This is a genomic window from Pseudomonas sp. SDO5591_S426, assembly GCF_054070755.1.
Genome location: NZ_JBSVXD010000021.1, coordinates 1 through 51,618, shown reverse-complemented (window position 1 = coordinate 51,618; position 51,618 = coordinate 1). Strand labels below are relative to the sequence as shown.

The following is a 51,618-nucleotide window of genomic DNA, read 5'->3' as shown; positions in this document are numbered from 1 at the left end:
TACAGGGGAATGGAGTACACCTGTAGGAGCTGCCGAAGGCTGCGATCTTTTGATCTTGAATTAAAAAAGCTTCAGCGGCTCTTCATTCAGCGCCGACAATTGCTCACGCAACGCCAACACCTGATCCCCCCAATACCGCTCCGTGCCGAACCACGGGAAGCTGCGCGGGAAGGCCGGGTCGTCCCAGCGGCGGGCGAGCCAGGCGCTGTAGTGCATCAGGCGCAGGGCGCGCAACGGTTCGATCAACGCCAGTTCCCGCGGATTGAAGTCGTGGAATTCGTTGTAGCCGTCCATCAGTTCCGACAACTGCCCAAGACAGTCTTGGCGATCACCCGCCAGCATCATCCAGATGTCCTGCACCGCCGGGCCCATGCGGCAATCGTCGAGGTCGACGATGTGGAACATCTCGTCGCGGCACATCATGTTGCCGGGGTGGCAATCGCCGTGCATGCGGATGTTCTGGTGCGGCGTGTTGCTGTAGGCATCTTCGACACGCTTGAGCAGATCGCGGGCAACAGACTCGTAGGCTGGCAGCAAGCTGCGGGGAATGAAATTGCCTTCGAGCAACGTCGTCAGCGAGTCATGGCCGAAGTTTTTCACCGCCAACGCTTCGCGGTGCTCGAACGGCTTGGTCGAGCCAACCGCGTGCAGGCGACCGAGCAATTGCCCCAGGCGATACAGCTGATCGAGATTGCCCGGCTCCGGCGCACGGCCACCACGGCGGGGGAACAGGGTGAAACGGAAACCTTTGTGTTCGTGCAGGGTTTCACCGTTATGGATCATCGGCGCAACCACCGGCACCTCGACCTCGGTGAGTTCGAAGGTGAACTGGTGTTCTTCCAGAATCGCTTCGTTGGTCCAGCGCTGCGGACGATAGAACTTGGCGATCAGCGGCTCGGAGTCTTCGATGCCGACCTGATAGACGCGGTTCTCGTAGCTGTTGAGCGCCAGAATGCGTGCGTCGCTCAGGAATCCGATGCTTTCGACGGCATCGAGCACGAGGTCTGGGGTGAGGGTTTCAAACGGGTGGGCCATGCTGACTCCTGCGCGCAGCAGGCTGCTGCGTCCGGCCAGGCATGTTAGCGCAGACGGACGCAGTTAGGTGGTGTGACTGTGCTGACGCCATCGCGGGCAAGCCCGCTCCCACAGGTCATGCGTCGGTTTTGAAATCGCGCCAATCCTGTGGGAGCGAGCTTGCTCGCGATGAGGCCCGATCAGGCGCCGATGATCCCGCCATCCTCCCGGGTAATCGCGATCACCGAAGAGCGCGGTTTGCCATTGGGCAAATGCTCAGGGAAGGTCGAGCCGCCGAATTCACCCGGATGCTGAATCCCGATAAACAACGTCTTCTGATCCGGCGAGAAGCTGATCCCGGTCACTTCGCATCCAATCGGCCCGACCATGAAGCGGCGAATTTCGCCGGTCACAGGATCGGCGCAGAGCATCTGGTTGTTGCCCATGCCCGCGAAATCACCGGCATTGCTGGCATCGCCGTCGGTTTGAATCCACAACCGCCCGGCATCATCAAACGCCAGGCCATCCGGGCTGTTGAACATGTTTTGCGGGGTGATGTTCGACGAGCCGCCCTTCGGCGTACCGGCATGCACTTGCGGGTTGCCGGCCACGACAAACAAATCCCAGGTAAAAGTTTTCGACCCGTGATCCTCACGGTCGGTGCGCCAGCGCAGGATTTGCCCGTAGACGTTTTTCTCCCGCGGATTCGGCCCGCCCACCGGTTGTCCGTCATCGCCGCGCTTGGCGTTGTTGGTCAGCGTGCAGTAAACCTGACCATCCTTGGGGCTGACCACGATCCATTCCGGGCGATCCATGCGCGTGGCTTTCACCACGCTGGCCGCCAACCGCACGTTGATCAGCACTTCAGCCTGATCGGCAAAACCGCTGCTGGCGTCGATGCCGTTTTTGCCGTGGGTCAACTCGATCCATTCGCCCTGGCCTTTCGGGTGGTCGGCGTTGCCGTCGCCTGCGTCGAAAATCGCCACGTACAACGTACCGTGATCGAGCAGGTCGCGGTTGGCCTTGGGATTCTTGTGGTTGATCTTGTCACGGCTGACGAATTTGTAGATGAATTCGCCGCGCTCATCGTCGCCCATGTAGACCACGGCGTGGCCGTCGCGGGTTTCCGCCAGGGCGGCGTTTTCATGTTTGAAGCGGCCCAGTGCGGTGCGCTTGACCGGAGTCGATTGTGGATCGAACGGATCGATTTCGACCACCCAGCCGTGACGGTTGAGTTCGTTGGGATTCTTCGCCAGGTCGAAGCGCGGATCGTGTTGGTGCCAGTTGATCTCTTTGCTGGTCACCACTGCGCCGTAGCGTTTCTGCGCGGCGTTGAATTTCTGCTCGGCATTGCTGCTGCCGAAGCAATCGGTGAAGTTTTCTTCGCAGGTCAGATAAGTGCCCCACGGTGTCTTGCCGTTGGCGCAGTTCTGGAACGTGCCGAGGACTGTCTTGCCGTGCGGATCGGCGCTGGTTTTCAGCAAGTCGTGACCGGCGGCCGGGCCGCTCAGGTTGATCGGTGAATTGCCGTGGATGCGTCGGTTGTAGCGCGAGTCCTGAACGAATTGCCAGTGGCCGTTCTTGCGCTGCACTTCGATCACCGACACGCCTTCGCAGGCCAGTGCCTTGTGCACCTCTTCGGCCGATTGCGGCATGCCGCCGTGGGGGTAGAGGTAGCGGTAGTTGGTGTATTCGTTGTTGATCGCCATCAGCGCGCGATTGTTGTCGCCGGGGAATGCGAACAGGCTCATGCCGTCGGTGTGGTCGCCGAACTGGACTTCCTGCTGCTCGGCAGTGCCATTGCCGCTCGGGTCAAAGGCCGGGCCGTTTTTGTGCAGGGGCTGGCCCCAACTGATCAGCACTGAAGATTTGTAGCCTGGCGGCAGGCTGATGCTGTCCGCGGTGGCGGCGGGGATGCTTTCAAAGCCCAACAGTTTGCTGGTGCCGGCGCTGACACTGGCGGCCAGCGCGCTGCGGCTGAGCAGGTTGCCGCCGAGGAACATCGCCGCGCCGCACAGGGCGCCTGCGCTGATAAAGCCACGACGGCTGAGGCCGACCATCTGTTCGAGGTCGGTACGTTGGTTTTCTTCTAATAGGCTCACATCAGGCTCCCTGCGATTTTTGCAGTCACCTTAATGGCGGGCGATGAAGGTTTTGTTGCAGCGCTCTTACAGCGGTGTGCCGAGCAAGACTCTGGACGGCGAAAACTCGACGCGTACCGGTTTGCCGTTGGTCAGCCCCAAGTCTTGCAGGTGCCACGGCTCGGCCAACGCGCACAGGGTCAAGCCGTTGGGCAGGGTGATCCGCACTTCGCTGGGGCCGTCTTCGGCGTCGAGGATTTTGTCGATGATGCCCTTCAAGCAATTGTTTCCGGGTGTCTCTGCAGAGTCGATTGCCATCACGTCGAGCCAACCGGCCTTGATCAGGGCCACGACTTCGGTGCCGAGTTGCAGCTCCAGTCGCTCGGTGCTGTCGTGGGTGATCTGCGCGTCGACGATCAGGCCTTCGGCGACTTCCAGGCGAATCAGGTCATTGCGCCCCTGAGGCTCGATCGCCGCGACCTTGCCGTGCAATTGGTTGCGCGCGCTGGTGCGCAGCATCAGTCGACCGAGCAGGTCCAGGTCACTGGCATCTTCAGCCGCTTCCAGCACCTGAGCCTGCAACGCCTGCAACTTTTGATACAGGCGCAACACTCGCTCGCCTTCGCTGGAGAGTTTGGCGCCACCACCGCCCTTGCCGCCGACACTGCGTTCCACCAGCGGTTTTTGCGCGAGGTTGTTCAGCTCATCGATGGCGTCCCACGCCGCCTTGTAACTCAGCCCCGCGCTTTTCGCGGCGCGGGTGATCGAGCCCTGTTCGGCGATGTGTTGCAGCAGGGCAATGCGCTGCGGGCGGCGGACAATGTGCTGGGATAACAACGTAGGCAGGGACATGGCAAGGCGCTTTGGGCTGTGACGGTGGTAAGGACGTTGGCTGCTCGAAGCGCGCTAGTCAAGTCAGGTGGACTCGCCAGGTTTGGGTGTGCGCGCCAGGCAATAGACGTCGACCCGTGCGGCGCCGGCGTCCATCAGCAGGCGGGCGAGTGCTTGTGCGGTGGCGCCGGTGGTCAGGACGTCGTCGACCAGTGCCAGGTGACGGCCCTTCAACGAAGTTTTGGGTGTGAGGGCGAAGGCGTTACGCAGATTCTTTTTACGCGCCTCTGCATTGAGATCCTGTTGTGCATCGGTGTCCTGAGTTCTCAATAACAGCCGTTCATCGCAAGGAATGTCGAGGCTTGCGCTTATCCAACGCGCCAGCATCGCAGCCTGATTGAATCCGCGTTGACGCAGTCGTCGGTTGCCCAGCGGCACGGGCACCAGTAATTCGGGTCGCGGCAGATCATCATCGAAGCGATGTTGCAGGGCTTGGGTGAGAAGTTCGGCGAGCAGGTGGCCAAACGGCCACTTCGCGCTGTGTTTGAAACGGGTGATCAGGCTGTCGACCGGGAAGCTGTAGGTCCAGGGTGCGATGACTCGCTCGAAGGCTGGCGGCTGATTCAGACATTGACCGCACGTCAGGCCCGCAGCGGGCAGCGGCAAGGCGCAGCACTCGCAGTGATCGCCGAGCCAGGGCAGGTCGGTTTCACAGGCCATGCAGATGGGGGTGGAGCCGTCGGCGGCTTCATCGCAGAGCAAACAGTGTTGTTTGTTTTTTGACCAGATGTAAACCGGTTCGGTGTAACAAGGTTGACAGCGCATCGCTCTTCCTTAAACATGCCAAACATCCGTGTCGCGCCTGTGGGTATTCCATCCCTGCGGTCGCTTGCCAAGCATAAATCAAGGAACCGCCCATGAGCGCCAGCACCACTGCAACCTTGCGTCATGACTGGACTTTGGCCGAGGTCAAAGCACTCTTCGTACAGCCGTTCAACGACCTGCTGTTTCAGGCGCAGACCGTGCACCGCGCGCATTTCGACGCCAACCGCGTTCAGGTGTCGACCCTGCTGTCGATCAAAACCGGTGCGTGCCCGGAAGATTGCAAATATTGTCCGCAGTCCGGTCACTACAACACCGGCCTGGAAAAAGAAAAACTGATGGAAGTGCAGAAGGTCCTCGAAGAGGCCGCTCGCGCCAAGGCCATCGGTTCGACCCGGTTTTGCATGGGCGCGGCGTGGAAGCATCCCTCGGCCAAAGACATGCCGTACGTGCTGAAGATGGTTGAAGGCGTAAAGGCGCTGGGCCTGGAAACCTGCATGACCCTCGGTCGCCTGGATCAGGATCAGACCGAAGCACTGGCCAAGGCCGGCCTCGACTACTACAACCACAACCTCGATACCTCGCCCGAGTTCTACGGCAGCATCATCACCACCCGCACCTACAGCGAGCGTCTGCAAACCCTGGCCTACGTGCGTGAGTCGGGAATGAAGATCTGCTCCGGCGGCATCCTCGGCATGGGCGAGTCGCTGGACGACCGCGCCAACCTGCTGATTCAGTTGGCCAACCTGCCGGAGCATCCGGAGTCGGTGCCGATCAACATGCTGGTGAAAGTCGCCGGTACGCCGCTGGAAAATGCCGAAGACATCGACCCGTTCGACTTCATCCGCATGCTCGCCGTTGCGCGGATCCTGATGCCGCAATCCCACGTGCGCCTGTCCGCTGGCCGTGAAGCGATGAACGAACAGATGCAGGCCCTGGCGTTCTTTGCCGGCGCCAACTCGATTTTCTACGGCGAAAAACTGCTGACCACCGCCAACCCGCAGGCCGACAAGGACATGCAACTGTTCTCGCGCCTGGGCATCCTGCCGGAAGCCCGCGAAGAGCACGCCGACGAAGTGCATCAGGCCGCCATTGAGCAGGCGCTGGTGGAGCAGAAGAGCAGCGAGCAGTTCTATAACGCGGCTGTTTAAGGCCTGCATTCATTCCCCTGAATGAATGCAAAACCCCTGTGGGAGCGGGCTTGCTCGCGAAAGCGTCGGTCCAGTCGACATCGATGTTGAATGTCAGTCCGTCTTCGCGAGCAAGCCCGCTCCCACATTGGATTGTTTGCCGACCCTGTTTTTTGTGATCTGACTGCCCGAGGCCTGCATGTCTTTCGATCTCGCCGCACGCCTGGCTGCCCGTCGTGCCGAAAACCTTTACCGCCAGCGCCCGTTGCTCGAAAGCCCACAGGGGCCGGAAGTGGTGGTCGACGGTCAGCCGTTGCTGGCGTTCTGCAACAACGATTACCTGGGCCTGGCCAATCACCCGCAAGTGATCGAAGCCTGGCGCGCCGGTGCTTCGAAGTGGGGCGTCGGTGGCGGAGCTTCGCATCTGGTCATCGGCCATAGCGGTCCGCATCACGCACTCGAAGAAGCGCTGGCTGACCTCACAGGCCGGCCGCGCGCCTTGCTGTTCACCACCGGTTACATGGCTAACCTTGGCGCGGTCACGGCGCTGGTGGGGCAGGGCGATACGGTGCTGGAAGACCGGCTCAATCACGCATCGCTGCTTGACGCGGGGCTGCTGTCCGGCGCGCGGTTCAATCGCTATCTGCACAACGACGCAGCGAGCCTGGCCACACGGCTTGAGAAAGCCATCGGCAATACGCTGGTGGTCACCGATGGCGTGTTCAGCATGGACGGCGACATCGCCGATCTGCCGGCTCTGGCGCGGGAAGCCAAGGCCAAAGGCGCGTGGCTGATGGTTGATGACGCGCACGGTTTCGGTCCGCTGGGCGCTAACGGTGGCGGCATCGTCGAGCATTTTGGCTTGAGCATGGAAGACGTGCCGGTGCTGGTCGGCACCCTCGGCAAGGCATTCGGCACGGCGGGCGCGTTTGTCGCCGGCAGCGAAGAGCTGATCGAGAGCCTGATCCAGTTCGCCCGGCCTTACATTTACACCACCAGCCAACCACCGGCGCTTGCCTGCGCAACGCTGAAAAGTCTGGAGTTGCTGCGCAGCGAACACTGGCGACGTGAACATTTGCAAACGCTGATCCGCCAGTTCCGCTACGGCGCCGAGCAGATCGGCCTGGAGTTGATGGACAGCTTCACGCCGATCCAGCCGATCATGATCGGTGACGCCGGGCGCGCGGTGCGTTTGTCGCAGATGTTGCGTGAACGCGGGTTGATGGTGACGGCGATCCGCCCGCCAACCGTGCCGGCCGGCAGCGCCCGACTGCGGGTCACCCTGACCGCCGCGCACAGCGAGGCGCAGGTGCAGCTATTGTTAGAAGGACTGGCCGATTGTTTCGAACAACTGGGACCGGAGCCGAGCCATGCGTGATCGACTGATTCTGCTGCCCGGTTGGGGCCTCGGAATTTCGCCGCTGGAACCATTGGCAGCAGCCTTGCGCGGCCTGGACGAGCACCTGCGTGTGGAAATCGAGCCGTTGCCGGAGCTGGAATCGAGCGATCTCGAAGACTGGCTCGATGAACTCGATTCGACGGTTCCGCAGGACGCCTGGCTCGGCGGTTGGTCGTTGGGCGGCATGCTCGCAACCGAGTTGGCGGCGCGTCGTGGCGATCGCTGCTGCGGTTTGTTGACGCTTGCGAGCAATCCTTCTTTTGTCAGCCATGAGCAATGGCCGAGCGCGATGCCTGGGGAAACCTTTGATGCGTTTCTGGCGGGTTGCGCTGCCGATCCGCGCACGACATTGAAACGGTTTTCGCTGCTTTGTGCGCAGGGTGCCGAAGACCCGCGCGGCCTGTCGCGCTTGTTGCTCGGTGGTGCGCCACACACGGCGGCGCCGGCATTGATGAGCGGCCTGGAATTGCTCGCGCAGTTGGATACCCGGCACGCCTTGCAGGCCTTTCGCGGTCCGCAACTGCATCTGTTCGGTGGTCTTGATGGTCTGGTTCCCGCCGAGGCGGCAGGCGAGTTGTTCGCGTTGACTCCGGATATCGAAATCGGCCTGATCGAACAGGCCAGCCACGCGTTTCTTCTGGAAGACCCTCACGGTGTGGCGGGGGCGATCCAGGCTTTTTTACATGAGTCCGGTGATGACTGATCTATCTCTCCCCAACCTGCCCGGCGGTTTGCCTGACAAACGCCAGGTAGCGGCGTCTTTTTCCCGCGCAGCGGCGAGCTACGACAGCGTGGCCGAGTTGCAGCGCGATGTGGGCAGTCAATTGCTTGGTCGTTTGCCGGATGATTTCGTGCCAGGACGCTGGCTCGACCTGGGGTGCGGCACCGGGCATTTCAGTCGCGAGTTGGCTGAACGGTTTCCGACCGGTCACGGGGTAGCGTTGGACATCGCCGAAGGCATGCTCAATCACGCCCGGCCATTGGGCGGCGCCACGCATTTTGTCGCTGGTGATGCCGAGCGTTTGCCATTGCGCGACTCAACCTGCGACCTGATCTTCTCCAGCCTGGCGGTGCAGTGGTGTGCGGACTTCGCGTCGGTGCTCAGCGAAGCTCATCGCGTGCTGAAACCTGGCGGAATTTTTGCGTTTGCTAGTCTGTGCGTGGGCACGTTGGTTGAACTGCGTGACAGCTGGCGGCAGGTGGACGGCATGGTGCACGTCAACCGCTTCCGCGAGTTTGCGGTTTATCAACAGCTCTGTGAGGCCAGCGGCTTGCGGGCAATCAGTCTGCAAACCCGTCCTCATGTGCTGTATTACCCGGATGTGCGCAGCCTGACCCATGAACTGAAGGCGCTGGGCGCACACAATCTTAATCCGGGGCGGCCGGGCGGTCTGACTGGCCGGGCGCGGATTTTGGGTTTGATAGAGGCTTACGAGCAGTTTCGACAGGCCCAAGGCCTGCCGGCGACTTATCAAGTGGTGTACGCCGTTATGGAGAAACCCTTATGAGCGCAGCCTATTTCATCACCGGCACCGATACTGATGTCGGTAAAACCACAGTGGCCGCCGGTTTGCTGCACGCGGCACGGTCGGCGGGCCTGAGCACGGCGGCGGGTAAACCGGTCGCCTCCGGTTGCGATGTGACGCCCAAGGGGTTGCGCAACTCCGATGCGCTGGCGCTGCTGGCGGAATGTTCAGTGCCGTTGACTTATTCACAGGTCAATCCGGTGGCGTTCGAACCACCCATCGCCCCGCATCTGGCGGCACGCGAAGCAGGAGTGGCGTTGACCGTGCAATCGCTGCTGGCGCCGATGCGCGACATTCTGGCGATGAATGCCGATTTCACGCTGATCGAAGGGGCTGGAGGCTGGCGCGTGCCTTTGGCGGATCAGGACAATCTGTCGGACCTGGCGATGGCGCTGGATCTGCCGGTGATTCTGGTGGTCGGCGTGCGTCTTGGCTGCATCAACCACGCGTTGCTCACGGCCGAGGCGATTGCCCAGGACGGTTTGCAGCTGGCGGGGTGGGTGGCCAACATCATCGATCCGAAGACCTCGCGCCTTGAGGAAAACCTGGCAACGCTGGCCGAACGCATCCCGGCGCCATGCCTGGGACGGGTGCCGAAACTCAAGGTCGTGACGGCCGAAGCGGTGGCAGAGCATCTTCAACTGGATCTGCTGGACTAGAGTTTGCCTATGACAAGGCACTGTGCCATTAGTGTTTTTGACGGGCGTTTTGCCGGCGGGTCTGCTTCAATGGCCGCTGTTGATCCTTCATAAGGACGAGTTCTCCCATGGAAATCTCAGGAAACACCGCTTTTTATGCCGGTCTGAGCACGATTCAGACAGGGCAGAACCGTGTCGATCAAGCCGCCGGGCAGATCGCCAACAATACGATCGAGCGCTCGGTCACCAGCCAGTCTTCCGAGATCCAGGCCGATCGCCTGCGTTCCGTCGACCGCAGCCAGCAATCGGATGTGGCCAGCAGCATGGTGGAAATGGCCCAAGGCAAATTTCAGGTGGAGCTGGGCGCCAAAGTCGCCAAGGCATCCGATGAAGTGCTCGGAACGTTGATCGATACCTTCGCCTGATTCTGCGCTGAACCTGCACCGCTGACGCCGCGATCATTCGCGGCGTTTTTCTGCGTAAGTCCTTCTCTGCAAACTATTCTTTCCTACACTGCGTGTTGCTTGTGCAACGACGCGGCGTAGCTGTGCGCATCCGTATTGCGCTGGGTGATGACGAACGGCAAAAGATCGACGCTTGACAAGATTTGGGCGTAAACGTATGTTTCAAACAACTGTTTGACCGTCAGAACAAACCAACACGGTCGCTCATTCCCGGTTACATCAGCAGAGGTTTATCGCTATGCCTGACTACAAGGCCCCCTTGCGTGATATTCGCTTCGTACGTGACGAACTGCTCGGCTACGAAGCGCACTATCAGAGCCTTCCGGCTTGCGCAGACGCAACTCCGGACATGGTTGCCGCCATTCTCGAAGAAGGCGCCAAGTTTTGTGAGCAGGTACTGGCTCCGCTGAACCGCGTGGGCGATCTCGAAGGCTGCACCTGGAGTGAGTCCGGCGTTAAGACTCCGACCGGCTTCAAAGAAGCCTACAAGCAATTCGTTGAAGGCGGCTGGCCAAGCCTGGCCCACGACGTCGAGCACGGCGGCCAAGGCCTGCCGGAATCCCTGGGTCTGGCCATCAGCGAAATGGTTGGCGAGTCCAACTGGTCGTGGGGCATGTACCCTGGCCTGTCCCATGGCGCGATGAACACCATCTCCGAGCACGGTACGCCTGAGCAGCAAGAGGCCTACCTGACCAAACTGGTTTCCGGCGAATGGACCGGCACCATGTGCCTGACCGAACCGCACTGCGGCACCGACCTGGGCATGCTGCGCACCAAGGCCGAGCCTCAGGCCGATGGTTCCTACAAGGTTTCCGGCACCAAGATCTTCATCTCGGCCGGTGAACACGACATGGCCGACAACATCGTCCACATCGTGCTGGCCCGCCTGCCGGACGCACCGGCCGGTACTAAAGGCATTTCCCTGTTCATCGTGCCGAAGTTCATGCCGAACGCAGACGGTTCGGTCGGTGAGCGCAACGCAGTGGCCTGTGGTTCCCTGGAACACAAGATGGGCATCCACGGCAACGCCACCTGCGTGATGAACTTCGACGGCGCGACCGGTTTCCTGATCGGCCCGGCGAACAAAGGCCTGAACTGCATGTTCACCTTCATGAACACCGCACGTCTGGGCACCGCGCTGCAAGGTCTGGCCCACGCCGAAATCGGCTTCCAGGGTGGCCTGAAATACGCTCGCGATCGCCTGCAAATGCGCTCGCTGACCGGCCCGAAAGCGCCGGACAAAGCCGCTGACCCGATCATCGTGCACCCAGACGTACGCCGTATGCTGTTGACCATGAAGGCATTCGCCGAAGGCAACCGCGCGATGGTTTACTTCACCGCCAAGCAAGTCGACATCGTCAAATACGGCGTGGACGAAGAAGAGAAGAAGAAGGCCGACGCACTGCTGGCCTTCATGACCCCAATCGCCAAAGCTTTCATGACCGAAGTTGGTTTCGAATCGGCCAACCACGGCGTACAAATCTATGGCGGCCACGGTTTCATCGCCGAGTGGGGCATGGAGCAGAACGTTCGCGACAGCCGTATTTCGATGCTGTACGAAGGAACCACCGGCATCCAGGCACTCGACCTGCTGGGCCGTAAAGTGCTGATGACTCAAGGCGAGGCTCTCAAGGGCTTTACCAAGATCGTGCACAAGTTCTGCCAGACCAACGAAGGCAACGAAGCGGTTCAAGAGTTCGTCACTCCGCTGGCTGCACTGAACAAGGAATGGGGCGAACTGACCATGAAGGTCGGTATGGCCGCCATGAAGGATCGCGAAGAAGTCGGCGCGGCCTCCGTGGACTACCTGATGTACTCCGGTTACGCCTGCCTGGCCTACTTCTGGGCTGACATGGCGCGCCTGGCTGCCGAGAAACTGGCTGCCGGTACTTCGGAAGAGGCGTTCTACACCGCCAAGCTGCAGACTGCGCGTTTCTACTTCCAGCGCATCCTGCCGCGTACCCGCACTCACGTTGCAACCATGCTGTCGGGCGCCAACAACCTGATGGACATGAAAGAAGAAGACTTCGCTCTCGGCTACTAAGCCCTAACGCAGTTCTTCACAAAACCGCCGTTCCTTCGGGAGCGGCGGTTTTTTTTTGCGTTTAACCCCAACTACGGGGGCAATTCCCCAGCAAAAACGGGTGTTCATGCTCCACCTGACTCCCGAATTTATTGATGCAAAATGTTTCTAGGTGGATGGCAAATTAATTGCACCGCGCTGATTAACCGGCGCTAACGAGAAATCCTGTCTTGTTCAATGACGCTCTCGCCCGGCGAACTCATAACAACAACAGTCAGGGTGAAGCACATGAACATCTGCCGACTTGTTCGTTTGACCGTCTGGTTATCCATCATTTTCTCTGCCGTCGGTGCAATGGCGGCTACGCCTGAAGAAGTCGAACCGCCCGTCCCCGAAGTGCCGAGCCTGCAATCATTACGCGGCATGATGCCGCCGGACCCTTCCGGTACCGAAGGCGGGCGCAAGGTCGACCTGATGACCGATTACGTGCTCAATCGCTCGGCAGCGGTCCTGCTGGGCAAGGCCCTGTTCTGGGACATGGAGGTCGGCAGCGACAGCAACACTGCTTGCGCATCCTGCCACTACCACGCCGGCGTCGATCACCGGACCACCAACCAGATCAACCCGGGCCAGGCCCACACCAACGCCAACGTCGCATCGATTTTCAACAAGCCGTTCATGGCCTCAGACATTCCCGGCGACCTACCGTCCTATACGACCAAATCCGGGGGCAAGGGCGGGCCGAACTACCTGCTTAAGAAAGCCGACTTCCCCACCCATGTGCTAGCCAATCCGCTGGATCGAAATTCGGCGATCGTCTATTCCACCGACGACGTGATCGGTTCCCAAGGCGTGTTCGACGCCAACTTCGTCAAACCCAACCAGCCGCGCTTCGACAAATGCACGCAGCAACCGGACGGAATCTTTCAGGTCGGTGGCATCAATGTGCGCCGCAGCACCGGGCGCAACGCGCCGTCGGTGATCAACGCCGCGTTCAACGTGCGCAATTTCTGGGATGGCCGGGCGAACAACGTGTTCAACGGCTTCTCGCCCTTCGGCAACCGTGACCCCGATGCCGGGATCTATGTAACGAAGGACAACAGCGGCGTGGCCCTCAAGGTGCGGCTGGCGCTCAACGATGCTTCGGCGGCTTCGCAAGCCGTCGGGCCTCCCGGCAGCGCAGTGGAAATGTCCTGCGGCGGGCGTACGTTTGCCGACATCGGTCGGCGCATGCTCGACACGCTGATGCTCAAGCAGCAACGGATTGCCTCCACTGACTCGGTGCTGGCGCCGGTGTCCGGTGCGCGCAGGCCCACCTACCGCGAACTGATCAAGAACGCTTTCCAGCCACGGTTGTGGAACGCCACGCAGCAGGTGTCGGTGGGCGGCGCTCCGTACACCCAGATGGAGGCTAACTTCCCGCTGTTCTTTGGCCTGGCGATCCAGATGTATGAAGCCACGCTGGTCTCCGATCAAGCGCCACTGGACGCCTATTTGCAGGGCGATCACACAGCCATGAACGAACAGCAAGTGCAGGGCATGAACCTGTTCCTGGGCAAGGGCAAGTGCGTCAACTGCCACGGGGGCGCGGAGCTGACCAACGCCGCCAGTCGCTTGCAGTTCCATCCCCGCGAGCGCATCGAACGCATGGTCATGGCGGACAACCTGACCACGCTCTACGACAACGGTTTCTACAACACCGGCGTGCGTCCGACCTCGGAAGACCTGGCGCTCGGTGGCGCGGATGCCTGGGGCAATCCGTTGTCCTTCACCCGTCAGTACAACACCGTGCTGCAAGGCGGGAAGATTCCTGATTCGCTGGATGTCGACGTGTGCACCTTCGAAGCACCATTGAGTGCAGCGATTCCGTGCGATGCAACGCAGCTGCCGAATGTCGGTTTCCGTGATGCGGTCGATGGCGCCTTCAAGACGCCGACACTGCGCAACATCGCGCTGACCGGGCCGTATTTCCACAATGGCAGCCGTTCAACGCTCAAGCAGGTCATGGAGTTTTACAACCGCGGCGGTGACCGGCGCGGTGAGGATGCGAGCAACACCAGCGGTTTCGAGCATCCGTCGGTCAATCAGCACAACGGTTCGAACCTTGATCCGGACATGACCAACCTGAATCTGACTCCCGATGAGATTGATGCGGTGGTCAAGTTCATGGAAGTCGGCTTGACCGACCCGAGAGTCGCGTGGGAACGGGCGCCATTCGATCATCCGTCGCTGGTGCTTCCGCAAGGCCACGTGGGCGATGAAAACGCCGTCACGCAAAAACCGGTCAGCCCGAAGATCACCACGCGCCAGGCACTGGACGCGAACATTCAGCTAAAGCCGATTGGTGCCGAAGGTCGCAGACCTGAGGAAGGGGCGTTGCAGCCGTTCAACAACGACATTTGATTTGATTCCCCTTGCGTCACTGGCGGTTTCGATGGCTGCCAGTGACGTTTTTTTAAAAATACCTCAGTAAAACACTCAGCAAGTCGGGGATTCTGCCGTTACAGTGGTGGGCACAATGCCATCTATTGATATGACGGGTCGGAGCTTTACCCTTGCCGCGTTCTTCCGCTGTACGTTTCAGCCATTTCCTACCGTCATTACTTCTTTTACTGGCGGGCCTTGCGGCCGCGTATGTCAAAGACCTGAACGTTTTCTTCACCTCGCTGTTCAACGTACTGCCGACCTTGGTGCTGTTGCTCGGCGGTGCCTACTGCGCGGTTTACCGACGTCAGCGTGAACTGTTTCTGATGGTCACCGTGTACATCGCCTACTTTCTGCTCGACACACAGACCGACTACTACCGCGACAACGGCAAGGTGCGCGAGGACGCCGCGGTGGTCTTCCATTTGTGTTGCCTGCTGCTGCCGTTGTTGTTTGGCGTGTTCGCCGCGTGGCAGGAGCGCACGCACCTGTTCCAGGACATGGTGGCGCGTTTCGCCGTGTTGCTGGCGGTGGGCAGCGTGGCGTTGGGGCTGGAGCAAAGTTACCCGCAGGCGTTGCTGATGTGGCTGTCGGAGATCCGATGGCCGGCCTTGCACGGTGCCTGGATGAGCCTGATCCAGCTTGCGTACCCGGTGTTCATCGCCGCGTTCCTGCTGCTGGCCTGGCAATATTGGCGCAATCCGCGACCGCTGCATGCCGCGCAACTGGTGGGTTTGCTCGGGCTGTTCTGGATGCTGCCGAAAACTTTCATCCTGCCATTCACCCTGAACATCATGTGCAGCCAGGTGATGCTGATGATTGCTGCGGCTGTCGCGCACGAAGCCTATCAAATGGCCTTCCGCGACGAACTGACCGGGTTGCCGGGGCGCCGCGCGCTCAACGAACGCATGCAACGGCTGGGACGTAATTACGTGCTGGCCATGAGCGACGTCGACCACTTCAAGAAATTCAACGACACCCACGGCCATGATGTCGGCGATCAGGTGCTGCGACTGGTTGCCAGCAAACTGGGAAAAATCGGCGGCGGCGGTAAGGCGTATCGCTACGGCGGTGAGGAATTTGCCCTGGTGTTCGCAGGCAAGACCCTCGAAGAGTGTATGCCGCATCTGGAAGTGATCCGCGAATCCATCGCTACCTACAACATTCATCTGCGCAATCAGGACAGCCGTCCCCAGGATGACAGTCAGGGCCGTCAGCGTCGTTCGGGCTCCGCGGCTTCAAGCGTGTCGGTCACTGTCAGCATCGGCGTCGCCGAACGCCTTGAACAGCGCACCCCGGAAGAAGTACTCAAGTCCGCTGACCAGGCGCTCTACAGCGCCAAGGGCGCCGGGCGTAACTGCGTGATGGCGTTCGGTCAGAACCGCCGTGGCGCGGTGCGCATGGACGCCGCTACGGTTGAGTGATGATGGCGCATTCAGCGTCTGGACTGTGATTGTGAGGCGTGGTCGGCGGCAGTAGGTTGAAGAAATCTGCTGACGGAGAAATGACCATGCCCGAGTACAAAGCTCCCCTGCGCGACATGCGCTTTCTGATCGACCATGTCTTCGACTTTCACGGCAACTACGCCGCGCTGGGTGCTAACGACGCCAGTCCGGACATGGTCAGCGCGATCCTCGAAGAGGGCGCGAAGTTCTGTGAAAACGTACTCTCGCCCCTCAACCGCAGCGGCGACGAAGAGGGCTGCCATTTTGACAATGGCGTGGTCACTACGCCTACAGGCTTCAAGCAGGCTTTCGCACAATACGTGGAGGGCGGCTGGCATGGTCTGGCGGCGGATCCGGCTTACGGCGGCCAGGGCTTGCCCCACTCTTTGGGGCTGGTCATCAGCGAAATGGTCGGCTCCAGCAACACCTCATGGGGCATGTACCCGGGCCTGACCCACGGCGCCATGTCGGCGATCCACGCCCACGGCACCGCAGAGCAGAAACAGACTTACCTGAACAAACTCACCGCTGGTCAATGGACCGGCACCATGTGCCTGACCGAAGCCCATTGCGGCACCGATCTGGGCATCATCAAGACGCGTGCCGTACCTGCCGCAGACGGCAGCTATGCGATTTCCGGCAGCAAGATTTTCATCTCTGCCGGTGAGCACGACATGAGCGACAACATCATTCATCTGGTACTGGCGAAACTGCCGGACGCACCGGCCGGGACCAAAGGTATTTCGCTGTTTATCGTGCCCAAGTTCCTGCCCGACGCATCGGGTGAAGCCGGTGAACGCAACGGCGTGTCCTGCGGCTCCATCGAACACAAAATGGGCATCAAGGCATCCGCCACCTGCGTACTGAACTTCGACGGCGCCAAAGGCTTCTTGATCGGCGAGCCGAACAAGGGCCTGAACTGCATGTTCACCATGATGAACCACGCGCGGCTGGGCACCGGCATGCAGGGTTTGTGTCTGGGCGAAGCGAGTTTCCAGGGCGCGATCAAATACGCCAACGACCGCTTGCAGATGCGTTCCCTGACCGGCCCGAAAGCGCCGGAGAAAGCGGCTGACCCCATCATCGTGCACCCCGATGTACGGCGGATGTTGCTGACCATGAAGGCCTTCAACGAGGGCAACCGTGCCCTGACTTATTTCACTGCGCAGTTGCTGGATGTCGCGCATCTGAGTGCGGATGAAACGGCGCGCCAGGACGCTGAAGACCTGTTGGCGTTCCTCACGCCGATCTGCAAAGCCTTCATGACCGATACCGGCCTGGAGGTGACCAACCACGGAATGCAGGTATTCGGCGGCCACGGTTTCATTCGTGAATGGGGTATGGAACAACTGGTTCGTGATTGCCGCATCGCGCCGATCTACGAAGGCACCAACGGCATTCAGGCGCTCGACCTGCTCGGGCGTAAAGTTCTCGGCAGCCAGGGCAAACTGCTGCGCGGCTTCACCAAAATCGTTCACAAGTTCTGTGCGGCGAACGCCGCACATCCGCAACTGGCCGTTTACGTGGCGCAGCTCAACGAATTGAACCGGCAGTGGGGGGAGTTGACTACTCAGGTCGGTATGGCCGCGATGAAAAATCCGGATGAAGTCGGCGCTGCGTCGGTGGATTACCTGATGTACAGCGGCTACATCATCCTCGGCTATTTGTGGTTGCGCATGGCGTTGGTGGCGCAGGCACAGCTTGATGCCGGGAGCGGCGACGCCGATTTCTGCCGGGGAAAACTGGCGACTAGCGAGTTCTACTTCAAGCGCCTGTTGCCACGCACTGCCGCGCATCGTGCCGCTATCGAAGCGGGTAGCGATTGCCTGATGCAACTGCCAGCGGAGTTGTTTGCGCTTTAGTCATTTACTTCCGTTACAAAGAAGCTCGCCTTGCGCGGGCTTTTTTGCTGGTGACTAAAAATAACAAATAGGTCATGAGCTGACCCTATGTGTCGCAAAAGTTGTTGGGGTACACTCCGACGCAACGAAAACCACATTCTTACGAACCACCTGTATAGATCTTGCGAGGTTTGCCATGGCTGACTACAAAGCGCCCCTGCGCGATATGCGCTTCGTCCTCAATGAAGTTTTCGAGGTCGCCAAACTCTGGGCCGAGTTGCCGGCACTGGCTGATTCTGTCGACGCTGAAACGGTCGAAGCCATTCTCGAAGAAGCGGGCAAAGTCACCAGCAAAAGCATCGCGCCCCTGAGCCGTGCGGCTGACGAGGAAGGTTGCCACTGGGCGGACGGTGCCGTCACCACGCCGGCAGGTTTCCCACAGGCTTATCAGACTTATGCTGAAGGCGGTTGGGTCGGCGTCGGTGGTGATCCGGCGTACGGCGGCATGGGCATGCCCAAGGCTGTTTCGGCTCAGGTCGAAGAAATGGTCAACTCCGCCAGCCTGTCGTTCGGTCTGTACCCGATGCTGACGGCCGGTGCTTGCCTCTCGATCAACGCCCACGCCAGCGAAGAGCTGAAAGCCGCGTACCTGCCGAACATGTACGCCGGTGTCTGGGCCGGTTCCATGTGCCTGACCGAACCGCACGCGGGTACCGACCTGGGGATCATTCGCACCAAGGCCGAGCCTCAGGCCGACGGTTCCTACAAGGTCAGCGGCACCAAGATCTTCATCACCGGTGGTGAACACGATCTGACCGAAAACATCATTCACCTGGTGCTGGCCAAGCTGCCGGACGCACCGGCAGGTCCGAAAGGCATTTCGCTTTTCCTGGTGCCGAAGTTCATGGTCAATGCCGATGGCAGCCTGGGCGCGCGCAACCCGGCGAACTGCGGTTCGATCGAACACAAGATGGGCATCCAGGCGTCCGCGACCTGCGTGATGAACTTCGACGAAGCCGTGGGTTATCTGGTCGGCGAGCCGAACAAAGGCCTGGCGGCGATGTTCACGATGATGAACTACGAGCGTCTGGGTGTGGGCATCCAGGGCCTGGCCACTGGCGAGCGCTCTTACCAGAACGCCGTCGAGTACGCCCGCGACCGTCTGCAAAGCCGTTCGCCGACCGGCGCGCAGAACAAAGACAAAGTGGCTGACCCGATCATCGTCCACCCGGACGTGCGTCGCATGCTGCTGACCATGAAAGCCTCGAACGAAGGCGGCCGTGCGTTCTCCACCTACGTGGCGATGCAACTGGACACCGCCAAGTTCAGCGAAGACGCCACGACCCGCAAGCGCGCGGAAGACCTGGTGGCGTTGTTGACCCCGGTTGCCAAAGCGTTCCTGACCGACCTCGGTCTGGAAACCACGGTTCATGGCCAGCAGATTTTCGGCGGTCACGGCTACATCCGTGAGTGGGGCCAGGAACAACTGGTGCGTGACGTGCGCATCACCCAAATCTACGAAGGCACCAACGGCATTCAGGCACTGGACCTGGTCGGGCGCAAGATCGTTGGTAGCGGCGGGGCGTTCTACAACCTGTTCGCTGACGAGATTCGTCACTTCACGGCCACTGCCAGCGACGATCTGGCTGAGTTCACCAAACCGTTGAACGATGCGGTGACGACACTCGACGAACTGACCGCGTGGTTGCTCGATCGGGCCAAATCCAACCCGAATGAAATCGGCGCGGCATCGGTCGAGTATCTGCAAGCGTTTGGCTACGTCGCTTACGCCTACATGTGGGCACTGATGGCCAAGGCTGCTTTCGGCAAGGAAGCGCAGGACGATTTCTACGCGAGCAAACTGGGCACGGCGCGGTTCTATTTCGCACGCCTGTTGCCGCGGATTCACTCGTTGAGCGCGTCGGTGAAGGCCGGGAGCGAATCGCTTTTCCTGCTGGAAGCGGCCCAGTTCTGACAATGTAACGTCATGTAAGCATTCTCTTACATGACGTGCTGCTTATCTCCCATAGATGCAGATTGGATCCACGGCTAATCTACTTCACATGGACGTAGCGCAGGAAGCGCAAAAGCAACAACACGGACACGTAGGATTCTGCCAGGACGGCGGAGTGAAATGGATGTCAGGGAAACAGTCTGCAAAGCCCCGCTTCGGCGGGGTTTTCTTATGCCTGCGAAAAAGTATTCAACTCAGTCCATCCAGTGCCGGCGGGCTGTTCAAGCGTTCATCCGGCCGATTTATCACTTCCTCCAGCAACGTCCGTAACAACGCCATCGAGGCCTGTTGTCGTTGCACATCGCGACACACCAATCCGACTTTCAATGGCACTCGCGGTTCGCTGAGTGGTTTCCACAGCAGCTCCTCGTTGCCGTGAGTCTTTTGCGATCGCCCGGGTAGCACGGTCGCCAGTCGTGTGTGAGGCAGGCTGTCGAGAATCCCGGCCATGTTGTTCAATTCGGCTTGCACTTGAGGGCGTCGCCCCAGACTGGCCAGTTGCGTCTGCCAGATCTGCCGGATCTGAAACTCCTCACCCAACAGCAGCATCGGCAACTCAGCGGCCTGGCGCATGGAGACCTTCTTGAATTCCCGCAAGGGATGCTCCGCCGGGATGACAAGGGTCAGTTCATCTTCGTACAACATCACGCCATGCAGACCCGGCTGCCGGGGCGGCAAGTAGCCGATGCCGATATCCAGCGAGCCATTGAGCAAGCGTCGTTCGATCTCCAGCCCCGTCAATTCATAGATCTGCACTACAAGATGCGGCTGGGCCTTGCGCACCCGCTCCAGCATCTGCGGCACCAGGCTGGTATGCACAGTCTGCAAGACGCCGATGGCCAACGTTCGCGGTGCTTGGCCCTTGAAGTTGCCCAGCGCTTCGCGCGCACGTTGCATTCCATCGAGGAGAGGCAGCCCTGCACAAATCCCCGAACCGTCTCGCGGTAAAACGCACGCCCCACGCCTGATTCTTTTGACGTGGGGCGTTTTTTTGTGGCGGGGTTTTGCCAGGGGCAAATTCGGCTTGAGCGTTGATCGCATCAATGGCTTTTTAGAGGGCGTCGGCAGGGAGTGTCGATGCCAGCGTGTCATTGTCGCGTTGGCTTTGAGTTCTATACCACTCGGTGGTATGTTTTCGGGAAGGGATGCCAATGTCGCCAAGGCTGTTCAAGACAAAACGATTTGCAATGCAGGCCGCGAAAGCATGGATCGGAGATGACGAACTTCGGGAGGCATTCACTGAGATGCTCAATGGCCAAGCTGACAATCTCGGTGGCGGGGTTTGGAAGAAGCGTCTGAATGCCAACCGTCATCGATCGATTGTTTTGGCCAAAGGAGGCTGTCACTGGATTTATCAGTTCCTGTACGCGAAGAAAGATCAGAGCAATATCAGTCAGGCTGAGCTAATCGGGTTTCGAAAAATGGCAAAAACCTACGAGGGACTGACAGCGTTGCAGGTCCAGTACCTGCTGGATACGAAGGAGTTTATGGAGATAACTTATGAGTAAGAAATTCAAGAGTGAGGCGTTCGAATCGATCCACGAATCAGCCAGTGCTTTGTATACCATCGGAGCCATCAGCAAAGCGACCATGCGTGAGTTCGATGAGTCGTGTCTCGCGACAGTCCCTGACGCAATCGCGGCAGAAGAGATCAAGGCATTGCGCGAACGCAACAATGTCAGCCAGCCGGTGTTTGCGCGTTACCTGAACACTAGCGCCTCGACGGTCAAGAAATGGGAGGCAGGTGATAAGCACCCAAGCGGCATGGCGCTGAAGTTGCTGAGCATCGTGCAGAAACACGGTCTGGAAATCCTCGCCTGAAGAATCGCGGCTGAACCCTGACCAACGGCAAAGGTCGATTAAGCTGTAGGGCTCGCATGAGCCCACTTCAATCAGGAGCTGCCCATGGACTTCATTCGCATCATCATCGCCATCTTGTTGCCGCCGCTGGGCGTGTTTCTGCAAGTAGGATTCGGCGGGGCATTCTGGCTGAATATTCTGCTGACGTTGTGCGGTTACATTCCCGGCATCGTGCACGCGGTGTACATCATCGCCAAGCGTTGAATTTTACGGCGCCAGGTCCATCACCCGCCGATAAAACAACCACTCCTGCTCCAGCGCATGGGCCTGATTGCCGGCCTTGCGGAAACCGTGGCGTTCGTCGGCGTAGTAATGCGCTTCCACCAGGATGCCGTTGCTCTTCAGGGCGTCGACCATGTCGCGGGTCTGCTTCGGTACGACGACGGCGTCCAGTCCCCCTTGAAAGAAGATCATCGGCACGCGGATATTTCCCGCATGCAGCAATGGTGTTCGCGCGGCATAGCGTTCGGCGTCCTTTGCCGGGTCGCCGATCAGCCAATCCAGATAATCGCCCTCGAACTTGTGGGTTGCCCGGCCCAATGCGACCGGATCGCTGACGCCATACAGGCTCGCTCCGCCTCGGAATACATTGTGGAAAGCCAGCGCACACAGCGTAGTGTAACCACCGGCACTGCCGCCGCGAATGAATGCTTTGTCGCCGTCGATCAATCCGCGTTCGGCGAGATGGCTGACCACCGCGCATGCATCTTCGACATCGACATCACCCCAACTCAAATGCAACGCTTGCCGGTAGGCACGGCCATAGCCGCTGCTGCCTCGGTAGTTGAGGTCGGCCACAGCGAATCCGCGCTGCGCCCAATACTGGATGCGCGGGTCGAGCATCGGATAGCACGCCGACGTCGGGCCGCCGTGGATGAACACCACCAGCGGTGGTTTCGCTTCGCCGGTCATCGCGGGATAGAAGAAACCGTGGGCCTCACCCGAACCGCTTGGGTAGCGCAGGGTTTGCGGGCGGCTGATCTGTTCGGCGGGCAATGGGACAACACCGCCGGCCAGCACTTTTACTTGGCGGGTCTGGCGATCGATAGCGATTACCGCAGTCGAACTGACCGGCGACGCGGCGATGCAGTAAATAAAATGCTCATCCACGGCCAAATGCCGGAAGCGGCTGTAGTCGCCGGTAATGTCTTCACTGCGATCACCACAAAAGCCCAATCGACCAAAACCGCCTTCGGTCCAACTGGCCAGATAAGTGCCTTCGCTCAACGGTAACCAGGTGCAGCCGCCGAGTTGCCAGGGCGCGGGACCATGATCGGCGGCAGCACTCGGCAAAAGGATGAGGCCGTTTTCCAACTCCCCCCACGGCTGCCAGTAGCCGCCACGATCAGTCAGGCAAAACAAACGGCCGCTGCTATCAAATCGTGGTTGTTGCAACGACTCTTGAGCCTGATCGCCGGCCACGCAACGGGTGGGACCAAAGGCACCGTCGCTCTGGCGCTCGGCAACCATCAAACGGGTCGTGGTCCATGGCTGATCGGGGCGACTCCACTCGATCCAGGCCAGTCGACTAGCGTCGGGACTGAGTGTCGGTGCAGCGTAAAAGTCGGCACCTTCGGCCAGTAAATGCCGCGCGCCATCCGCTAGATCAATCGCCACCAGACGGTGTTCGTTGCGGTTTTCCTCAACCGCCAGCACCTGGCCATTGGCGAACTGCAGATCACCGTAGCGACAGTCACCAGAGATCAGCACTTGCGGTGTCTCGCCCTGTAGCGATTGACGATACAGCTGCTGGTCCGCCTCGTTGACGAAAACCACCCCGTCATCCGTCAGGCAAAACGCACCACCGCCATATTCGTACACGCGGCTGCGCACACTGAACCCCGGCGGCGTCAGACATTTCGCTTCGCCGTCGCGCCAATGCCAGATCCGGCACGCGGCATCCTCCGGTCGGTATTCGTTCCAGAACAGGCCGTGTTGGCCGGCCTGCAATTCGGCAAAGTCGATGCCGGCTGCGACGGCTTTGGCGGCGCTGAAAGGCTCAGCTTTTGGCGATGAGGCGTGAATTTCGTTCATTGCGAAAGGCCAGTTGTTCGATGGTCTGGGTCGCGTGCTCAGCCTCTTCGCGAGCCTTGAGGATCACGCCATGATGTTCTGATTTGCTGCACACAGGGTCGGCGTTGCTCGCGTCACCGGTGAGCATGAACGCTTGGCAGCGACAGCCACCGAAGTCTTTTTCCTTCTCGTCGCAGGAGCGGCACGGCTCGGGCATCCAGTCGTAGCCACGGAAACGGTTGAAGCCGAACGAGTCGTACCAGATGTGCTGCATGCTGTGGTCGCGCACGTTGGGAAATTTTACCGGCATCTGTCGGGCTCCGTGACAGGGTAGGGCAGTCCCGTCCGGTGTGACGGTCAGAAAAATACTGCCCCAGCCATTCATGCAGGCTTTCGGCCGTTCTTCGTAGTAGTCCGGCGTGACGAAAATCAGTTTGCACGGATGTCCTTCGGCTTCGAGCTTGGCGCGGTATTCGTTGGTGATGCGTTCGGCGCGCACCAGTTGCTCTTTGGTCGGTAGCAGCCCGACGCGATTGAGCTGCGCCCAGCCGTAAAACTGGCAAGTGGCAAGTTCGACGAAGTCCGCCTCAAGGGCGATGCACAGCTCAATGATGCGGTCGATCTTGTCGATGTTGTGCCGATGGGTAACGAAGTTCAGCACCATCGGATAGCCGTGGGCTTTCACCGCGCGGGCCATTTCCAGTTTCTGTGCGAAAGCCTTTTTCGAACCGGCCAGCAGGTTGTTCACCTGCTCGTCACTGGCCTGGAAACTGATCTGGATATGATCGAGGCCGGCCTTCTTGAAATCGGCGATTTTCTGCTCGTTCAGGCCGATGCCGGAAGTAATCAGGTTGGTGTAGAACCCCAGCTTGCGGGCCTCGGCAATCAGTTCGGCGAGGTCCTGGCGCACCAGCGGCTCGCCACCGGAAAAGCCCAGTTGCGCGGCACCCATCTCCCGCGCTTCGCGAAAAACCTTGATCCATTGTTCGGTACTCAGCTCTTTGCCTTGCTCGGCAAAATCCAGCGGATTGGAGCAGTACGGGCATTGCAGCGGGCAGCGATAGGTCAACTCGGCCAGCAGCCACAGCGGCAGGCCGATTTCCGGTTTGGGCGGTACTTGCACTGATGACTCAGGCAAGTTCGATCCAGTGCTGCGCACGGGCAACCTCCATGAATTGCTCGATGTCGTCCGCGAGCTCGGGCACGCCGGGGAACTGTCGATCGAGCTCGGCGATGATCGCCGCGACATCACGCTCACCATCAATCAAACCGCCGATCAACGCGGCGCTCTCATTGAGTTTAATCATGCCTTCGGGGTACAGCAGCACATGGCCTTTTTGCGCCGGTTCGTATTGGAAGCGATAGCCAGGACGCCAGGTCGGGGTCTTGCTGCGATCGAAACTCATAAGGTGATTCCTTTGTGCCAGACCCGCTCATTAGTGACACTGTGATACGGCGGACGTTTCAGTTCGTAGGCCATGCTCATCGCATCGAGCATGCTCCAAAGGATGTCCAGTTTGAACTGGAGAATTTCCAGCATGCGTTCCTGGCCTTCCCGGGTTTTGTAGTGCTCAAGCGTGATCGCCAGACCGTGCTCGACATCGCGCCGCGCCTGACCCAGACGGGTGCGGAAATACTCGTAGCCGGCGGGATCGATCCATGGGTAATGCTGTGGCCAGCTGTCGAGGCGCGATTGGTGGATCTGTGGCGCGAACAGTTCGGTCAACGAGCTGCTGGCGGCTTCCTGCCAACTGGCGCGGCGGGCGAAGTTGACGTAGGCGTCCACGGCGAAGCGCACGCCGGGCAACACCAATTCCTGGGAGCGCAGTTGATCCGGATCGAGGCCGACGGCTTGGCCGAGACGCAGCCAGGCTTCGATTCCACCGTCTTCGCCGGGTGCGCCGTCGTGGTCGAGCAGGCGCTGAATCCACTCGCGGCGGATCTCGCGGTCCGGGCAGTTAGCGAGGATCGCCGCGTCCTTCAGGGGAATGTTCACCTGATAGTAGAAACGATTGGCGACCCAGCCCTGGATCTGTTCGCGGGTGGCCCGGCCTTCGTACATCACCACGTGGTAGGGGTGATGGATGTGGTAGTAGGCGCCTTTGGCCCGCAGCGCGGCTTCGAATTCGGCTGGGGACATTGGGGTGTCAGTCATTTCTTTTCTCCGGGTAGGACCGGTGGATTCTTTGGTCTCTGGTCTGACGTCATCGCTGGCAAGCCAGCTCCCACAGGTTTATCTGGTGTTCACAAATTTTGCGATCAACGCAGTTCCTTGTGGGAGCTGGCTTGCCAGCGATGGGGGCGTCAGCTACAACACAATACTCATGCCGTCATACGCCACCTCAACCTCACGCCGATCCAACTCCGCGCGCTGCGGCGAATCCTCATCAAGAATCGGATTGGTGTTGTTGATGTGGATAAGCACCTTGCGCTGCTTGGGCAGTTGCTCAAGCACTTCGAGCATGCCGCCGGGACCATTCTGCGCCAGATGACCCATCTCGCGACCGGTACGGGTGCCGACGCCACGGCGCTGCATTTCATCGTCATCCCACAGTGTGCCGTCGACCAGCAGGCAATCGCTGCCAGCCATGATCTCCAGCAACGGCGCATCGACCTTGCCCAGGCCCGGTGCGTAGAACAACTTGCCGCCGGTGTTCAGGTCTTCAACGATCAAGCCGATGTTGTCCCCCGGATGCGGGTCGAAACGGTGCGGCGAGTAGGGCGGGGCAGCGCTGCGCAGGGGCAGCGGGGTGAAGCGCAGGTTCGGGCAGGCGGGAACGCTGAAACTTTGATCGAGCTCGATGCGGTTCCAGGCCAGCCCGCCATTCCAGTGCTTGAGCATGTTGAACAGCGGGAAACCGCTACTCAGGTCTTCGTGGACCATGTCGGTGCACCACACCTGATGCGGGCAACCTTCGCGCAGCATGAGCAGGCCGGTGGTGTGGTCGATCTGGCTGTCCATCAGGATGATCGCGCCGATCCCGGTATCACGCAGGGCGCGGCCCGGCTGCATCGGGGCGAAGCTCTGGAGCTGGGCGCGGATGTCCGGGGAAGTGTTGCACAGCACCCAGTTCACGCCGTCATCGGAAATCGCAATGGACGACTGGGTCCGCGCTTTGGCGCGCAGGCTGCCATCGCGAAAACCTGCGCAGTTCACGCAGTTGCAATTCCACTGCGGGAAACCGCCGCCGGCGGCGGAACCTAGAATCTGGACGAACATGGATGCTCCATCATTTCAACGCTGAAAATAAAACGCCTCGGATATCCGAGGCGTTGTGCTGCGTATCTGCCAGGGCAGATCAGCGGCTGGCGAAGTACATGGTGACTTCGAAGCCGATACGCAGGTCGGTGTAGGCAGGTTTGGTCCAGGCCATAAATTGAACTCCTTCAGGTGGGGTAGGACAGCGCTATCTATAGGTATAGTCCACCTCAAGTCAGAGATGTTCCAGATAGTTAGGTTGCTATGTTACTCAAAATTTCAAAGGGATTGCCCGTGAAAGTTTGAGAAAGCTCATTGCAGCCCCGGTAATGATCATTTTGACGCTTGCCAAGGCGAACCAGGTGCAGGGCTGTTGGCCAGGCAGCGCCAGCCGCCCTCAGCCTGATTCAATCGCTGTGCGGCGACGAGCAATTGCGCGCGGTCGATCCGCTGAATGGCTTCGGGCAACTCAGTCAGATAATCCGACGAACGGGCGCTCAGCTTGCCCTGCCAAAGTAACTCTGCTGCCTGAAGGGTGGGCAATGCTGCGCTGGAAAACTGCTCGGCCAACGTCTGGCGTTGGGCGATGAACGTGGTGTCGTCAATGGCCTCGATCAACTCCGGCAACCTGCTGAGGAACTGCTCAATGTGATGCAGCAGATCCGCCGCTGCCACGTTCGGTGATTGCACGCCAAACAGCAGCCCGGTTTGCCCGTGAATCTGGCGCAAGGCGCTGAACACCGCATAACCGAGTTGCAACTCCACCCGTAGGCGCTGATAGAACGGCGTCTGACAGACGTGTGCCAGCAAACGCCACGCCGCTTCGTCGGACAATTCTTCAGTGGGTGTCGGACAGAACAGCAGCAGCGCGTGTTCGCTGGAACCGGTATCGACGGCGGTCCACAGACGTTGCGACTGGATTGTCGGCGGCGGGGTCAGCTGATTGTCCGGCGTCCCGGGTATGCGGCTAAGGGCCAGACCCATGGCCGCTTGAGTCTGGGCGGACAGGCCAATCGCCAGACCATCCCAGCGTGCACTCGACCAGAGTTGCTGCAAGTCATCCGTGTTCGGCGTGTGCTCAAGGCAGTGGTCGGGCAATGCCTTGAGCAATTGTCGAATCGGTATCAACGCGACGCTTGCCGATTCCGATTGTGGGACAGCAGCGTCAGGCTCTGTCAGTTGTTTCAGCGCATGCTCCAGGACAGCGGGCATGGGCTCCTGTAGCCCGTTCAGTTTGAGCAGCCATTCGTTGCCCGATGCGCTGAAGGAAACATCCACACCGGCTTGGCGCGCATCTTCGCGCAACGGTTGCAGGTTACTTTCCAGCCGTGATTGAAGTTTGCTCCCGGGCGTCGAGTCCAGGCGCCAGCGCAGATAAATTGCTCCTTCGGCGCCGTTGTCCGGCAATGCCTGAGTGAATTGCATCGGTGATCGTTCGCGACGGCTGCGTGAGCGATCCTGGGCAAACGTGCGCAAGCCACGGTGGGCGCTGGTCTGGCCGCGAATCAACCCGGCGTTGGGCGCCGGTGCTTCGGAATGCAGAAACGGATTAGGCGTGGGCAATTGCCATGCACCGCTGAAGTTATCCACAGCGCCGATTTTTTCGAGGACTAGCTTGAGGGTTGCAACGCCCAACCCGGATAACCCTACTTCGCGTTGTTCACTGTCCAGACGGGCCAATTCCAGGGCACTGCTGACTTGTTGCTGGCGCTGGACCAGGGCGGCGTATTCTTCGCGCAACCGACTCCATTCTTGCCGTGCGAAGAAACTCAGCCAATCCGTGAGCCGCTCGCGAATCCCGGTTGCCGGTGAGTAGGCGGGCAATGTGAATTCGATGTGCAGCAAGGCTTGTCCGGCGAATTGATACAGTGGCTTGGCCTTGAGTTTTTTGGCCAGCCCGCGCTCGCGTAAATCCGCAAGCAAGCCGCCGGGTTTGTCGGCATTCAGCCAATGGCAAAGAAACGCCAGTGCCTCGGCGGCGGATTCGGGCAACGCTTCGAGGGCAAACAGCAAATCCAGCCGCCGCTCGCCAGCCTGTTGATAACTTATGTCTGAAGTCGTCATCAGCGGTGCGGGGGATTGTTGTGGGACTTTTTTTCCGTCGGCGATGACGCTGCCAAAGGCTTCGGCCATCGCTCTTAATTCATCAAGGCTCTGAGGACCGGCCAAGCTCAAGGACATCTGCCCGGCCTGATAGAACTGCTGATGAAAACTCTGCAACGCCTGCTGAAATTCGGATTGCTCAAGCGGCAAGCTGTCGCGATTGCCGGCATGGAAACCTCGCAGCGGATGAGCCTCGCAAAGCCCATCGAACAACGCCTGTTTCTGTTGGGCCACCGGATCTTGCGACCACGCGACAAATTCCGCGTGCAACACTTCCCGTTCCCGCTGCTGATCGTCCGGATTCATACGCGGATGGGCGAGGATGTCTGACAGACGCTCCAGCCCACCGGCAAATGCCCGGGTTGGCAATTCGAAAAAGTAATCCGTAGTGCGTTCGCTGGTTCGTGCGTTTACTTGGCCGCCATGGCTCTGGACGTAGGCCATCAACCCTTGGCTTGTGGGAAAACGCTCTGTACCGAGAAACAACAAATGCTCAAGAAAGTGCGCCAGGCCGGGCCACGCCAGCGGCGCATCATGGCTGCCCGCGGCGACCCGCAACGCTGCCGCGCAATGCTTCAAATTCGGGGCATGACGCAGCGTCACCCGCAGACCATTGGTCAGGGTTTCAGTGTGGGGGCGAGGGTGATTCAGCGCAGGCATGGGCACTTCCAGAACAGTGAAGTGCCAATGCTAGTGGATCAGCGCTTGTTCAGCACGCCGTAAAGCTCTGGGCGGCGGTCAAGCAGGTAGCGGTTGGCGGCGCGAGAGTCGACCATCAACTGACGATCGAGCTCCCCGACGATCAATGCTTCATCGAGGCCGGCCTGAGCGATTCGGCTGCCATCCGGCGCGGCGATGCTGCTTTGGCCGCAGTAGTGGATGTCGCCTTCGTTTCCGCAGTAGTTGGCATAGGCCACATAGCACTGGTTTTCGAAGGCGCGGGAGCGCACGGTGACATCGGCGACGAAATCGAACGGAATCATGTTCGCGGTCGGCACCAGGATCAGCTCGGCACCGGCCAAGGCAAGACGTCGGGCGTTCTCCGGAAACTCCAGGTCGTAGCAGATCAGGAAACCGAGCTTCCAGCCGTTTAGCTCAACAATGGGAAACTCGTCAGAACCTGCGCTGAACATCGAGTGATCCAGATCGCCGAACAAGTGCGTCTTGCGGTAGTTGCAAACGCGCTCGCCGTTAGAGTCGATCAACTGCACGGCGTTGTAGATTTGCCCGTCCTCGGTGCGTTCGGGATAACCATACAAAATGGCGATCCCGGTCGCCTTGGCAATGCGCGCAATCTGCTGCGCCGACTCACCGTTATGCACCTCCGCCAGCACGCTGACCGCATCGACGCCGATGTTATAGCCGGTCAGGAACATCTCCGGCAGCACCAGCAAATCGGCGCCTTTGGCCTCCAGCGCCAGTTGTTGCAGGCGTTGCAGGTTGCCGGCGACATCCAGCGGCAACGGTGGGCATTGGTAAAGGGCTACGCGCATTTCGGATTCCTCTTACTCGGGCAGGGCGATCGGTCCGATCTCGTTGAACACATCTCCTGGACCCGGATTCTCGGCGTGAGTTGCACCGCCGAAGTGTTTCATGATGCCCCACACCGCGTTGAGCGAAGTCTGCACCGCGCCTTCAACCCAGGCCGGCGTCCACGAAACGTCGTCGCCGGCGATGAAGATCCCGCGTTGTTCCGCTGGCATGTCGTCCTGCATGAAGTGCGCGTACATGCGCTGGTTGTAGCGGTAGTGACCCGGCAGTGCACCTTTGAAGGCGCCGAGGAAGTGCGGGTCGGCTTCCCAGGAAACGGTGATCGGATCGCCGATGATCCGCGCAGCGATGTCGACTTTCGGGTAGATCTTTTTCAACGCATCCAGCGCCAGCTTCACGCGTTTTTCCACCGGGTGTGGGAGCATTTTCAGCGCGTCGCTCATCCACGAGTACGACAGGCAAATCACTCCCGGCTTGTCGTCGCCGTTGTCGAACAGGTAGGTGCCACGGGTCAGGCGATCGGTGAGGGTCATGCTCATCAGGTCGCGGCCGGTTTCCGGATCCTTGTCCTTCCAGAACGGACGGTCGACCATCACGAAGGTTTTCGACGATTGCATGTAGCGGGTGCGGTCCAAAGCCATCCACATCTTTTGCGAGAACAGGGTTTCATCGCATTCGATTTGGGTGGTCAGCAGCCAGCTCTGGCAGGTGGTCAGCACGGCCGCGTATTCGCGGGTGTCGCCGTTGTTGTCGGTGACCGCAAAACGGCCATCGGGTGCATGAGCGATTTTCTTCACGCCGGAACGTGGCGCGCCCCGGTGCAGCGACTTGAGGCTGGTACCTTGTGGCCAGTGCACGCAGCGTTCCGGTACATGGCGCCAAATACCCTGTGGCACTTGTTCCACACCGCCGACCACCAAGTGCTGGTGATCGTCGCAGTTGGTCATGACAACGCGGAAGATTTCCAGCATCGAGTTGGGGAAGTCCGAATCCCAGCCGCCGGTACCGAAACCGACCTGGCCAAACACTTCGCGGTGATGGAACGACAGCTTGGCGAATGCCTTGGACGTGGCGACGAAATCGTAGAAGGTGCGGTCATCCCACAGTGGAACCAGGGTGTTCCACAGCTCTTTGAGACGTGGCACATCACGGTCGCGAATGGCTTGCTGGATATCCGAGAACTGCGAGCCGGCTTCCAGGGCATCGGCCCAGGCGTCAGCCACTTCCTGGAACAGTGCAGGAAGATCCGCCAGTTTCTGTGCGTAATGGGTTTTACCTTCCAGGTCGATGACGGTGCTGCCAGAGGCAGGTGTCAGCGGGTTGGGGAAGGGTTTTGTCTCAAGACCCAGCTTGTCGACATAGTGATAGAACGCGGTGGATGACACCGGAAAACGCATGCCACCCAACTCGGCAACGATGCCATCGGTACCGTTGAACGCCTGGGAACGCAGACGGCCACCCATTTTCGAAGCCTCGTAGACGACAGGCTTGAGGCCAAGCTTCATCAGCTCGTAAGCGGCCACCAACCCAGCGATACCGGCACCGACAATCGCCACTTCGGTCCCGTGATTGTGCTCGGGAATGCTGCCCAGGCCGGCCGAGTGTTCGATCCAGTCGTCGAAGGCGAAAGGAAAGTCCGGGCCGAAAATGGTGACTGGTTTTTTACCGTCTGCAGGATGGCGATTGTTCTTGTTCATGGCTGACCTTGCTGGCGACCCGACGCGGAATGCGCATCTGAGTATAGGAAAAGATGCCAGCCATTCTAGAGAGCACAGAACACGTTAATAAGACGCAAAGTGTCGTCGTTTTGCTGTTTTGTTGGTCGATATGACGATCGTGGTATGCATACTGATCACTGTGGGAGCGAGCTTGCTCGCGATAGCGTCAGCTCAGGCACCCATGAAACCTGAATTGGAATGTCAAACCGGATGCCCCCGATCAATCTTGCTACTCAAAATGATCGACGTCGTAGTCTTCTCCACCCCATCCACACTGCCAATCTGATCCAGCAACTGGTCCAGCTGCTCCGGTGAATCGGTGCGCAGCCACGCCACATAATCAAATTCGCCACTCACTGCACACAACTGCTGCACCTGCGCCATCGCGCTCAGCCGGCGCAAAACCTCTTTGCCAGAACGCGGCTGCACGGTAATCCCGACATATGCCTGCAACCCGCCATCCACCACGCGCTGCCCGAGCCGCACGCCGTAGCCGGTAATCACTTTGGCTTTTTCCAACCGGGCCAGACGCGAGGTGACGGTGGTGCGGGCGATGCCCAGTTGCCGGGCGAGCATGGCCACACTCTCGCGGGCGTTGATCTGCAAGGCTGCGATCAACTGTCGGTCGATTTCGTCGAGAACGGGCGGGCGGGTATCAGGCAAAGCGGCATCTCCATCGGCGCGGATCAATGGTCCAGCATGTTACAGGCACATTCGGCCGGACGCTTGCGGCTGATATTCGAACTAATCTTCGTACCGTTCGGGAGATTTATACCTGCGACAAATTGCCATAAGTAACTAGGTAGTACATTATTCCGCCCCTTGTCACAAATGGGGAAAGTGTTCGACATGAATAATTCTGGGGCTGCCGCCGGCAGCAAGTGGTTGCTGGCAGGGCTGGGCGTGCTGATTGCACTGATCGGGCTCGGTTTGGTCGGTGGCGGAGGCTATTTGATCGCGCTGGGTGGCAGCTGGTATTTCCTGCTGATGGGGCTGGCGATGCTGGCGTCCGGGCTGATGATTGCTCGTCGCAAGCCGCTGGGTGCCTGGCTGTATGGCGTAGCGCTGATCCTCACTGCCATCTGGGCCGTTTGGGACACTGGTCTCGAATATTGGCCGCTGGTTTCACGGGTGCTGACGTTTGCCGTGATCGGTCTGGTCGTCGCGTTGATCTATCCGACCCTGGTCCGCGCTTCGGGCGCGACCGGCGGGCGTGGCGCCTACGGTTTGGCTGGCATTCTCGGTGTTGGCGTCGTAGCGACAATGGCCTACATGTTCGTCCCGACCCACGTCGTCGAAAACCCTACTGTGCCTGCGGTGACGCCGGTCACCCCGGGCACTGAACAGAAAGACTGGGCGCACTGGGGCAACACCACCGCCGGCAATCGCTTTGCCGCGCTGGACCAGATCAACAAAGGCAATATCGACAAGTTGCAGGTCGCGTGGACCTTCCGCACCGGCGACATTCCACAAAGCACCGGCGCTGGCGCTGAAGACCAGAACACCCCGCTGCAAATCGGTGACACGGTCTACACCTGCACCGCCTACGGCAAAGTCTTCGCCCTCGATGTCGACACTGGCGCCCAGCGCTGGAAGTTTGACCCGCAGGGCACCGCGCCGAACTGGCAGCGCTGCCGTGGCCTGGGCTATTCCGAAACACCGGTGTCTTCGGACAGTAAGCCAAGTGCCTGTACGAAACGTCTGTTTCTGCCGACCGGCGATGCACGCCTGATCGCCATCAATGCGGACACTGGCAAGCCCTGCGAGGAGTTCGGCAACAAGGGCACCGTTGACCTGACCACCGACATGGGCGAAGTGAAGCCCGGTTACTACCAGCAAACCTCGACTCCATTGGTCGCGGGTGACGTGGTGATCGTTGGTGGCCGCGTGGCCGATAACTACTCCACTGGCGAACCGCCGGGCGTGGTTCGTGCCTACGACGTACGCAGCGGTGAACTGGTCTGGGCGTGGGATCCGGGCAACCCGAACACCACCAAACGTCCGCCAGCAGGAGAGACGTACACCCGTGGTACGCCGAACGTGTGGTCGGCCATGTCCTACGACGCCAAGTCCGGTCTGGTCTACCTACCAACCGGCAACGCGACGCCAGATTTCTTCGGCGGCCAGCGCACCGCAATGGACAACAAGTGGAACTCGTCCATCGTCGCCATCGACGTGAAGACCGGCCAGGTTCGTTGGCACTTCCAGACCACCCACAACGATCTGTGGGACTTCGACCTGCCGGCGCAACCGTTGCTGTACGACGTGCCGGACGGCAAGGGCGGCACCCAGCCAGCGCTGGCGCAAGTCACCAAACAGGGCGAGATCTTCCTGCTCAATCGCGAAACCGGCGTGCCGATTGCCCGCGTTGAAGAGCGCCCGGTGCCGCAGGGCCATGTGCCTGGCGAACACTACTCGCCAACCCAGCCGTTCTCGGTGGACATGCCGTCAATCGGCAACAAGACCCTGACCGAGTCCGACATGTGGGGCGCCACGCCGTTTGACCAATTGATGTGCCGCATCCAGTTCAAAGGCATGCGCCACGAAGGCGTCTACACCCCGCCGGGCATGGACCGCGCCCTGCAATTCCCGGGCTCGTTGGGCGGCATGAACTGGGGCAGCGTCTCGGTTGATCCGAACACCAACTACATGTTCGTCAACGACATGCGCCTGGGCTTGGCCAACTACATGATCCCGCGCGACAAGATCGGCGCCGGGGCCAGCGGTATCGAAATGGGTGTGGTGCCACAGGAAGGCACACCGTTTGGCGCCATGCGCGAACGCTTCCTCTCGGCGGTCGGCATTCCGTGCCAGAAACCACCGTTCGGCACCATGTCGGCCATCGACCTCAAGACCCACAAACTGATGTGGCAAGTCCCGGTCGGCACCGTGCAGGACACCGGCCCGCTGGGCATCCGCATGCACTTGCCGATCCCGATCGGCATGCCGACCCTCGGCGCATCGCTCGCCACCCAGTCGGGCCTGCTGTTCTTCGCCGGCACCCAGGACTTCTACCTGCGCGCCTTCGATACCGGCAACGGCAACGAAATCTGGAAGTCGCGTTTGCCAGTGGGCAGCCAGTCCGGGCCGATGACCTACGTTTCACCGAAAACCGGCAAGCAGTACATCCTGCTGACGGTGGGCGGCGCGCGGCAGTCGACGGATCGTGGGGACTATGTGATTGCCTATGCTTTGCCTAACTAAGGGCTGATGTTCAGGTAAGAAAAAGCCGCGCCATTGCGCGGCTTTTTCTTGGGCGGAAAAGCGTGTGTGGAAATCGGCTAGGATTGAGGCAGTCGAGGGTGCGAGGCGAAGGACATGACAACAAAGCTACCGACTGCAGTACGCGACCGTGCATTGCAAATCGCCCATCACGAAATGGGCCACTACGTCGTGGCCCGTGTGTTGGGTTTTGAAACGGGCGGTGTGACCCTGACAGTGACCAAGGATTTGCGTCACCAAGGCGGAGCTTCCATAACGTTGGTGCGCCCCATTTCATCGCTAGAAGCCATGAAAGAGCATCTGGAAGCCCGAATCATGGTGCTCCTGGCCGGCGCAATGGCGCAGACACTCCCCTCAAAACCTTCAGCCGCCAAACGCGTCGACAAGCCAAAAGCCACAACCATCCTCAAAGGTGAGCAGGGGGCTGAACAGGATTACGCAAAAATCCGGGAGCTTCAGCATCTGCTGCGCAACATCGCTTACCCGGATACCGATCCGGCGTCGGGTGAGCGAATAGCTGCGCAGCTTAAAGCGATGACCGATCGGTTGTGGGTTCGGACTCAAGAAATCATCGAGGATCAGGCGCAGACGATTGCCGAATTGGCCGGAGCGCTGGTCGACGGCATGGTCATCGTCGAGCAGTGGGGGCGGGCGGCGGATAGGTATGAAGTGGTGTTTACCGGTCCGATGCTGGAACGGTTGCGGGCGGTGCAGGCCATCCCTTCGTTACCTGTTTGGACTGACAGTTGCAGTGATGCTGTTCAGCACTGGAAGTAACGAAGGGTCGAAGCGTTATTTGCTCGCGAGCATGGCGTCTTGCACCAATAGCAGCAGTGCATCAGTTGCTGCCAACAGTTCGGCAAGTAGGGTTTCATCCACATCCATATAACCTTCGTACTCAGCCAGATTGCGGCGCTCGTGACAAAGCGTAAACAGGCGTACCTGGATTTTGTTCAGGCCGAGAGTATGTACAAGGCACTGAAATACCAGATAGCGGCGGTCAGAGCGAAACCCCTGCAACCGCATGGCCGTGAGCGCCAGGGCATGTGCGGCGTTGTAGGCGAGGTCGAAGCGACTGGCAAAGGACAGGGCCGAACTGTGAGCATCATTTAAACGGTCCGTGGCCGATCTCAGCAGCCCTTCACATTCCTTACGATCTGGCGGTTCAGCTTTGAGGCCGCCGCTACGCACCAGGTTTTCCAGATTTTCGTTACTGCCCATCGGCTACCTCTGCTGGATTGCGGCCAATCAAGTCAATTTTTTCCTGTTGCTCAACCCGCACTACAAAGCTGTTACCGGCCGCCTTCTTGGCTTGCCAGTCGGCCAAGGTATAGAGCGTCGGGTTAATGGTGCGGCCAAGCTGTTCCTCAACGGGCAGTACCCGTTCCATCAAGTCGCTGTAATTGAGATTTTCGCCAATCAGCATCAGGTCAATGTCACTACCTGCATGCTCGTTTCCCTTGGCGATGGAGCCGTAGATAAATGCCCACGTCAGCTGATCACTCAATGGAGCCAAGGCAGCACGCAGTTGCTCTGCGATACCAAAAGTCTTGCGCACGATCCCTAGCAGTTCCGCATAAATGGGGCATTCAGGGTTGGCTTGATAGTGCGTCTGATTACCCCGTCGAATCATGGTGAGAATGCCTGCGCCATGAAGACGTTCCAGCTCACGCATCAGGCTGCCCTTGCCGACCTGCGCCCAGCGGGATATCTCATTGGCATAGAAGCTCTGATCCGGTTTGCCATACAGCATGCCCAGCACTTTTTGCTGAGTGGCGGTAAACAGGGCATCGCTGAGCGGGATGGCAGGCATGGCTGACTCTATAAGTCCCAAAAAGGGAACGATAGGTCCCTTTTTGGGAATTTTCAACTCTGCCGTGATTATGAGTTTTTCGATGGGGCTGCTTCCTTTGTTGTTTGAACAGGTCGCCGATCCAGCACCTTCGCCACATCATCAATCACCGCCTTGCTCATCGCCGTCAGGTAATGCGCGGCCCAGGCGTGGCGGTCGGTGTCTTTGGCGTAGGCGGCGTCCATGGTTAGCCCCTTGGCGAGATGCAAAAGATCGGAGGCTTGAGCTAATGCTTCGGCCAGCGGAACGCCGCGACTGACGTGGAATAGCGCCTGGTTCTTGCAGTAGATGAAGGGGGTGAAGCCGATGGTTTTGAGTTCTGAGGTTAAGGGCGTATCAGTTTTAGACATGGTCTGACTCCAAGATTAGAGTAGTCGCCACGTTCGTTTCCAAGCGAATAGGTGGCGGCTGTGCGCAGGTTGGAAAACCGGAGACCACAGAACCGGCACGCCCGAAGGCGTCCCACGCACAGCTGCCATAACACAGAATTCGCAATCGTAAAAACGACTGGAGTTGCGGTAGGGGCACTATTGCGCTGTGATCTGACGGGTTTCCAAGCCCGACCGCTGAATGGTCAGCGACGTCCAGAGACTATCCCGTCAAAGAAAAGCGCAACAAGGCATCAAAGTGCCCAAATAGAAGATTCGGAGTTTGCCTACAAGGTCCTACGGCGTCATCCGATAAAGCGAGACTTTGAGTAAACAAAACTAACGCCGAATTCACTCGGCCACAGCGCCTGCGGTCTTCACGATTGTTGCGGAAGGGCTTTTTGTAAGGTCACGAAGCGCCCCCATCGTGCCTGGTTCAAAAGATCTTGACAGTGAAATATTTCAAATGAGACAAGTGTCCACGTTTTATGGAATGTGGACGCTTGGAGTTTTTGACTTTATGAAGAGTCAAGATATTTTGCTTCTGTTCAAGATGGCCAGCCTGCACGCCCAAGAGGAAAATCTTTATGGGGTGATGGAGTCTGAGTCGAATTCGAACACCGTTGAGGACTTGTTAAAACCTCAGCCGATATTTATGACGGCAGGGGGGCGAGTGGGGCAGCCACTAGTCACCTACCCTTCTGCTGGTGAAGAAACTGAATTTCATCGTCAAGAGTTCGACTCGTCTTTCAGCGACGAAGATGAATGGGAAGGTTGGTCAGAGCCAGTGTCTTCTGCGCCGCTGGCGAGTTGGAGTGAAGGCTACTCGTTGCGTGCACTGTCTGCGTCTTTGGGGCTAAGCAAAAGCGAGGTTTCAAACTCCATTGCGAGGTGTCGCGAATCCGGAATGCTTACCAATGATTACGACACCGGGCTTCCAAAAGTTAATCGGCGAGAGCTGCTGAAAATCACCGAGCACGCTCTGAAATATTTCTTCCCTGTGAAGCCGGGCGCAATGGTTCGTGGTATCCCAACGGGTTTCGCAGCACCAGCGCTCTCTAAAAGCATCAAGAGTGCTGGCGGGCTGATTCCGGTTTGGCCTGATCCCTTGGGAAATGAGCGTGGTCAAGCGATAGAACCGCTCTACAAAACGGTGCCAGAAGCGGTAAAGAAGGACAGAACCCTTTATCACTATCTTGCGCTTGCCGATGCGATCCGTCTTGGTGGTCCGCGAGAGTGTGGTGTGGCGGTTAACATTCTAAAGGCAGGAATGGGGCTGAAGTAACATGTCATCAAGCGCTAATCACAACTATGAGCTCATAGAATTTGTTGCAGGTGGCTTGGGTGAGGCGTTTCTCGCTGAAGTTGCCTTTGTCGGTGGTTGCACAACAGCCATGCTGGTGACTGATGTTACTGTGCTGGACGACATTCGCTTCACCGATGATGTTGACCTGGTGATCGAACTTGCAGGTATTAGCGCTTGGCAACACCTTACGGAACGCCTGGCGGCTAAGAACTTCAAGATCACCGGTGAGGATGAGGTCAACTGTCGTTTCCGCTTCAACGACGTCGTTGTTGACGTGATGCCCTCTGATCCCGCGGTTCTCGGATATGCCAATCGTTGGTTTGTGGAGGGGTTGGCCAAGGCTGACAAATTTACGTTGCCCAGCGGTATCGTCATCCAGATATTTAAACCGACCTACTTTCTTGCGACGAAACTAGAGGCCTTTTGCGGTCGTGGTGAGGGCGATCCTTACCACAAGGATGTCGAAGACATCATTATCTTGATTGATGGTCGTACGGAGCTTTTGGAAGAGGTTCGCCAAGTTGATTCTGAGCTCAAGGAATTCATTACTGCTGGAATTCGAGGCCTCACGGAACTTAGTGGTATCGACTACGTGATTGAGAGTTCGGGCTCGGTGCAGGCAAATCCGGGTAGAGGTCGAATCATCCACATGCGCATGAAGGACCTGGGCAACGCATGAGATACAACACCAAGTCAGTAATAGGAAAGGCCAGGAAAGCCAATAATGACTGTGCTGGAGTTCTCTGCGATGGTGAAAGAGGGCTGTTCGTTATCACAGATGGAACGTCGAAGACTGGCAGCGGCCAACTAGCTGAGTACTTCGTGAGGGGCGTTTTGGCAGCCTACCAAAAGCATTTGGATCAGGGAGGCGATATCACTGAGCATGGAGCGGTGGAGCAGGTGCTTTGTTCGGTGCTGACCGAACTTCATCCCACTTTGTTTGCGGACCAGACAGGGGCGACGTGTTATCTGCTCGGCGTCATTGCTCATGGAAAGCTCACGCTTGCGTATGAAGGTGACTGTTCGTGTGGAGTGGTGACACCGGAAGGTAGGATCGAGTGGATTACGCCGCCCCACTGCAAAGCCAACTGGAGGCGCGACCGTTCACACCGTGAGCTGGCGCGAGACCCTGCTCGAAACTGGATAACCCGATGTTTGAAAGCTAATCGTGCCCCGGACCCTGACTTTGTTTTTCATCAATTGGTCGTCGATGAACGACTGGTGTTCGTAACCGATGGCTTTTGGGCGGAATTAACGGAATCGCAGCAAAGTAGCTTGTTGGTATCACCAGATAGCGACCCTATTGCTGTTGAAGATGACGTTACGTGGATTGATGTTCAGCTCTAACCCTAGAGGTGCAGACTGCATTTTTAGCAGTTCTATCTTCAGACAGACCCGAAAGGCAGGATTCAGCAACATAGGCAACGGTGACCGAGCAGACACGAAAAAGCCGCGTAAAAACGCGGCTTTCTTGTTTGGTGGGCCCACACGGACTTGAACCGTGGACCAAAGGATTATGAGTCCTCTGCTCTAACCAACTGAGCTATAGGCCCTCAGTAGGTCGCGGATTATAGCGACGGTTTCGCGGCTGTGCTATCCGAAAAATCCATTACGGTTGTACGAAGAAACGTCGCGGCGAATTCGTCCGGGGGCAGGGGCAGGCTGACGATGTAGCCCTGGATCTGCTCGCAGCCCTCATAGGCCAGGAATTGTTGCTGCGCCTGGGTTTCGACGCCTTCGGCAATCACGGTGAATTGCATGCTGCGGCCGAGGGCGATGATGGCGCGCACGATGGCGACGTCGTGCGGGTCATCCGGCAGGCCGCGGACGAAGGACTGGTCGATCTTGAGAATGTCCAGCGGCAGGCGCTTGAGGTAGCTCAATGACGAGTAGCCGGTGCCGAAGTCGTCGATCGCCAGTTGCACGCCCAGGTGCTTGAGCTGATGCAGCACGCTCAAGGCTTCTTCGGCTTGGCTCATGATGAAGTTTTCGGTGATTTCCAGTTGCAGGAAATCGGGTTTGAGGCGGTAGTCCTTGAGCAGCTGTTCGATGCGCCCGAGCAGGTTCGGTTGGCGCAATTGCGCGCCGGCGAGGTTGACCGACAGCGGGCCAAGGCCCTCGTAGGTTTTGCTCCATTCGTGCATTTGCCGGCAGGCGGTTTCCAGTACCCAGTCGCCGATCTGCAGGATCATGCCGTTTTCTTCGGCCAGGGAAATGAAATGTTCCGGTGGTACGTCGCCAAAGGTCGGGTGACGCCAACGAATCAGCGCTTCGGCGCCCACCAGGCGGTAGTCGTCGAGGCTGATTTTCGGTTGGTAGTAGAGGTGCAGTTCATTGCGCTCGATGGCGCGGCGCAGTTCATGCTCCAGCGCCACACGTTCGCTGGCTTGGGCGGTCAGGTCACGGGTGTAGCTTTCGACCCGGTTACGGCCCTTGGCCTTGGAGCGGTACATCGCCGCGTCGGCGTTCTTGATCAGCGTGGCGACGTCGCAGCCGTCCTGTGGATAAAGGCTGGTGCCGATGCTCGAGCTGATGAAGAACTCGTGCTCACCGGCCTGGAACGGCGCGGTGAAGCAGTTGAGCAGCTTGGTCGCGATGTTATCGGCATCGCTAGGCTGCTGAAGGCCGGGCAGCAGAATGATGAACTCGTCGCCGCCCAGACGCGCGACGGTGTCGATGTCGCGCAGCTGTTCCTTGAGACGCACGGCAATGCCCTTGAGCAGCAGGTCGCCGACCGGGTGACCGAGGCTGTCGTTGATGTGTTTGAAACGGTCGAGGTCGAGGAACAGCACCGCGCCCTGGCCACCGTTTTCTTTCTGGGTGTTGAGCGCGGTCAGCAAGCGGCTTTCGAAAAGTGTGCGGTTGGGCAGGCCGGTCAGCGGATCGTGGTGCGCCTGGTAGTCGAGTTTGGCTTGGGCGTGCTTGAGGCTCGAAATGTCGGCGAACACCGCCACAAAGTGAGTGATGAATTTGTCGCGGTTGCGCACGGCGCTGATGGTCAGCCAGCTCGGATAAAGTTCGCCATTCTTGCGCCGGTTGGAAATCTCGCCTTGCCAGTGACCTTCGGCGGTCAATTGGTGCCACATGGCGGCGTAGAACGCGCTGTCATGCAGGCCTGAGGCGAGCAGGCGCGGGGTGTGGCCCAGCGCTTCGCTTTCGCTGTAACCGGTGATTTCCGTGAATGCACGGTTGACTGCGCTGATGTGCTGCTGGGTATCGGTGATCAACACGCCTTCGGCGGTGCTCTCGAATACGGTAGCGGCCTGTTGCAGTTTTTCCTGCATCAGGTGGCGCTCTGTGATGTCCCGGGCGATGGTCAGCATGCAGTCCTCGTCGCCGATTGGCAGCGGACGACTGGACACCTCGCAGAGGCGGATCTGCCCGTCGCTGCGGCGGATATGGCAACTGAAGTCGCGGACGAAGCCGTCGCGGTGCAGCAGATCGAGCATCTGTTTGCGTTCGTTGAGATTGACCCAGATCCCCAGATCCAGCGCCGAGCGATCCACCGACATCGCGCTGTTGAACCCGGTGATGCGGCTGAAACCCTCGTTGACCTCAAGCAACAAGCCGTCGCTCTGCCGAGACAGCAGCAAGCCGTCCGGCGAGGCGTGGAAGGCCTTGGCGAATTTCTCTTCGGAGGTTTGCAGTTGCTGTTGGGTTTCCTTGAGCTGGGTGATGTCGCGCACGACCACCACCAGTGCCGGAGTGGTATCGAGGTCGAACGGCTCGGCGGAGATCAGGCCGGTAAACACCTGGCCATTGCTGCGGCGAAAGGGCATCTCCAGGTTGCGGATGCTGCCGGCCTGCAAGCGCTGCAACAAGCCCGGTCCGACACCGGGAATGCCCCAGATGTTGAGATCGGTGGCGGTCTGGCCGATGACGTCTTCGGCACGCAGGCCGATCTGTTCTTCGAACGCTTCGTTCACTTCCAGCAGGCAACCGTCGGAGAGGCGCGCGATGACCAGAATGTCCGGGCATTGCTGGAACACCGAGGCAAATTTCTGTTCCGACAGGCGCAGCGCTTCTTCGGTGCGTTTGGCCTCACTGATGTCGATCATCAGCCCGCGCATCACCGGTTCATGGCCGTGTTCGATCAGGCTGACGATGTCGCGCACCCACAAGCAGCGCCCGTCAGCGGTGATCACCCGGTAATCGAGGCTGTGATCGCGCCCGGCCAACACTTCGTGATCACAAAAGCTCTGCGCGCGAATGAGGTCGGCGGGGTGAATGATGTTGCGCCAGAAGCCCGGAATCAGCCAATGCGACAGGGGATAACCGAGCAGGTCTTCGGCGTGGGGCGACACATAGCTGTAAGTGAAGTCGCTCATTCGCGCTTCCCAGGCGATGGCCGACAGGCTCTCTACCAATCCGCGGTAGTGATACTCGCTGCTGCGCAGTTCCTGCTCGAGATCGACGCGACGGGCAATTTCCGAACTCAAGCGACGGTTGATCCGGATCACCGCCACCAGCACCGCAATCAGCAGCAGTAGTCCCGGCAGGCCATAGACCAGCAGGTCGGACCAGAATGTTCGATGATCGAGGACGTTGCCGACCCAAAGTTCCTGAATGGCGCTGATTTCGGCTGGGGACATGTCCGCCAGGACTTTATCCAGGATGCCGACCAGCACTTTGTTGTCCCGGGGCACGCCCATGGCCAGTTGATAGCGGTAAGGGGTTTCGCCGCTGACGTACAGTCCGTCGAGCTTGAGCTGGCGCAGGCTCCAGACGCTGGAAGCGAGATCGCCGACCACGGCGTCCACCTCATCGGTCGCCAGCGCCTGCAAAGCCGAGCTGACATTGTGCATGGCCACCAGATTCAAGTCGGGGTGGTGGGTGCGTAACAGCTCGTGGGGTGCATAGTTTTCCACCACGGCGATTTTCAGACCGTACAGGTCCTGAATTTTGCGCGGCTGAGGACCGCCGACGTGCGCCAGGATGACAATCGGGAAGTCCAGATAGGGTCGGGTGAACGACAGGAACGCCTGGCGTTCCGGGGTCGACATGATGCCCGGCAGCAGGTCGAGCTTGCCTTGTTTGGCCTGTTCGAGCACAACCGTCCAACTGACCGGTTCGATGGGCGTCAGTTTGACGGCCAATCGTTGGCGAATCAGGTCGATATAGTCTGCCGCAAGGCCCTGGTAACGCCCTTGATCGTCGCGAAACTCAAAGGGCGGCCAGGACGCATCGACACCCAGGCGCAAGTCCGGGTGGGCCGCAAGCCAGCTACGTTCTTCGTCGGTTAGAGTCAGCGCGCCAGCCGTTGCGGTCCAGGTCATGAGCGACAGCAAAAAAAGCACGGTCGGCAGTCTGGGCATAACGGTCTCGTTATGGCTCTGGGGAATGTTTCGAGTGTAGACGGGCTATGGAGCGGAGGGGGGCGTGCGGAGATATTAATCTGCCATAAAACAAAACCCCCGGCCTGGGCCGGGGGTTCTGGTATCACTCGTCGAGGAAGGAGCGCAGATGCTCGCTTCTCGTCGGGTGGCGCAGCTTGCGCAGCGCCTTGGCTTCGATCTGACGAATCCGTTCACGGGTCACGTCGAACTGCTTACCAACCTCTTCGAGGGTGTGGTCGGTATTCATGTCGATACCGAAGCGCATGCGCAGTACCTTGGCTTCACGGGCAGTGAGGCCGGACAGCACTTCGCGAGTCGCTTCTTTAAGGCTCTCAACAGTGGCGACATCGATTGGCGACTGCATGGTCGAGTCTTCGATGAAGTCACCCAGATGGGAGTCTTCGTCATCACCGATCGGGGTTTCCATGGAGATCGGCTCTTTAGCGATCTTCAATACCTTGCGGATCTTGTCCTCAGGCATTTCCATGCGTTCGCCCAGCTCTTCCGGGGTCGGTTCGCGACCCATTTCCTGCAACATCTGCCGGGAAATACGGTTGAGCTTGTTGATCGTCTCGATCATGTGCACCGGAATACGGATGGTGCGGGCCTGGTCGGCGATCGAGCGAGTGATCGCCTGACGGATCCACCAGGTGGCATAAGTCGAGAATTTGTAGCCGCGGCGGTATTCAAACTTGTCTACCGCTTTCATCAAACCGATGTTGCCTTCCTGGATCAGATCGAGGAATTGCAGGCCACGGTTGGTGTACTTCTTGGCGATGGAGATCACCAGACGCAAGTTCGCTTCAACCATCTCTTTCTTCGCGCGGCGGGCCTTGGCCTCACCGATCGACATGCGACGGTTGATGTCCTTGATCTCGGCGATGGTCAGACCGGTTTCGGTCTCCAGCGCGGTCAGCTTCTGCTGGCAACGAATGATGTCCGGCTGAACGCGACCAATGGCTTCAGCGTATTTGCTTTTGCCTTTGGCCAGTGCGTCGGACCAGCTTTCGTCAACTTCATTGCCCGGGAACTGGCGCAGGAAGTCGGCACGCGGCATGCGCGCATCACGGACGCAGAGCTGCATGATTGCACGCTCTTGCTGACGCAGACGGTCCAGGGCACTGCGAACACGCTCGACCAGGCCTTCGAATTGCTTCGGCACCAGTTTGATCGGCATGAACAGCTCGGCCAAGGCCAACAATTCAGCGATAGCTGCCTTGTTGCTGCGACCGTGCTTTTTCAGGGCCTTGCGGGTAATTTCCATCTGATCGGACACGGCGCCAAAACGCTGCGCAGCGATGACCGGATCTGGACCGCTTTCGGCTTCTTCTTCGTCATCCGAGGCTTCAGCTTCATCGTCGTCGGTATCGTCATCCGCTTTTGCGGCCTTCGGGTCGATCGGCGGTGGCACTTCTGCCGCAGGCGGCGCAATGCCGTCGTCCGGGTCGATATAACCGCTCAGGACGTCGGACAGGCGACCACCTTCGGTGGTGACGCGAGTGTACTCGGAGAGAATATGGTCAACCGTGCCAGGGAAGTGCGCGATTGCGCTCATCACTTCACGGATGCCCTCTTCAATACGTTTGGCGATTTCGATTTCGCCTTCACGTGTGAGGAGCTCTACCGTACCCATTTCGCGCATGTACATGCGCACTGGGTCGGTGGTACGGCCAATGTCGGTCTCGACCGCTGCCAACGCGGCGGCTGCTTCTTCCGCAGCGGCCTCGTCGGTATCGGCGTCGGCCAGCATAAGGGCGTCCGCATCCGGAGCACTCTCGTGTACGGGAATCCCCATGTCATTAATCATGCGGATGATGTCTTCCACCTGCTCTGGATCTGAAATATCCTCAGGCAGGTGGTCGTTGACCTCGGCGTAAGTCAGATACTTCTGCTCACGACCCAGTTTGATCAACTCAATAATACGAGACTGCTGTTGCGCTTTTCCGGACATAACACCCTATCCACTGAAGGTCTTGGCGGGCAAAAAACAAGCCGAGGATTATACCTGAGCTATGACCTCACGCGCCAGTTGAGGTCGGGTTTGATGCGGAAACATTCTGTTTTAGAAGGTCGCGCATCTGTTTCGCTATCTGTATTTGCTCATCAGCCGACAATCCCGGCTGCCTTGCTTTTTTGATGAGTTCGTCGAGGGTCTGCGTATGTTGACCCGCAGATAACCTAGTAATGGTGTCTAAAAACTGCTGTTCAAGGTTGTCGCCGTCAATTAGCCATTCCTTTTCTGCAAGTGCTTTCAAAAGACGCCCTTGCTCTGTGCCGTGCCAACGGGCCATCAATTGAATAGAGTTTAGCTTAGGATTTTTCTGCACCGCCTCGATCAAGGCGATTAGTACCTGAGCGTACGTATTGCTCTCGTTGGCAAAATGTTCAGCACTCTCAACCTTGCCAGCCAATTGCGGGTGGTGGATAAGCGTGCGCAATGCGATAAGCGTTGGCGCTTCAACCGCTACTGGCGTGCGTGGGGCATAGGCTTCGTCGCGGTCACCGCGCTTGCCGTTTTTGTTCCATGGTTTCTTGTCCCATTTCTTGCCGCCGGCACCGGGTTTCTTCGGCGTCCATTCCTGCTGGGGCGCGTGGCCCTCTTGAGGTTGATGGAAGTCGGAGTAGTCCGGCATGGCGTCGTAATCGATGCCGGGGTCATAAGCCGGCGGTGCGTCTTGCGGCGCGCTGTGCGCCAGTTGGCTGACCGCTTCACCACTCAAGCCCGTGATTTCCGTCAGGCGCTGGCGCATCAGGATGCGCAGGTTGGCGCCGGGGATTTTGTCGATCAACGGTGCGGCGAGGGTGGCCATGTGGGCCTTGCCCTCGAGCGAGCGTGGGTCGGCTTCTTCGGTCAGTTGCTGGAAGAAATAATCCGCCAGCGGCTGGGCGTGCTGATTGATGCGCGCGCGGAAGGCGTCAGTGCCTTCGGAGCGGACCAAAGTGTCCGGGTCCTCGCCTTCGGGCAGGAACAGGAAGCGTGCGCGGCGGCCGTCTTGCAGGCTCGATAACGTTGCTTCCAGTGCCCGCCAGGCTGCATTGCGACCGGCCTGGTCGCCATCGAAGCAAAACAGAACGCTGGGCACGACACGAAACAGTCGCTTCAAGTGTTCTTCGCTGGTGGCGGTGCCCAGGGTCGCGACGGCATTGCGCAAGCCTTGCTGGGCGAGGGCGATGACGTCCATGTAGCCTTCGACGACGATGATTTCGTCGAGGTTGCGGTTGTTCTTGCGCGCTTCATACAGGCCGTAGAGTTCCTGGCCTTTATGGAATACCGGGGTTTCCGGGGAGTTCAGGTATTTCGGCTTGTCATCACCCAGCACCCGGCCGCCGAACGCAATGATGCGCCCACGGCTGTCGCGGATCGGGAACATCACCCGGTCGCGGAAGCGATCGTAGCGTTTGCCGGTTTCGGCGTTTTCGATCAGCAGGCCGGCATCGATCATGGCTTTTTGTTGCAGGGTGTCGCTGCTCAAGTGCTTGAACAGGTTGTCCCAGCCGGGGGGCGCAAAGCCGAGGCCGAAGTCTCGGGCGATTTCCCCGGTCAGGCCGCGACCTTTCAGGTAATCCACAGCGGCTTTGCGCGATGGATGGCTCTTCAGCGCCTGACGATAAAAGTCGGCGGCGGCCGTGAGCAGCGGATACAGCGGTGAATCTGTCGGCTGTCGCGGTTTGTGCGAGCGACCGCCTTCTTCCCGGGGGACTTCCATTCCGGCCGCTTTGGCCAGGTCTTCGACAGCCTGGACGAAATCCAGGTTGTCGTGGTCCATGATGAAGCCCAGGGCATTGCCGCCAGCGCCGCAGCCGAAGCAGTAATAGAACTGTTTGTCGGGGCTGACGCTGAAGGACGGAGTTTTCTCTTTGTGAAACGGGCAGCAGGCGGTGTAGTTCTTGCCGGCTTTTTTCATTTGCAGGCGCGAGCTGACCACATCGACGATGTCGGTGCGGTTCAGAAGGTCGTCAATGAAGCTCTGGGGAATTAGCCCGGCCATGGCGTTCTCGTCATCTGCGCTGAAAGGGTCCGAAACGAAGGGCGGCCGGACGCGGGTCATGATTTGAGGCGCGCAAGCTGTGCGGCTCGACCAGTGTCGTCTGCGTAATCGCTATCGGGAAGTGTATCTGCCGAAAATCCACTGACGTTAATTCCAATCAGTATTCGACTATTTGAAAGTGTTGCGCTGAATCCGGCTGCGACCCGTCAAGGGTCTCGGATAGCTCATCATTTGGCATGCAAGAGATGCCTTGGGCTGATCGTCGTGAGAGGAATCAGTGGGTGTGCTCGTCAGTAGCCTTGAAAGGCTCGTCAGAAAAGACGTGCACCGCTGGCAAAAGAGCCAGGTCTGACGCGGTGAAGCAGATTTGTCTTGGTCGCGTCTGCGGCTTCGACAGTGAAGCATCAAGCGTTTTACGCAAATGCCATTAGCCCGGCTGAGAGCCGGGCTTGGCAGAAGCTTGCTACGATCGTCTGTGTATTAGTACAGACGAACGGCGCGGCGCTGTTCGCGCTGAACTTTCTTGGCGTGACGCTTAACAGCGGCTGCTGCTTTACGCTTACGCTCAGAAGTTGGCTTCTCGTAAAATTCGCGGCTACGAACTTCAGCCAGTACACCGGCTTTTTCGCAGGAGCGCTTGAAACGACGCAGAGCTACGTCGAAGGGTTCGTTCTCTTTTACTTTGACGGCTGGCATCCAGAGCTACCTTCATTCATTACCGGGGTCAACATCCTCGCGGCAAAAGAGCACTTGAAGACGTCGGTTTTTAAGGGTTGCGGATGTTAACCCCTCATCGCACGGAATGCAAAGCCTCTGATCGAAAACCGCTGGTCGGGGCATCACGCGACGACTATTATGCGCGCCTTCGAATTCAGCCTAAACAAGGCGCAAACCCATGCTAGTACTGGGATTAGAAACCTCCTGCGACGAAACTGGTGTCGCATTATATGACAGTGAACGCGGCCTGCTGGCCGACGCGCTGTTCAGCCAGATCGACCTGCACCGTGCCTATGGTGGGGTGGTGCCGGAGCTGGCCTCGCGTGATCACGTCAAACGCATGCTGCCCTTGATTCGTCAGGTGTTGGCCGAAGCCGACTGCGTGCCGACTGAGATCGACGCGATCGCCTACACCGCGGGTCCCGGCCTGGTCGGGGCGTTGTTGGTGGGTGCTTCCTGCGCTCAGGCGCTGGCCTTTGCCTGGGGCATTCCGGCGCTGGGCGTGCACCACATGGAAGGTCACTTGCTGGCGCCGATGCTGGAGTCGCAACCGCCGGAATTTCCGTTCGTCGCTTTGTTGGTGTCGGGTGGGCATACGCAGCTCGTTCAGGTCGATGGAATCGGTCAGTACACGCTGTTGGGCGAGACACTCGACGACGCTGCGGGCGAAGCGTTCGACAAGACCGCCAAGATGATGGGCCTGCAATATCCGGGTGGCCCGGAAATCGCGCGTATGGCAGAGCAGGGCGTTGCAGGACGTTTCGTCTTCCCGCGTCCGATGTGCGACCGCCCTGGCCTGGATTTCAGCTTCAGTGGCCTGAAAACCTTCGCGCTGAACACCTGGCAGCAGTGCGTCAGCGCCGGGGACGACGGTGAGCAAGCCCGTTGCGACATCGCGCTGGCGTTCCAGCAGGCCGTGGTGGAGACTTTGACCATCAAGTGCAAGCGAGCCCTCAAGGCGGCTGGCATGAAGCGTCTGGTGATTGCAGGCGGCGTGAGTGCCAACAAGGCGTTGCGCACTTCGCTGGAAAAAATGCTCGGCGACATGAAGGGCGATGTTTTTTATGCGCGTCCGCAGTTTTGCACCGATAACGGCGCGATGATTGCGTTTGCCGGCTGCCAGCGCTTGCAGGCCGGTCAGCAGGAAAGCCTGGCGATCACTGTGCAGGCGCGTTGGCCGATGGAGCAATTGTCGGCGTTGTGATGAGCCGGGCTCATGTCCGGCAACTAGAAATGCCGTTCGCGCCCGGCAAACAGGTCGCGTAGATTGCCGCGGTGGCGCCAGACGATCAGCCCTGTGAGCGTGGTCATGGGCAGCAGGGCCGCCGGTTCTTGCCAGGCCAGCAGCGGCAGAGTCAGCGGCGTGGCGATCAGGGCCGCCAGTGAACTTGTACGGGTCAGGTAGAACGTCAGCAGCCAGGCACAAACCGCCAACAGTGCTGCCGGCGGATACAGGCCCAGCAACATCCCGGCAGCGGTGGCGACACCCTTGCCACCGCGAAAGCGGAAGTACAGCGGGAACAGGTGGCCAATGACGGCGCACACGCCGATCCAGGCCTGATCTTGCAGCGAAAGGCCCGCAACAGCGGCGATCAGCACGGGCAACAAGCCTTTGCAGAGATCGCCGAGCAGGGTCAGGACGGCGAGTTTCTTGCCGGCCAGGCGCAACATGTTGGTGGCACCGGCATTGCCCGAGCCACTCATTCGCGGATCGGGGTTACCGGTCAGGCGGCTGAGCAAAATGGCAAAGGACAGAGAGCCGAGCAGGTAGGCGAGGATCGCCAATAACCAAAACATGCTAACTATTCCGGGCGAGGACGCCCTGATTCTAACGGCGCAATGCGCCCTTGTCGTGTAGCGGAGAAAAGTGCTTGGACAGAGTGTTTATCGAGGGCCTGGAAGTCGACACCGTGATCGGTGCCTACGACTGGGAGCGAGGCATCCGACAGTGCTTGCGTCTTGATCTGAGTTTCGCCTGGGACAATCGTCCGGCAGCCGCCGGTGACGACCTGACCCTGGCCCTCGATTACGCGAGTGTTTCGTCGCGCATCCAGGCCTTTGCCGAGCAGGCGCAGTTCCAACTGGTCGAAACCTTCGCCGAGCGTCTGGTTGAAGTGCTGATGAGCGAATTCAAGATCACCTGGATGCGCCTCAAGCTGACCAAGCCAGGCGCAGTACCTGCGGCTACCGGTGGCGTGGGTGTGGAGATCGAGCGCGGATGTCGCTGACTCAGGTGTATCTCGGGCTCGGTAGCAATATCGAGCGCGAAACCCATTTGCAGGCCGGCCTGGATGCCTTGGCGGGTTTCCTGGTGGATATCCATTGTTCGCCGGTCTTCGAAAGCCAGCCAGTGGGGATCAAGAGCGGACCGTTCTTCAATTTCGTGGTATCGGCCTACACCGATTTGCCGCTGATGGAGCTGGATCGCCGGCTGAAATTCATCGAAGCCGACAATGGCCGCTACGCACCGGACCGCAAGGGTTTGCCGCTGGACATCGACGTGTTGTTGTTTGGTGATCTGGTGGGCAACTTCGATGGCTTGATCCTGCCGCGGGCGGAAATTCTGAAAAATGCCTTTGTGCTGTGGCCGTTGTCGCTGATTGCGCCGGATCGGGTGCATCCCGGTGTAGGTAAAAGTTTCGCCACACTGTGGAGCGAGGCGCAGATTGATCAGGTGTTGGCGCCGGTGGCATTCGAATGGCGCGGTGAGCAGCTGACGCCTTCGAATATGTTGTAGTGAAAAAAGATCGCAGCCTTCGGCAGCTCCGACATGTATTTATGTTTTTCCTGTA

At 59.2% G+C, this 51,618-nt stretch carries 44 protein-coding genes, 1 tRNA gene and 1 pseudogene; 22 read left to right on the top strand and 24 right to left on the bottom strand.

Features of this window, described 5'->3' with window-relative positions; all coding sequences use genetic code 11:
- Nucleotides 1–60: 60 nt before the first annotated feature.
- The 4 genes from ACW9JC_RS07230 to ACW9JC_RS07215 all read right to left on the bottom strand — a co-directional run bounded on the left by ACW9JC_RS07230 (nucleotide 61) and on the right by ACW9JC_RS07215 (nucleotide 4,751).
- Nucleotides 61–1,035 (bottom strand): serine/threonine protein kinase, encoded by a 975-nt coding sequence (locus ACW9JC_RS07230; protein ID WP_338583555.1) that lies wholly within the window; start codon nucleotides 1,033–1,035, stop codon nucleotides 61–63.
- Between the two features lie 179 nt (nucleotides 1,036–1,214).
- The gene (locus tag ACW9JC_RS07225) at nucleotides 1,215–3,116 is read right to left on the bottom strand and encodes a PhoX family protein (protein WP_457454372.1); all 1,902 of its coding nucleotides are present in this window, start codon (nucleotides 3,114–3,116) and stop codon (nucleotides 1,215–1,217) included.
- 66 nt (nucleotides 3,117–3,182) lie between these two features.
- Nucleotides 3,183–3,947: a TOBE domain-containing protein gene (locus ACW9JC_RS07220; RefSeq protein ID WP_457454371.1), complete on the bottom strand. Its 765-nt coding sequence runs from the start codon at nucleotides 3,945–3,947 to the stop codon at nucleotides 3,183–3,185.
- A gap of 63 nt (nucleotides 3,948–4,010) precedes the next feature.
- Nucleotides 4,011–4,751, bottom strand: coding sequence for a phosphoribosyltransferase family protein (locus ACW9JC_RS07215; RefSeq protein WP_457454370.1), 741 nt, complete (start codon nucleotides 4,749–4,751; stop codon nucleotides 4,011–4,013).
- A gap of 92 nt (nucleotides 4,752–4,843) precedes the next feature.
- Between ACW9JC_RS07215 and bioB the strand changes: the two genes are divergently transcribed.
- The 11 genes from bioB (at nucleotide 4,844) to ACW9JC_RS07160 (ending at nucleotide 19,613) form a co-directional block, all read left to right on the top strand.
- Entirely contained in the window at nucleotides 4,844–5,899 is a 1,056-nt protein-coding gene (bioB, locus tag ACW9JC_RS07210) for a biotin synthase BioB (RefSeq protein ID WP_150703870.1), read from the top strand.
- Between the two features lie 178 nt (nucleotides 5,900–6,077).
- Entirely contained in the window at nucleotides 6,078–7,256 is a 1,179-nt protein-coding gene (bioF, locus tag ACW9JC_RS07205; RefSeq protein ID WP_457454369.1) for an 8-amino-7-oxononanoate synthase, read from the top strand.
- On the top strand, nucleotides 7,249–7,980 hold the full coding sequence (locus tag ACW9JC_RS07200) for an alpha/beta fold hydrolase (protein WP_338583547.1): 732 nt from the start codon (nucleotides 7,249–7,251) through the stop codon (nucleotides 7,978–7,980). Before bioF ends, ACW9JC_RS07200 begins: the two co-directional genes overlap by 8 nt.
- Entirely contained in the window at nucleotides 7,973–8,785 is an 813-nt protein-coding gene (gene bioC, locus ACW9JC_RS07195) for a malonyl-ACP O-methyltransferase BioC (RefSeq protein WP_448109576.1), read from the top strand. Before ACW9JC_RS07200 ends, bioC begins: the two co-directional genes overlap by 8 nt.
- Entirely contained in the window at nucleotides 8,782–9,462 is a 681-nt protein-coding gene (gene bioD / locus ACW9JC_RS07190; protein ID WP_457454368.1) for a dethiobiotin synthase, read from the top strand. The genes bioC and bioD overlap by 4 nt, the downstream gene beginning before the upstream one ends.
- A gap of 107 nt (nucleotides 9,463–9,569) precedes the next feature.
- Entirely contained in the window at nucleotides 9,570–9,866 is a 297-nt protein-coding gene (locus ACW9JC_RS07185; RefSeq protein WP_457454366.1) for a pyrroloquinoline quinone biosynthesis protein PqqE, read from the top strand.
- A gap of 277 nt (nucleotides 9,867–10,143) precedes the next feature.
- Nucleotides 10,144–11,949, top strand: coding sequence for a phenylacyl-CoA dehydrogenase (locus ACW9JC_RS07180; RefSeq protein ID WP_457454364.1), 1,806 nt, complete (start codon nucleotides 10,144–10,146; stop codon nucleotides 11,947–11,949).
- 267 nt (nucleotides 11,950–12,216) lie between these two features.
- A complete protein-coding gene (locus ACW9JC_RS07175; protein WP_457454362.1) occupies nucleotides 12,217–14,331 on the top strand; it encodes a cytochrome-c peroxidase in 2,115 nt (704 codons plus the stop codon).
- Nucleotides 14,332–14,483: 152 nt separating this feature from the next.
- Entirely contained in the window at nucleotides 14,484–15,776 is a 1,293-nt protein-coding gene (locus ACW9JC_RS07170; RefSeq protein WP_338583538.1) for a GGDEF domain-containing protein, read from the top strand.
- 86 nt (nucleotides 15,777–15,862) lie between these two features.
- Entirely contained in the window at nucleotides 15,863–17,659 is a 1,797-nt protein-coding gene (locus tag ACW9JC_RS07165) for an acyl-CoA dehydrogenase C-terminal domain-containing protein (protein WP_457454361.1), read from the top strand.
- A 175-nt stretch (nucleotides 17,660–17,834) separates the two neighbouring features.
- The gene (locus ACW9JC_RS07160; protein ID WP_457454360.1) at nucleotides 17,835–19,613 is read left to right on the top strand and encodes an acyl-CoA dehydrogenase C-terminal domain-containing protein; all 1,779 of its coding nucleotides are present in this window, start codon (nucleotides 17,835–17,837) and stop codon (nucleotides 19,611–19,613) included.
- Between the two features lie 228 nt (nucleotides 19,614–19,841).
- Here the strand turns inward: ACW9JC_RS07160 and ACW9JC_RS07155 are convergent.
- Nucleotides 19,842–20,567: pseudogene (locus ACW9JC_RS07155) on the bottom strand (LysR family transcriptional regulator substrate-binding protein); the annotation flags it as partial.
- A gap of 236 nt (nucleotides 20,568–20,803) precedes the next feature.
- Between ACW9JC_RS07155 and ACW9JC_RS07150 the strand changes: the two are divergent.
- The 3 genes from ACW9JC_RS07150 (at nucleotide 20,804) to ACW9JC_RS07140 (ending at nucleotide 21,716) form a co-directional block, all read left to right on the top strand.
- Nucleotides 20,804–21,160 (top strand): type II toxin-antitoxin system RelE/ParE family toxin, encoded by a 357-nt coding sequence (locus ACW9JC_RS07150; RefSeq protein ID WP_457454358.1) that lies wholly within the window; start codon nucleotides 20,804–20,806, stop codon nucleotides 21,158–21,160.
- The gene (locus ACW9JC_RS07145) at nucleotides 21,153–21,473 is read left to right on the top strand and encodes a helix-turn-helix domain-containing protein (RefSeq protein WP_338583533.1); all 321 of its coding nucleotides are present in this window, start codon (nucleotides 21,153–21,155) and stop codon (nucleotides 21,471–21,473) included. Before ACW9JC_RS07150 ends, ACW9JC_RS07145 begins: the two co-directional genes overlap by 8 nt.
- An 84-nt stretch (nucleotides 21,474–21,557) precedes the next feature.
- Nucleotides 21,558–21,716: a YqaE/Pmp3 family membrane protein gene (locus ACW9JC_RS07140; protein WP_003228885.1), complete on the top strand. Its 159-nt coding sequence runs from the start codon at nucleotides 21,558–21,560 to the stop codon at nucleotides 21,714–21,716.
- A 3-nt stretch (nucleotides 21,717–21,719) separates the two neighbouring features.
- On the opposite strand, the gene ACW9JC_RS07135 is transcribed toward ACW9JC_RS07140, so the two are convergent.
- The 10 genes from ACW9JC_RS07135 to ACW9JC_RS07090 all read right to left on the bottom strand — a co-directional run bounded on the left by ACW9JC_RS07135 (nucleotide 21,720) and on the right by ACW9JC_RS07090 (nucleotide 32,699).
- Complete coding sequence (locus ACW9JC_RS07135) at nucleotides 21,720–23,546, bottom strand: S9 family peptidase (RefSeq protein WP_457454356.1); 1,827 nt, start codon at nucleotides 23,544–23,546, stop codon at nucleotides 21,720–21,722.
- Complete coding sequence (gene pqqE / locus ACW9JC_RS07130; protein ID WP_457454374.1) at nucleotides 23,512–24,648, bottom strand: pyrroloquinoline quinone biosynthesis protein PqqE; 1,137 nt, start codon at nucleotides 24,646–24,648, stop codon at nucleotides 23,512–23,514. Before pqqE ends, ACW9JC_RS07135 begins: the two co-directional genes overlap by 35 nt.
- A 7-nt stretch (nucleotides 24,649–24,655) precedes the next feature.
- Nucleotides 24,656–24,931 carry a pyrroloquinoline quinone biosynthesis peptide chaperone PqqD gene (pqqD, locus tag ACW9JC_RS07125; RefSeq protein WP_457454355.1) on the bottom strand — a complete coding sequence of 92 codons (276 nt, stop codon included), beginning with the start codon at nucleotides 24,929–24,931 and terminating at the stop codon, nucleotides 24,656–24,658.
- Nucleotides 24,928–25,680, bottom strand: a complete 753-nt coding sequence (gene pqqC / locus ACW9JC_RS07120; RefSeq protein WP_457454353.1) for a pyrroloquinoline-quinone synthase PqqC — start codon at nucleotides 25,678–25,680, stop codon at nucleotides 24,928–24,930. The genes pqqD and pqqC overlap by 4 nt, the downstream gene beginning before the upstream one ends.
- Nucleotides 25,681–25,833: 153 nt before the next feature.
- Nucleotides 25,834–26,745, bottom strand: a complete 912-nt coding sequence (gene pqqB, locus ACW9JC_RS07115; RefSeq protein ID WP_457454352.1) for a pyrroloquinoline quinone biosynthesis protein PqqB — start codon at nucleotides 26,743–26,745, stop codon at nucleotides 25,834–25,836.
- 79 nt (nucleotides 26,746–26,824) lie between these two features.
- Nucleotides 26,825–26,899 carry a pyrroloquinoline quinone precursor peptide PqqA gene (gene pqqA, locus ACW9JC_RS07110; protein ID WP_003444522.1) on the bottom strand — a complete coding sequence of 25 codons (75 nt, stop codon included), beginning with the start codon at nucleotides 26,897–26,899 and terminating at the stop codon, nucleotides 26,825–26,827.
- Between the two features lie 158 nt (nucleotides 26,900–27,057).
- Nucleotides 27,058–29,487, bottom strand: a complete 2,430-nt coding sequence (gene pqqF, locus ACW9JC_RS07105) for a pyrroloquinoline quinone biosynthesis protein PqqF (RefSeq protein WP_457454351.1) — start codon at nucleotides 29,485–29,487, stop codon at nucleotides 27,058–27,060.
- A gap of 38 nt (nucleotides 29,488–29,525) precedes the next feature.
- Nucleotides 29,526–30,320 (bottom strand): carbon-nitrogen hydrolase family protein, encoded by a 795-nt coding sequence (locus ACW9JC_RS07100; protein ID WP_338583522.1) that lies wholly within the window; start codon nucleotides 30,318–30,320, stop codon nucleotides 29,526–29,528.
- Between the two features lie 12 nt (nucleotides 30,321–30,332).
- The gene (locus tag ACW9JC_RS07095; RefSeq protein WP_338583521.1) at nucleotides 30,333–32,015 is read right to left on the bottom strand and encodes a flavin monoamine oxidase family protein; all 1,683 of its coding nucleotides are present in this window, start codon (nucleotides 32,013–32,015) and stop codon (nucleotides 30,333–30,335) included.
- Between the two features lie 222 nt (nucleotides 32,016–32,237).
- Nucleotides 32,238–32,699, bottom strand: a complete 462-nt coding sequence (locus ACW9JC_RS07090; protein WP_338583519.1) for an Lrp/AsnC family transcriptional regulator — start codon at nucleotides 32,697–32,699, stop codon at nucleotides 32,238–32,240.
- Nucleotides 32,700–32,885: 186 nt separating this feature from the next.
- Here ACW9JC_RS07090 and ACW9JC_RS07085 point away from each other — a divergent pair, with 186 nt between their 5' ends.
- Nucleotides 32,886–35,240, top strand: a complete 2,355-nt coding sequence (locus ACW9JC_RS07085) for a glucose/quinate/shikimate family membrane-bound PQQ-dependent dehydrogenase (RefSeq protein WP_457454349.1) — start codon at nucleotides 32,886–32,888, stop codon at nucleotides 35,238–35,240.
- Between the two features lie 114 nt (nucleotides 35,241–35,354).
- The gene (locus ACW9JC_RS07080) at nucleotides 35,355–36,035 is read left to right on the top strand and encodes a peptidase M41 (protein WP_457454347.1); all 681 of its coding nucleotides are present in this window, start codon (nucleotides 35,355–35,357) and stop codon (nucleotides 36,033–36,035) included.
- A 15-nt stretch (nucleotides 36,036–36,050) separates the two neighbouring features.
- On the opposite strand, the gene ACW9JC_RS07075 is transcribed toward ACW9JC_RS07080, so the two are convergent.
- The 3 genes from ACW9JC_RS07075 to ACW9JC_RS07065 form a co-directional block, all read right to left on the bottom strand.
- Nucleotides 36,051–36,479: a hypothetical protein gene (locus tag ACW9JC_RS07075; RefSeq protein ID WP_457454345.1), complete on the bottom strand. Its 429-nt coding sequence runs from the start codon at nucleotides 36,477–36,479 to the stop codon at nucleotides 36,051–36,053.
- Entirely contained in the window at nucleotides 36,469–37,071 is a 603-nt protein-coding gene (locus ACW9JC_RS07070) for a nucleotidyltransferase domain-containing protein (protein ID WP_457454343.1), read from the bottom strand. Before ACW9JC_RS07070 ends, ACW9JC_RS07075 begins: the two co-directional genes overlap by 11 nt.
- Nucleotides 37,072–37,139: 68 nt before the next feature.
- Nucleotides 37,140–37,460: a DUF3077 domain-containing protein gene (locus tag ACW9JC_RS07065; protein WP_457454342.1), complete on the bottom strand. Its 321-nt coding sequence runs from the start codon at nucleotides 37,458–37,460 to the stop codon at nucleotides 37,140–37,142.
- A 538-nt stretch (nucleotides 37,461–37,998) separates the two neighbouring features.
- On the opposite strand from ACW9JC_RS07065, the gene ACW9JC_RS07060 reads away from it, so the two are divergent.
- Genes ACW9JC_RS07060 through ACW9JC_RS07050 form a run of 3 tightly spaced genes read left to right on the top strand, consistent with a single transcriptional unit; the run spans nucleotide 37,999 to nucleotide 40,131 of the window.
- Entirely contained in the window at nucleotides 37,999–38,763 is a 765-nt protein-coding gene (locus ACW9JC_RS07060) for a MarR family transcriptional regulator (RefSeq protein ID WP_416127736.1), read from the top strand.
- Nucleotide 38,764: 1 nt separating this feature from the next.
- Complete coding sequence (locus tag ACW9JC_RS07055; protein ID WP_457454340.1) at nucleotides 38,765–39,463, top strand: hypothetical protein; 699 nt, start codon at nucleotides 38,765–38,767, stop codon at nucleotides 39,461–39,463.
- Entirely contained in the window at nucleotides 39,460–40,131 is a 672-nt protein-coding gene (locus ACW9JC_RS07050; protein ID WP_457454338.1) for a PP2C family protein-serine/threonine phosphatase, read from the top strand. The genes ACW9JC_RS07055 and ACW9JC_RS07050 overlap by 4 nt, the downstream gene beginning before the upstream one ends.
- A gap of 129 nt (nucleotides 40,132–40,260) precedes the next feature.
- Here ACW9JC_RS07050 and ACW9JC_RS07045 read toward each other — a convergent pair.
- From ACW9JC_RS07045 to rpsU, 5 genes are all read right to left on the bottom strand, one after another.
- A tRNA-Ile gene (locus ACW9JC_RS07045) sits at nucleotides 40,261–40,337 on the bottom strand.
- A 15-nt stretch (nucleotides 40,338–40,352) separates the two neighbouring features.
- On the bottom strand, nucleotides 40,353–44,099 hold the full coding sequence (locus ACW9JC_RS07040) for a bifunctional diguanylate cyclase/phosphodiesterase (RefSeq protein ID WP_457454336.1): 3,747 nt from the start codon (nucleotides 44,097–44,099) through the stop codon (nucleotides 40,353–40,355).
- Nucleotides 44,100–44,223: 124 nt separating this feature from the next.
- Entirely contained in the window at nucleotides 44,224–46,071 is a 1,848-nt protein-coding gene (gene rpoD, locus ACW9JC_RS07035) for an RNA polymerase sigma factor RpoD (protein WP_338583502.1), read from the bottom strand.
- Nucleotides 46,072–46,138: 67 nt separating this feature from the next.
- Nucleotides 46,139–48,109, bottom strand: coding sequence for a DNA primase (gene dnaG / locus ACW9JC_RS07030; protein ID WP_457454334.1), 1,971 nt, complete (start codon nucleotides 48,107–48,109; stop codon nucleotides 46,139–46,141).
- Between the two features lie 480 nt (nucleotides 48,110–48,589).
- Nucleotides 48,590–48,805 carry a 30S ribosomal protein S21 gene (rpsU, locus tag ACW9JC_RS07025; protein WP_002551877.1) on the bottom strand — a complete coding sequence of 72 codons (216 nt, stop codon included), beginning with the start codon at nucleotides 48,803–48,805 and terminating at the stop codon, nucleotides 48,590–48,592.
- A 199-nt stretch (nucleotides 48,806–49,004) separates the two neighbouring features.
- Here rpsU and tsaD point away from each other — a divergent pair, with 199 nt between their 5' ends.
- The gene (tsaD, locus tag ACW9JC_RS07020) at nucleotides 49,005–50,030 is read left to right on the top strand and encodes a tRNA (adenosine(37)-N6)-threonylcarbamoyltransferase complex transferase subunit TsaD (protein ID WP_457454332.1); all 1,026 of its coding nucleotides are present in this window, start codon (nucleotides 49,005–49,007) and stop codon (nucleotides 50,028–50,030) included.
- A 23-nt stretch (nucleotides 50,031–50,053) separates the two neighbouring features.
- Here the strand turns inward: tsaD and plsY are convergent, their stop codons facing one another.
- A complete protein-coding gene (plsY, locus tag ACW9JC_RS07015; protein WP_416127551.1) occupies nucleotides 50,054–50,623 on the bottom strand; it encodes a glycerol-3-phosphate 1-O-acyltransferase PlsY in 570 nt (189 codons plus the stop codon).
- Between the two features lie 74 nt (nucleotides 50,624–50,697).
- On the opposite strand from plsY, the gene folB reads away from it, so the two are divergent.
- Both folB and folK read left to right on the top strand, forming a co-directional pair.
- Nucleotides 50,698–51,054 (top strand): dihydroneopterin aldolase, encoded by a 357-nt coding sequence (folB, locus tag ACW9JC_RS07010; protein WP_008051601.1) that lies wholly within the window; start codon nucleotides 50,698–50,700, stop codon nucleotides 51,052–51,054.
- Nucleotides 51,045–51,563, top strand: a complete 519-nt coding sequence (folK, locus tag ACW9JC_RS07005) for a 2-amino-4-hydroxy-6-hydroxymethyldihydropteridine diphosphokinase (RefSeq protein WP_457454328.1) — start codon at nucleotides 51,045–51,047, stop codon at nucleotides 51,561–51,563. Before folB ends, folK begins: the two co-directional genes overlap by 10 nt.
- The last annotated feature ends 55 nt before the right edge of the window (nucleotides 51,564–51,618 follow it).

Excerpts from the sequence above, each read along its gene's own strand:
- ACW9JC_RS07040 (WP_457454336.1), bottom strand. The coding sequence starts at position 44,099 with ATGCCCAGACTGCCGACCGTGCTTTTTTTGCTGTCGCTCATGACCTGG.
- ACW9JC_RS07055 (WP_457454340.1), top strand. The coding sequence starts at position 38,765 with ATGTCATCAAGCGCTAATCACAACTATGAGCTCATAGAATTTGTTGCA.
- ACW9JC_RS07140 (WP_003228885.1), top strand. The coding sequence starts at position 21,558 with ATGGACTTCATTCGCATCATCATCGCCATCTTGTTGCCGCCGCTGGGC.
- bioD (WP_457454368.1), top strand. The coding sequence starts at position 8,782 with ATGAGCGCAGCCTATTTCATCACCGGCACCGATACTGATGTCGGTAAA.
- ACW9JC_RS07150 (WP_457454358.1), top strand. The coding sequence starts at position 20,804 with ATGTCGCCAAGGCTGTTCAAGACAAAACGATTTGCAATGCAGGCCGCG.
- ACW9JC_RS07135 (WP_457454356.1), bottom strand. The coding sequence starts at position 23,546 with ATGAACGAAATTCACGCCTCATCGCCAAAAGCTGAGCCTTTCAGCGCC.
- pqqC (WP_457454353.1), bottom strand. The coding sequence starts at position 25,680 with ATGACTGACACCCCAATGTCCCCAGCCGAATTCGAAGCCGCGCTGCGG.
- bioF (WP_457454369.1), top strand. The coding sequence starts at position 6,078 with ATGTCTTTCGATCTCGCCGCACGCCTGGCTGCCCGTCGTGCCGAAAAC.
- ACW9JC_RS07220 (WP_457454371.1), bottom strand. The coding sequence starts at position 3,947 with ATGTCCCTGCCTACGTTGTTATCCCAGCACATTGTCCGCCGCCCGCAG.
- ACW9JC_RS07065 (WP_457454342.1), bottom strand. The coding sequence starts at position 37,460 with ATGTCTAAAACTGATACGCCCTTAACCTCAGAACTCAAAACCATCGGC.
- ACW9JC_RS07165 (WP_457454361.1), top strand. The coding sequence starts at position 15,863 with ATGCCCGAGTACAAAGCTCCCCTGCGCGACATGCGCTTTCTGATCGAC.
- ACW9JC_RS07100 (WP_338583522.1), bottom strand. The coding sequence starts at position 30,320 with ATGCGCGTAGCCCTTTACCAATGCCCACCGTTGCCGCTGGATGTCGCC.
- ACW9JC_RS07085 (WP_457454349.1), top strand. The coding sequence starts at position 32,886 with ATGAATAATTCTGGGGCTGCCGCCGGCAGCAAGTGGTTGCTGGCAGGG.
- tsaD (WP_457454332.1), top strand. The coding sequence starts at position 49,005 with ATGCTAGTACTGGGATTAGAAACCTCCTGCGACGAAACTGGTGTCGCA.
- pqqF (WP_457454351.1), bottom strand. The coding sequence starts at position 29,487 with ATGCCTGCGCTGAATCACCCTCGCCCCCACACTGAAACCCTGACCAAT.
- pqqD (WP_457454355.1), bottom strand. The coding sequence starts at position 24,931 with ATGAGTTTCGATCGCAGCAAGACCCCGACCTGGCGTCCTGGCTATCGC.
- pqqB (WP_457454352.1), bottom strand. The coding sequence starts at position 26,745 with ATGTTCGTCCAGATTCTAGGTTCCGCCGCCGGCGGCGGTTTCCCGCAG.
- ACW9JC_RS07095 (WP_338583521.1), bottom strand. The coding sequence starts at position 32,015 with ATGAACAAGAACAATCGCCATCCTGCAGACGGTAAAAAACCAGTCACC.
- ACW9JC_RS07060 (WP_416127736.1), top strand. The coding sequence starts at position 37,999 with ATGAAGAGTCAAGATATTTTGCTTCTGTTCAAGATGGCCAGCCTGCAC.
- folK (WP_457454328.1), top strand. The coding sequence starts at position 51,045 with ATGTCGCTGACTCAGGTGTATCTCGGGCTCGGTAGCAATATCGAGCGC.
- ACW9JC_RS07050 (WP_457454338.1), top strand. The coding sequence starts at position 39,460 with ATGAGATACAACACCAAGTCAGTAATAGGAAAGGCCAGGAAAGCCAAT.
- plsY (WP_416127551.1), bottom strand. The coding sequence starts at position 50,623 with ATGTTTTGGTTATTGGCGATCCTCGCCTACCTGCTCGGCTCTCTGTCC.
- dnaG (WP_457454334.1), bottom strand. The coding sequence starts at position 48,109 with ATGGCCGGGCTAATTCCCCAGAGCTTCATTGACGACCTTCTGAACCGC.
- ACW9JC_RS07160 (WP_457454360.1), top strand. The coding sequence starts at position 17,835 with ATGGCTGACTACAAAGCGCCCCTGCGCGATATGCGCTTCGTCCTCAAT.
- bioC (WP_448109576.1), top strand. The coding sequence starts at position 7,973 with ATGACTGATCTATCTCTCCCCAACCTGCCCGGCGGTTTGCCTGACAAA.
- rpoD (WP_338583502.1), bottom strand. The coding sequence starts at position 46,071 with ATGTCCGGAAAAGCGCAACAGCAGTCTCGTATTATTGAGTTGATCAAA.
- ACW9JC_RS07080 (WP_457454347.1), top strand. The coding sequence starts at position 35,355 with ATGACAACAAAGCTACCGACTGCAGTACGCGACCGTGCATTGCAAATC.
- ACW9JC_RS07180 (WP_457454364.1), top strand. The coding sequence starts at position 10,144 with ATGCCTGACTACAAGGCCCCCTTGCGTGATATTCGCTTCGTACGTGAC.
- ACW9JC_RS07075 (WP_457454345.1), bottom strand. The coding sequence starts at position 36,479 with ATGGGCAGTAACGAAAATCTGGAAAACCTGGTGCGTAGCGGCGGCCTC.
- ACW9JC_RS07070 (WP_457454343.1), bottom strand. The coding sequence starts at position 37,071 with ATGCCTGCCATCCCGCTCAGCGATGCCCTGTTTACCGCCACTCAGCAA.
- ACW9JC_RS07230 (WP_338583555.1), bottom strand. The coding sequence starts at position 1,035 with ATGGCCCACCCGTTTGAAACCCTCACCCCAGACCTCGTGCTCGATGCC.
- ACW9JC_RS07175 (WP_457454362.1), top strand. The coding sequence starts at position 12,217 with ATGAACATCTGCCGACTTGTTCGTTTGACCGTCTGGTTATCCATCATT.
- bioB (WP_150703870.1), top strand. The coding sequence starts at position 4,844 with ATGAGCGCCAGCACCACTGCAACCTTGCGTCATGACTGGACTTTGGCC.
- ACW9JC_RS07185 (WP_457454366.1), top strand. The coding sequence starts at position 9,570 with ATGGAAATCTCAGGAAACACCGCTTTTTATGCCGGTCTGAGCACGATT.
- rpsU (WP_002551877.1), bottom strand. The coding sequence starts at position 48,805 with ATGCCAGCCGTCAAAGTAAAAGAGAACGAACCCTTCGACGTAGCTCTG.
- ACW9JC_RS07145 (WP_338583533.1), top strand. The coding sequence starts at position 21,153 with ATGAGTAAGAAATTCAAGAGTGAGGCGTTCGAATCGATCCACGAATCA.
- ACW9JC_RS07215 (WP_457454370.1), bottom strand. The coding sequence starts at position 4,751 with ATGCGCTGTCAACCTTGTTACACCGAACCGGTTTACATCTGGTCAAAA.
- ACW9JC_RS07200 (WP_338583547.1), top strand. The coding sequence starts at position 7,249 with ATGCGTGATCGACTGATTCTGCTGCCCGGTTGGGGCCTCGGAATTTCG.